The organism is Nitrosomonas sp. Nm132, from assembly GCF_900100485.1.
Classification (GTDB): domain Bacteria; phylum Pseudomonadota; class Gammaproteobacteria; order Burkholderiales; family Nitrosomonadaceae; genus Nitrosomonas.
Window position 1 is genome coordinate 1 of the sequence record NZ_FNDH01000002.1, and the last position, 57671, is coordinate 57671.

General features: G+C 44.9%; 46 protein-coding genes and 2 pseudogenes (1 of these 48 running past the window's edge). 27 read left to right on the plus strand and 21 right to left on the minus strand.

What is annotated here, in order from left to right:
* Positions 1-448: 448 nt before the first annotated feature.
* Positions 449-607 (plus strand): annotated as a pseudogene (locus tag BLP80_RS15050) (IS110 family transposase); the annotation flags it as partial.
* Positions 608-1469: 862 nt separating this feature from the next.
* Here BLP80_RS15050 and BLP80_RS00930 read toward each other — a convergent pair.
* The 3 genes from BLP80_RS00930 to glgC all read right to left on the minus strand — a co-directional run bounded on the left by BLP80_RS00930 (position 1470) and on the right by glgC (position 6701).
* On the minus strand, positions 1470-3482 hold the full coding sequence (locus BLP80_RS00930; RefSeq protein WP_090539240.1) for an alpha-amylase/4-alpha-glucanotransferase domain-containing protein: 2013 nt from the start codon (positions 3480-3482) through the stop codon (positions 1470-1472).
* Between the two features lie 110 nt (positions 3483-3592).
* Positions 3593-5299, minus strand: a complete 1707-nt coding sequence (locus BLP80_RS00935; RefSeq protein WP_090539242.1) for a glycoside hydrolase family 57 protein — start codon at positions 5297-5299, stop codon at positions 3593-3595.
* 157 nt (positions 5300-5456) lie between these two features.
* Positions 5457-6701, minus strand: a complete 1245-nt coding sequence (glgC, locus tag BLP80_RS00940) for a glucose-1-phosphate adenylyltransferase (RefSeq protein ID WP_090539244.1) — start codon at positions 6699-6701, stop codon at positions 5457-5459.
* A 262-nt stretch (positions 6702-6963) separates the two neighbouring features.
* On the opposite strand from glgC, the gene glgB reads away from it, so the two are divergent.
* Positions 6964-9171 carry a 1,4-alpha-glucan branching protein GlgB gene (gene glgB, locus BLP80_RS00945; protein ID WP_090539246.1) on the plus strand — a complete coding sequence of 736 codons (2208 nt, stop codon included), beginning with the start codon at positions 6964-6966 and terminating at the stop codon, positions 9169-9171.
* Between the two features lie 138 nt (positions 9172-9309).
* Here glgB and BLP80_RS00950 read toward each other — a convergent pair whose 3' ends face one another.
* A complete protein-coding gene (locus tag BLP80_RS00950) occupies positions 9310-10017 on the minus strand; it encodes a type 1 glutamine amidotransferase (RefSeq protein ID WP_090539248.1) in 708 nt (235 codons plus the stop codon).
* A 244-nt stretch (positions 10018-10261) separates the two neighbouring features.
* Here BLP80_RS00950 and BLP80_RS00955 point away from each other — a divergent pair, with 244 nt between their 5' ends.
* Together BLP80_RS00955 and BLP80_RS00960 are read left to right on the plus strand one after the other, a co-directional pair.
* Positions 10262-11653, plus strand: coding sequence for a DUF2868 domain-containing protein (locus tag BLP80_RS00955; protein ID WP_090539250.1), 1392 nt, complete (start codon positions 10262-10264; stop codon positions 11651-11653).
* Between the two features lie 2 nt (positions 11654-11655).
* Positions 11656-13101 (plus strand): DUF3482 domain-containing protein, encoded by a 1446-nt coding sequence (locus BLP80_RS00960; RefSeq protein ID WP_090539252.1) that lies wholly within the window; start codon positions 11656-11658, stop codon positions 13099-13101.
* Positions 13102-13250: 149 nt separating this feature from the next.
* Here the strand turns inward: BLP80_RS00960 and BLP80_RS00965 are convergent, their stop codons facing one another.
* Together BLP80_RS00965 and ppc are read right to left on the minus strand one after the other, a co-directional pair.
* Entirely contained in the window at positions 13251-15236 is a 1986-nt protein-coding gene (locus BLP80_RS00965) for a GumC family protein (protein WP_090539253.1), read from the minus strand.
* Between the two features lie 89 nt (positions 15237-15325).
* Positions 15326-18124, minus strand: coding sequence for a phosphoenolpyruvate carboxylase (ppc, locus tag BLP80_RS00970; RefSeq protein WP_090539255.1), 2799 nt, complete (start codon positions 18122-18124; stop codon positions 15326-15328).
* 122 nt (positions 18125-18246) lie between these two features.
* Here ppc and hemC point away from each other — a divergent pair, with 122 nt between their 5' ends.
* Genes hemC through BLP80_RS00990 form a run of 4 tightly spaced genes read left to right on the plus strand, consistent with a single transcriptional unit; the run spans position 18247 to position 21962 of the window.
* On the plus strand, positions 18247-19197 hold the full coding sequence (gene hemC / locus BLP80_RS00975; RefSeq protein WP_090539257.1) for a hydroxymethylbilane synthase: 951 nt from the start codon (positions 18247-18249) through the stop codon (positions 19195-19197).
* A 9-nt stretch (positions 19198-19206) separates the two neighbouring features.
* The gene (locus BLP80_RS00980) at positions 19207-19995 is read left to right on the plus strand and encodes a uroporphyrinogen-III synthase (protein WP_256324904.1); all 789 of its coding nucleotides are present in this window, start codon (positions 19207-19209) and stop codon (positions 19993-19995) included.
* Positions 19996-20008: 13 nt separating this feature from the next.
* Positions 20009-20764 carry a uroporphyrinogen-III C-methyltransferase gene (locus tag BLP80_RS00985; protein ID WP_090539259.1) on the plus strand — a complete coding sequence of 252 codons (756 nt, stop codon included), beginning with the start codon at positions 20009-20011 and terminating at the stop codon, positions 20762-20764.
* A gap of 19 nt (positions 20765-20783) precedes the next feature.
* Positions 20784-21962, plus strand: a complete 1179-nt coding sequence (locus BLP80_RS00990) for a heme biosynthesis HemY N-terminal domain-containing protein (protein ID WP_090539262.1) — start codon at positions 20784-20786, stop codon at positions 21960-21962.
* Positions 21963-21964: 2 nt separating this feature from the next.
* On the opposite strand, the gene BLP80_RS00995 is transcribed toward BLP80_RS00990, so the two are convergent.
* Positions 21965-23011 carry a CDP-6-deoxy-delta-3,4-glucoseen reductase gene (locus tag BLP80_RS00995; RefSeq protein WP_090539264.1) on the minus strand — a complete coding sequence of 349 codons (1047 nt, stop codon included), beginning with the start codon at positions 23009-23011 and terminating at the stop codon, positions 21965-21967.
* Positions 23012-23054: 43 nt separating this feature from the next.
* Here BLP80_RS00995 and BLP80_RS01000 point away from each other — a divergent pair, with 43 nt between their 5' ends.
* Positions 23055-23972 (plus strand): SDR family oxidoreductase, encoded by a 918-nt coding sequence (locus tag BLP80_RS01000; protein WP_090539266.1) that lies wholly within the window; start codon positions 23055-23057, stop codon positions 23970-23972.
* A gap of 6 nt (positions 23973-23978) precedes the next feature.
* Here the strand turns inward: BLP80_RS01000 and BLP80_RS01005 are convergent, their stop codons facing one another.
* The gene (locus tag BLP80_RS01005) at positions 23979-24374 is read right to left on the minus strand and encodes a hypothetical protein (protein WP_090539267.1); all 396 of its coding nucleotides are present in this window, start codon (positions 24372-24374) and stop codon (positions 23979-23981) included.
* A 203-nt stretch (positions 24375-24577) separates the two neighbouring features.
* A pseudogene (locus tag BLP80_RS01010) lies at positions 24578-24679 on the minus strand (transposase); the annotation flags it as partial.
* A gap of 394 nt (positions 24680-25073) precedes the next feature.
* On the opposite strand from BLP80_RS01010, the gene BLP80_RS01015 reads away from it, so the two are divergent.
* The 5 genes from BLP80_RS01015 to BLP80_RS01035 all read left to right on the plus strand — a co-directional run bounded on the left by BLP80_RS01015 (position 25074) and on the right by BLP80_RS01035 (position 28890).
* The gene (locus tag BLP80_RS01015; protein WP_090539269.1) at positions 25074-26297 is read left to right on the plus strand and encodes a type II secretion system F family protein; all 1224 of its coding nucleotides are present in this window, start codon (positions 25074-25076) and stop codon (positions 26295-26297) included.
* A gap of 33 nt (positions 26298-26330) precedes the next feature.
* Positions 26331-27191 (plus strand): prepilin peptidase, encoded by an 861-nt coding sequence (locus tag BLP80_RS01020; RefSeq protein ID WP_176754222.1) that lies wholly within the window; start codon positions 26331-26333, stop codon positions 27189-27191.
* Positions 27192-27194: 3 nt separating this feature from the next.
* Positions 27195-27815 carry a dephospho-CoA kinase gene (gene coaE, locus BLP80_RS01025; RefSeq protein WP_090539271.1) on the plus strand — a complete coding sequence of 207 codons (621 nt, stop codon included), beginning with the start codon at positions 27195-27197 and terminating at the stop codon, positions 27813-27815.
* Between the two features lie 106 nt (positions 27816-27921).
* Positions 27922-28677 carry a cell division protein ZapD gene (zapD, locus tag BLP80_RS01030; RefSeq protein ID WP_090539272.1) on the plus strand — a complete coding sequence of 252 codons (756 nt, stop codon included), beginning with the start codon at positions 27922-27924 and terminating at the stop codon, positions 28675-28677.
* Positions 28678-28689: 12 nt separating this feature from the next.
* Positions 28690-28890 carry a DNA gyrase inhibitor YacG gene (locus tag BLP80_RS01035; RefSeq protein WP_090539274.1) on the plus strand — a complete coding sequence of 67 codons (201 nt, stop codon included), beginning with the start codon at positions 28690-28692 and terminating at the stop codon, positions 28888-28890.
* Positions 28891-28930: 40 nt separating this feature from the next.
* Here the strand turns inward: BLP80_RS01035 and BLP80_RS01040 are convergent, their stop codons facing one another.
* The 3 genes from BLP80_RS01040 to argJ are packed head-to-tail and all read right to left on the minus strand — an operon-like array spanning position 28931 to position 32028.
* Positions 28931-29881, minus strand: coding sequence for a Nudix family hydrolase (locus BLP80_RS01040; RefSeq protein ID WP_090539276.1), 951 nt, complete (start codon positions 29879-29881; stop codon positions 28931-28933).
* A gap of 26 nt (positions 29882-29907) precedes the next feature.
* Positions 29908-30792 carry an ATP-binding protein gene (locus tag BLP80_RS01045; RefSeq protein ID WP_090539278.1) on the minus strand — a complete coding sequence of 295 codons (885 nt, stop codon included), beginning with the start codon at positions 30790-30792 and terminating at the stop codon, positions 29908-29910.
* 6 nt (positions 30793-30798) lie between these two features.
* Complete coding sequence (argJ, locus tag BLP80_RS01050) at positions 30799-32028, minus strand: bifunctional glutamate N-acetyltransferase/amino-acid acetyltransferase ArgJ (RefSeq protein WP_090539280.1); 1230 nt, start codon at positions 32026-32028, stop codon at positions 30799-30801.
* A gap of 139 nt (positions 32029-32167) precedes the next feature.
* On the opposite strand from argJ, the gene BLP80_RS01055 reads away from it, so the two are divergent.
* Positions 32168-32395, plus strand: coding sequence for a sulfurtransferase TusA family protein (locus BLP80_RS01055; RefSeq protein ID WP_090539282.1), 228 nt, complete (start codon positions 32168-32170; stop codon positions 32393-32395).
* Positions 32396-32817: 422 nt separating this feature from the next.
* On the opposite strand, the gene pmbA is transcribed toward BLP80_RS01055, so the two are convergent.
* Entirely contained in the window at positions 32818-34176 is a 1359-nt protein-coding gene (gene pmbA / locus BLP80_RS01060) for a metalloprotease PmbA (protein ID WP_090539284.1), read from the minus strand.
* A 127-nt stretch (positions 34177-34303) separates the two neighbouring features.
* Between pmbA and yjgA the strand changes: the two genes are divergently transcribed.
* Positions 34304-34828: a ribosome biogenesis factor YjgA gene (gene yjgA / locus BLP80_RS01065; protein ID WP_090539285.1), complete on the plus strand. Its 525-nt coding sequence runs from the start codon at positions 34304-34306 to the stop codon at positions 34826-34828.
* A 218-nt stretch (positions 34829-35046) separates the two neighbouring features.
* Here the strand turns inward: yjgA and BLP80_RS01070 are convergent, their stop codons facing one another.
* Positions 35047-36054 carry a metal-dependent hydrolase gene (locus BLP80_RS01070; protein WP_090539287.1) on the minus strand — a complete coding sequence of 336 codons (1008 nt, stop codon included), beginning with the start codon at positions 36052-36054 and terminating at the stop codon, positions 35047-35049.
* Between the two features lie 1021 nt (positions 36055-37075).
* Here BLP80_RS01070 and BLP80_RS01075 point away from each other — a divergent pair.
* Complete coding sequence (locus tag BLP80_RS01075; protein WP_090539288.1) at positions 37076-37531, plus strand: hypothetical protein; 456 nt, start codon at positions 37076-37078, stop codon at positions 37529-37531.
* 529 nt (positions 37532-38060) lie between these two features.
* Here BLP80_RS01075 and BLP80_RS01080 read toward each other — a convergent pair.
* The 3 genes from BLP80_RS01080 to cysK form a co-directional block, all read right to left on the minus strand.
* Positions 38061-38477, minus strand: coding sequence for a GlcG/HbpS family heme-binding protein (locus BLP80_RS01080; RefSeq protein ID WP_090539290.1), 417 nt, complete (start codon positions 38475-38477; stop codon positions 38061-38063).
* A gap of 22 nt (positions 38478-38499) precedes the next feature.
* On the minus strand, positions 38500-39360 hold the full coding sequence (gene epsC / locus BLP80_RS01085; protein ID WP_176754230.1) for a serine O-acetyltransferase EpsC: 861 nt from the start codon (positions 39358-39360) through the stop codon (positions 38500-38502).
* Positions 39361-39446: 86 nt separating this feature from the next.
* Positions 39447-40427, minus strand: coding sequence for a cysteine synthase A (cysK, locus tag BLP80_RS01090; protein WP_090539294.1), 981 nt, complete (start codon positions 40425-40427; stop codon positions 39447-39449).
* Positions 40428-40814: 387 nt separating this feature from the next.
* Here cysK and BLP80_RS01095 point away from each other — a divergent pair, with 387 nt between their 5' ends.
* A complete protein-coding gene (locus BLP80_RS01095; protein ID WP_218120337.1) occupies positions 40815-44990 on the plus strand; it encodes an EAL domain-containing protein in 4176 nt (1391 codons plus the stop codon).
* Positions 44991-45021: 31 nt separating this feature from the next.
* On the opposite strand, the gene BLP80_RS01100 is transcribed toward BLP80_RS01095, so the two are convergent.
* The 3 genes from BLP80_RS01100 to BLP80_RS01110 are packed head-to-tail and all read right to left on the minus strand — an operon-like array spanning position 45022 to position 47955.
* The gene (locus BLP80_RS01100) at positions 45022-45336 is read right to left on the minus strand and encodes a metal-sensitive transcriptional regulator (RefSeq protein WP_305367311.1); all 315 of its coding nucleotides are present in this window, start codon (positions 45334-45336) and stop codon (positions 45022-45024) included.
* Positions 45320-45529 (minus strand): heavy-metal-associated domain-containing protein, encoded by a 210-nt coding sequence (locus tag BLP80_RS01105; RefSeq protein WP_090539296.1) that lies wholly within the window; start codon positions 45527-45529, stop codon positions 45320-45322. Before BLP80_RS01105 ends, BLP80_RS01100 begins: the two co-directional genes overlap by 17 nt.
* 20 nt (positions 45530-45549) lie before the next feature.
* A complete protein-coding gene (locus BLP80_RS01110; RefSeq protein WP_090539298.1) occupies positions 45550-47955 on the minus strand; it encodes a heavy metal translocating P-type ATPase in 2406 nt (801 codons plus the stop codon).
* A 204-nt stretch (positions 47956-48159) separates the two neighbouring features.
* Between BLP80_RS01110 and BLP80_RS01115 the strand changes: the two genes are divergently transcribed.
* Both BLP80_RS01115 and BLP80_RS01120 read left to right on the plus strand, forming a co-directional pair.
* Positions 48160-48777, plus strand: coding sequence for a hypothetical protein (locus BLP80_RS01115; RefSeq protein WP_090539300.1), 618 nt, complete (start codon positions 48160-48162; stop codon positions 48775-48777).
* On the plus strand, positions 48767-49705 hold the full coding sequence (locus tag BLP80_RS01120; protein WP_090539302.1) for a hypothetical protein: 939 nt from the start codon (positions 48767-48769) through the stop codon (positions 49703-49705). The genes BLP80_RS01115 and BLP80_RS01120 overlap by 11 nt, the downstream gene beginning before the upstream one ends.
* Positions 49706-49938: 233 nt before the next feature.
* On the opposite strand, the gene BLP80_RS01125 is transcribed toward BLP80_RS01120, so the two are convergent.
* A complete protein-coding gene (locus tag BLP80_RS01125; RefSeq protein WP_090539304.1) occupies positions 49939-50271 on the minus strand; it encodes a hypothetical protein in 333 nt (110 codons plus the stop codon).
* A gap of 266 nt (positions 50272-50537) precedes the next feature.
* Here BLP80_RS01125 and BLP80_RS01130 point away from each other — a divergent pair, with 266 nt between their 5' ends.
* The 7 genes from BLP80_RS01130 to BLP80_RS01160 form a co-directional block, all read left to right on the plus strand.
* Positions 50538-52229: a L,D-transpeptidase family protein gene (locus tag BLP80_RS01130; protein ID WP_090539307.1), complete on the plus strand. Its 1692-nt coding sequence runs from the start codon at positions 50538-50540 to the stop codon at positions 52227-52229.
* A gap of 58 nt (positions 52230-52287) precedes the next feature.
* Positions 52288-52866: a peptidoglycan L,D-endopeptidase MepK gene (locus BLP80_RS01135; RefSeq protein ID WP_090539309.1), complete on the plus strand. Its 579-nt coding sequence runs from the start codon at positions 52288-52290 to the stop codon at positions 52864-52866.
* Positions 52867-52997: 131 nt separating this feature from the next.
* Positions 52998-53477 (plus strand): nucleoside deaminase, encoded by a 480-nt coding sequence (locus BLP80_RS01140; protein ID WP_090539311.1) that lies wholly within the window; start codon positions 52998-53000, stop codon positions 53475-53477.
* 349 nt (positions 53478-53826) lie between these two features.
* Positions 53827-54354 carry an adenine phosphoribosyltransferase gene (locus BLP80_RS01145; protein WP_090539313.1) on the plus strand — a complete coding sequence of 176 codons (528 nt, stop codon included), beginning with the start codon at positions 53827-53829 and terminating at the stop codon, positions 54352-54354.
* Positions 54355-54726: 372 nt separating this feature from the next.
* A complete protein-coding gene (serS, locus tag BLP80_RS01150; protein ID WP_090539315.1) occupies positions 54727-56058 on the plus strand; it encodes a serine--tRNA ligase in 1332 nt (443 codons plus the stop codon).
* A 42-nt stretch (positions 56059-56100) separates the two neighbouring features.
* On the plus strand, positions 56101-56790 hold the full coding sequence (locus BLP80_RS01155) for a DUF6781 family protein (RefSeq protein WP_090539317.1): 690 nt from the start codon (positions 56101-56103) through the stop codon (positions 56788-56790).
* Between the two features lie 849 nt (positions 56791-57639).
* Positions 57640-57671 carry the 5' portion of a hypothetical protein gene (locus BLP80_RS01160; RefSeq protein ID WP_090539319.1) on the plus strand. It continues 313 nt past the right edge of the window, so 32 of the gene's 345 nt are visible here — the first part of the coding sequence; the start codon lies at positions 57640-57642; the stop codon falls past the right edge of the window.

Consider the following 57671-nt stretch of genomic DNA (forward strand, 5'->3'; position numbering starts at 1 on the left):
TTGTTTGACTGCCTATTTTTGTATCTCCTCCCCTGGCACATGTAATCGATTGATTTATATTTGTTCTTTAGAATGCTTTAAAAACGAGGGATGCTCCGAGATCAGGTTGTCTGAAGATAAATCATTTTATTAGGGCGTATTAGCATTTTCCATTATCAATTCACGCGCAAATTTCTCGCTAAATGACTAGTTTTTTTGGTTCTACTGAGCACTGAGTTGACTCGCAATACTTGATGGATCGCCATTAATTCGGATTCAATGAATAAACATCCCCCAATTACAGGGAAATCAAGAATAAAAATGATGTCCCATGAATATTATGGCACAGCAAAAATTGGTAGCATGATGTTAAAGATAATGGAATGGGCGCCCACCACCTAAAACGGCATCAAAGTGCCAAAGTAGTGGTGCAATGCAATGACCACTAAAACAGAGAGGAGCGTCCGACATGAAGATTACAACCATAGGTATTGATTTGGCAAAAGAGGTGTTTCAGATCCACGGTGTGGATGAACATGGCAAGGCCGTGCTGCGTAAGCAGTTACGCCGCAGTAAGATGGCGGAGTTCTTTGCTAATCTGGAGCCTTTCTTGATTGGCTTAGAAGCTGTCTGGCAAAACATTGGACGCATTTTGCAAATGCTATTTTCATCATGGCGATTCGAACCATATTTTCGGCAGTGCCGCGCAGAATCTCGAAGTCTTTGATAAACGGCGAAAGAAAGTTACCCAACCAAGGAGAACGTGCGTTTAACCACCCACCGCTTCGGCAAAATGGCCCATCTTCCCTTGATTCTCTCCGAAATGTGCAGGATCTAGCTTATTAACTGCAAAGTCAACTGCTGTTCCTCAACAACCGGCATCTCCTGAGAATGCTTGGAGTGAAGAGCATTTGTCAACAACACCTTTTAGCACTCCACGCGCACGCTTGATATCGCCCAGGTTGGCAACATGCATTTAATATGGAGTAAATTGCCGAGAATATCTACCACAATATATCGCTTGTGATCTTCAACTTTTTGCCGTCATCGATGCCTCGTTTTTTACTAGCATACGGCATTTTAACGCTTGCTTGGGGCATCAATGATGCCATAACTACTGGGCGGTATAACCACAGCCTGCCAGGGAGGAAAACATTTGGCATCAGCTACCACTAGATACCGCTTTTAACGACATACAAGATGGCGTTCACAATGGTTCTTTTCGTATATTTATGGTTATTGCCGCGCTTGCTGACTGGATCAAACTCCTTTTCATCAAGTTCCATTCCTCATCACTTATACCCGTTTTATATGACATCTCTTAGCCTGCCATCAAAGAGTCATTGATTCTAATGGAAATCATTTCTCCAGACAGCTTCTTAAGCATTGCTTTTTTGGAAAAAACTATAACTATAAATTAGGCAACACCCAGATATTTTCGATACAAACTAATGTTATGGCTCTCGTATATTAATGCCGTTCTCCGAACGCTACCCTTTCTTGACTTCCAGAGCGATGATTAACTGTCGCGCTGCAGTTGGCCAGATCAATTTCAGCTTAACAGCTTGCATAATCTTTTCATATCCCCCTTCTGATTGAGACACAGTGAAGTGGGGCCGGGCACATAATCTGACTGGCACAGACGCATCAAGTGTCAATGTTCCCTGCAGCGCACTGTCTTCCAGACTAATGTCGGTCACATCGGCAAGATCAAGAAATTGCCCAAAACCTCCTAATACGGTTGTCCCGCCTTTTATATAGCACCCGCCCGGACCATCACAACTAGGCATAGCTAAATTTAATTCAGTTTCCAGATAGCCCATCAAGTTTCCTGACAAGCTATATGAAGCCAATAAACGGTTCCCGGCAAGCTCAAACTCCTTAACTATTTGACATTGATCGGTATTGGACTGGAAACGGATACGGCAATCATCATGTGACTCGAGTTGATAAATCAGCGATATTCCATTTAAGCTATCCAAAAATAAGTTTTGCGCATGATTGTCAACTTCCAAGTCAGAGGGAGTAATGTGGTGCTTGAAATTGGTCCGATCATGCGCAGAAGCAATACCTGCATCGCTGTGTCTGGGTATATCATGCGCATCCAACCGTATTCCGCAATAGTAGTGCTCTATCTGGCGATGCAACGTGTCACCAAAATTATGCTTGAGTAGATAGGCATCGAACTCACAAATGCTGGCACCTCCATCGAGCTTGACTACAGCCTGAAGTATTCCATTGTGCAAATAAGCCTCTTCCACGCCGTCCAGATCGGTATCTTCGATGAAAAAAGCAGGACGTGGTGCACAGGCATCCAACAAAGCCTCTAACTCGATGATATTATTGTATATAGCACGTCGTAGATGAGGAAGATACAGACCACCAAATAAGCCATGCCAATAAGCATCATTAGCTTGTGAAGCATACAGTTTTTGCCTCATTACATCAGAGCGCTGCATTTCTGGCAGGGCAGCAAAACGAGCAGAAAGGCATAACATACGCTTGTGCATCCAGTTCGATTCTGGATAGCGGGAAAAAAAATTTTTCCAGATACCTCCTCGTAGAAACGATTTGTTATGCTCATACCAACCAGCTGATTTTGCCTGATAGACCAGATCAGCATAGGCATTAGCTGTCTCAGCAGGTAAAGTCCACTCATTCATCTCAATGTAAGAGGTGGTGGGAAGGTAGATTACTCCGCATGTTTTCTCTGATGCATGATAATCACGATAGTGCCGAGGAAGAATTTTAGAAGAAGCGAGCACGCCCTGAATAAATTGCTCAAGCCAACCTTTCTCGTATACCCATTGATAGGTTTCAGGCCAGATGCCAAATTTCTCGATGTCATCAAAATAAATTGCAGCAACGGATTTGTTTATCGCTGAGTTTTCAACCAGGGATTCGATATAAGTCACTGCTTCATGCGCTGGAGAAAAAGGCAGTTTATAACGAAGCATCTCGGAAATAGGAAAAAGATCAAGCGTACGAGCATCTTCCTCGGTAGTAAAAAAACCATTGAGTTCTGCTTTGGTTTTACCTGCACAAATAAAATGATAATCATCTACGATTGCATAGCGAATACCGCAATCCACCAACGCGGGCACTACTGTTGACTCCCAAACTCGCTCGGTAAGCCAAGCACCTTGAGGACGCCGCCCTAATCTTTTCTCCAGTTTCTTGGAAAAAGTCTCGATTTGTCCGATACGGTCCCGATTTGGAATAACCGCCAATACCGGTTCCGTTTCTCCTGCACCGAAAAGCTCCACTTGCCCCCGTATGACCATATCGCGCAGCAAATCCATATCATCGGGATAATGCTCAAACAAGAAATCAAGTAACCAGCCAGAAAAATGGAGAGCAAACTTAAAATCTGGATAACGATACAAAACCTGCAAGAAGGGCTTGTAGCAACGCAAATGCGCATCGACTAAAACCTCAGCAAAATTACCCACTGGCTGATGCGCATGAACACCAAAAAGTAAAGATATAGATTGAGATGTCACTAAGTTTTACTCATTTAGCTATAAATAATTTAGGATTACTAATCCACTCAGTATTTTTTACTGATATAGTTCATATACTTATATCACAACCCATCTTAATCTGATTAGATTTACGATGAGCGTCGCATCGTTTCAATTACTTCAGCATATCGTCCACCATGACTGATGGGCTCAAGCACAGTTGCTGGTATAGGCAGTTTTAGCAAATGATAGAGGTTAGAAAGATTTCTGCGAAACAATTGATCGAAACTAGCAACTGCTTGTGGAGAGTTATAATCACCAAACCACCAGAACCAGTCTGAGCTCTCACATGAAGCAAGTTGCTGTTCTGCCAAAGATCTTTCCTCCTCAGTTAGACGCCCACTCTTCATAACAAGATCATAGCTCTGTTTAGCGGCACATAATAGATCCCAGGCTAAATTTTTGTCATGATCACTTATCCAGGTCGAAAAGGTGCCGTAAACCCAGCTTCCTGCAGATAGTGCGGGTAAAGTTTTGATTTCAGTCTGCGTATAAACTAAATTCCCAATGTAGTCGCGATAAGTAGTGGCTTGAATGAACGAGTGATTTCCAAGCAATTCGTAAAGATCGTTGAGAAAATAGTAACCATTATAAGGATAAGATTCCCAGGCATTTTCACCATCCAAAATGACACTTACAACCGGATACGGGATCGATTGCACCTCATGATGAATTTTTTCCAGCATATGAACAAAATTTTCTGCTGCATCACGCCCAAACCATTTTGAATATTCGAATCCGATCATATCGGATAATTTGTCATCACGAAAAAAGCACAATATACCGTCTTTTTCATCAGATACCCGGTAGGGACGGTAAAGATAGTGATCACGATCCGGCAAAGATTGATCTGGATACGATTTATGCAAGCTGTTAACCAATACACCCTCGCCACTGGCACTCCACTGACAACCCAATTCCATCAGGATATTCAGCAAGGCTTTTGATATGGCCCCCTCGGCAGGCCATACACCGGTTGGTTGAACTTTAAAGCGCTGTTTATGGCTGCTCATGGCCGATTTCAAATGGAACATAATGCGTTCACGCCCTCCAGGATAAGCTGGACTAGCGGGCAAAGTAGCATCAGGAAGGCTATCACAAGCTGATGAGAAATCAATCAGCAAGGGAGCTAGCGGATGAAAATGAGGAGTAGTGGACAATTCGATTTGACCCGATGCAGCAAGTTCACGGTAGCGCGGAATCAATTTCTGGATAAGCTCTCCAATAAGACTGAACAATTGCATTCGGTCTGCATAACTGAAATTTCTGCCTTGCGTCATAAGCTGCACTACGACCTCATGGCTCCGACGCACACTTTCACCTGTCCATGCGAGGTGGTACCACATTAACAAATCAGCCAAGTACTGACCTGAAACATAGATCAAATCCATATCCCCGTGTTCTTTCAACATATCATACAAATCATGTAGGTGCTGATAGGCTGGATAAGGTTTCTGCATGGTCATGTGGTTGCTCTGGAAGCAGCTGTGCAATATACGTAAGCGCTCACTCACCGTGATCAAATTCAGATCAGGAGTAGCAAGCAAGCGCAATAACGGATCACGTATTTTTTTCTGTGCAAATTGCTGAGCATAATCTTCAAGTTGATCCAGCAATATTGGCACAAAATTGACAATCGCTTTGACACGAGGATGTCTTTCTAGATGGTGCGCCATGTCAGTATAATCTTTGATTGCATGCAGATATACCCACGGCAGCATAAACTCTCCTGTTTCATGGTCCCGGTAATCGGGCTGATGCATATGCCATAATAAAACAAGACTCAGTGGTTTCATGACCTAAATAACCAGCTATCTATTACTCAAGAAAAATCTGATGGTAAAGCCACCAGATTGCCACATTACATGGAATACAACATCCATTCTGTTGCTATGACACATACCTTGAGCCCAGGTTCGCAATTACCTTCCACTCATTCTCTCCAGATCTTCCTTAACGAATTTGGTGGATGCATTGCCCCAGCATTTCCGGGGTAATGAGTGTTATCCCCTTCTTCGTTACATAGAACTGCTTACTATCCTCTTTTGGATCGAATCCAGCTTTCAATCCTTCTGGAATGACGCAGTTTTTTTCAACCACCGCTCGCCTCAAATGCACGTGCCGGCCTATATCCACATTGGGAAGTATGACCGAGTCCTCGACAGTTCCGTAGCTGCGAACCTGGACATTGGAAAATAATAATGAACGCCGGATGGTTGCACCGCTAATGATACAGCCTCCTGAAACCATGGAGTCAAGCGCATGCCCACGTCGATCATGATCATCAAAAACAAATTTGGCGGGCGGCAATTGTTCCTGGTAAGTCCAGATCGGCCAGTCTTCATCATACAGATTAAGATCAGGCGTTACTGTCGTGAGATCGATATTGGCTTCCCAGTAAGCATCCACAGTACCCACGTCGCGCCAGTAAGGAACACCGGCAGCCATATTGACACAACTACTCTGGAAGCGATGCGCATAAACACGATGATGCCTGACCAGGTAGGGAATCAAATCCTTACCAAAATCATGAGATGAATAGCTGTCATCGTGATCGCGGATCAATTGCTCAAACAGAAAAGATGCATTAAACAGATAAATACCCATGCTAACCAGCGCACGATCTGGTTGATCCGGTATGGGCGCAGGATTGTCAGGTTTTTCAGTAAAATTAGTAACATGCCATTTATCGTCTACAGCCATAACTCCGAAAGCCGTGGCTTCTTCCACAGGCACCTCCAGGCAGGCAACCGTTATGTCCGCTCCTCTTTCTGCATGCTCGATAAGCATTCTACTGTAATCCATTTTATAAACATGATCACCGCCCAAAATCAGAACATGATTAGGACCATGATAACGCAGGATATCAAGATTCTGAAAAACAGCATCTGCTGTACCTTGATACCACGTCTCTTCAGTTCGCTGTTGCGCTGGAAAAAGCTCGACATATTCTTTGAATCGTCCATCAAGAAAGCTCCAGCCCCGCTGGATATGGCGAATCAAGCTCTGCGCCTTATATTGAGTAACCACCCCAATACGCCGAATGCCTGAATTAACACAGTTGGAAAGGGGAAAATCTATAATACGGAATTTACCACCAAACGGAACGGCTGGTTTAGCGCGCCAATCTGTCAGATGGTGCAAGCGACTGCCGCGGCCACCTGCCAGTATTAATGCAAGCGCATTATGTGTAAGCATCCAATATCTCCCGATCTGAGAATATCCATCTACTTGACAACAGTATGGATACCAGTGCATCAACCATAAAGCGAACAACAAAGTACAGAAAAAATAATCCAGTAAACGTACTACATATTTACCACGAACAGGCTTCGCTGCTTTAGAATATGAATTGCACTATGCAGTCTTTTGTATTTACACTATCTCATCTTACTTGATCTTAATCATCATTTCCAGACATACTAGTCTCAGTTTGGTACGTTAATTACGGTCCGAGCTTATGAAATCAGAATTTACCTACGCAAAAATTGATTCATTGCGAGAAACGTTGCTGGCTGCACGATTACACAATCCATTTGTTTATTTAGGCAAGCATAAAAAACAGGATGATGCGTTGGTAAGAGTATTCCAGCCGTACGCCACTAACATTTGGATCCAAACATCTGGCGGCTTTGAGTTGATGACCGATATGCACGATGATGGCATCTTTGAGTGGCATGGCAAAATACCCCCTGCACACCCCTATCTGCTCCGGGTCGAGGAAAATACCGCAATAGGGACCGTTACCGTGCGTGAACTGCACGATCCCTATGCTTTTCCTTTGCAAATTTCCGATCATGATTTGTATTTATTTAATGAAGGCAACCTGCGCCAGGCTTATCGAACGTTAGGCGCGCATTTAGCAACCATTGATGGAATTGCCGGTATTCGCTTTGCGGTCTGGGCACCCAATGCAGAACGCGTGAGCATAATTGGTGATTTCAATCGTTGGGATGGACGGGTTCATCCGATGGCAGCCCATCATTATAGCGGCGTATGGGAATTATTTATTCCTGACTTGCCAAGCGGCGCACTTTATAAATATGAGATCCGCAATCGTGATACCGGTGAGATCCTGGCCAAGACCGATCCTTACGCGAATTACTATGAATTGCGTCCCAGTAATGCAGCTTATGCGCCAGTTTTAGAAAATTTTGTCTGGGGGGATACAGACTGGATGCAAAGACGCGCTAACTGGAACTGGCTACATGCGCCACTGAACATCTATGAGGTCCATGCAGGTTCATGGAAGCGGCATCCAGATGGACGTTTCTATACCTATCGTGAGCTTACTCAGCACTTGATTCCCTATTTACTCGAAATGGGCTATTCACATGTTGAATTATTGCCGATATCAGAACATCCACTCGATGAGTCCTGGGGCTACCAGACAACAGGTTATTTTGCAGTAACAAGTCGCTATGGCTTACCGGAAGACTTCAAATTTTTTGTGAATGCCTGTCATCAAGCGAACATAGGGGTCATCCTGGATTGGGTACCCGCCCATTTTCCCCAAGATGCCTTTTCCTTAGCTCGCTTCGACGGCACTGCCTTGTATGAACACGAAGATCCTCGTTTAGGATTTCATCAGGACTGGGGAACGTTTATCTTCAACTATGGGCGCAACGAGGTGAAATCATTTTTACTATCGAGCGCACATTACTGGCTAAATGTGTTTCACCTCGATGGATTACGTGTTGATGCGGTGGCTTCGATGCTCTATCTCGATTACTCACGCAAATCAGGAGAATGGCTGCCTAATAAATACGGTGGCCGGGAAAATCTCGATGCGATCGATTTCCTGCATGAGCTAAATATCATGGTACATGAAGAGTTTCCCGGTGCTATAACTTTGGCGGAAGAATCCACTGCATGGCCAGCGGTATCACGTCCGACTTATGTGGGGGGATTGGGGTTTTCCATGAAATGGAATATGGGCTGGATGAATGACACGCTCACTTATATGAAACATGATCCTATCCACCGGCGATATCATCATAATGAGTTGACTTTTAACCAACTGTATGCCTATACCGAAAATTTTGTACTACCGCTCTCGCACGATGAAGTCGTGCATGGCAAAGGGTCACTGTTAGCCAAAATGCCGGGAGATGGCTGGCAGAAATTTGCCAACTTGCGTTTGTTATTTACCTACCAAATGACCTGCCCTGGCAAAAAGCTCAATTTCATGGGTAACGAGTTTGCCCATGGAACTGAATGGCAGATTAGCAAAGAGCTCGATTGGTATTTACTGGAACATGAGTCTCATCGTGGCGTACAGATGGCATTGCGCGATCTGAATCTTCTTTATCTGAATACACCCGCATTGCACCAGCTTGATTTTTTCATGGAAGGATTTAACTGGATCGACTGTCACGATGCGGACCAATCGGTGATTAGCTACCTGCGTCGCGCGCAAGATGGCTCATTTAGACTAGTTGTGTTGAATTTCACACCGGTGCCACGCATGAAATACCGTATAGGCGTTCCCTCTGGCGGCTCCTATCAAGAACTATTCAATAGTGACTCAATTTACTATGGCGGCAGTAATATGGGCAATGCTGGCCGGATCAACACGACCGGCGAACCCTGGTTAGAATTTGCAGACTCCCTCGTGATCACCCTCCCACCATTAGCCGGCATTATCTTGGCTCCCACGGAGGCTTGAACAACCTTGTCCTGATGACCCCCTGCTTCAATAGCGCCAGCCCACCTCATACGACAGCAACACTAAAAATGAGATTTTCTGATTACTAAGCTGCGTTAACTAAAAAAAACGATACATTGAGCTCAGAACAAGGGGGCTTCAGTTTTTCAATGCGCAGATCCATTTGCCATATAGTCGGTCGGCAACGGTATTCAGTATTGATACTCGGGACGCCAGATTCGCTTGCATTGTCTCAGTTGACTGGACTGCGGGACTCGTCAAGTTCTGTGCAATTTCTGCAGCATTGACTTTACTCCAGCTGCGCACCATGTCTTCTGTCATCTCCACATGACACTGCATCCCCAAATGGATCCCCAATGCAAACGCCTGGTTTTTGCAGTAAGCGCTGGAAAGCAGTAATATTGCCCCAGCAGGCAAAGAAAATGTTTCCCCATGCCAGTGAAATGATTCAAATTCCTTTAAATCCCCTAACCACTCATGGGCAACCGGATTATCTGCCACGTCGACGTTTCCCCAACCCAATTCCTTAATAGGGCCAACCTCAACAATACCTCCTAACGCCTTGGACATGAGTTGTCCACCCAGGCAATGCCCCAATACAGGCACATCATTAGCTACCGCTTGCTTGATCAGGGCAAGCACAAGCTCAATCCAGGGCAAATTATCATTGACACTCATGGTACCTCCCATCAAAACCAAACCACTAAATAGATTAATATCAGCAGGAAGACACTCTCCTTGATCGACGCTGATTAGCTGCCAGGGAATATGATTGTTATCGAGAAATGTGGCAAAATAGCCAGGTCCTTCGATAGGAAAAAATCTGAAAATTGCAACTGGTTTCATGACAATAACCTTTCTGGTGATAACAAATCTTTTACTGCTAATTGTAGCTTTTTTCCATTGACTCCTTTCTTCTGATTGTACTTTTAAATGCTTTTGTATAAGGAAATAAGTACGTTCACTTTCTTCAAACTCAATTTAATCGATTGTCATTTACCTTTAGAAGTATGGCTACATGACGCTATAATCAGGTTAACAGATCAAGAGGAACAACACTCTGTTCTTCCATTCTTTGAAATCAACCGTTATGACAATAAAAAATAATACGTTCTCTGATCTGGTTCGTTTAGAGCAACTACGCCACATTGAAACGAGCAAAGCAGAAGCACTGTCATACACAAGTATCGCTGAGATGGAAACTCATGCCGCCACTGATTTCAATTACACTGTTTTTCTAAAACGACTAACAATCCGTGCTCGGCATCTGATTCAGGACAATGCGCTAGCGACAACATTACAACACCCCCAAAAACTATTTATTCGTGCCAGCCGAGCAAGTTTGATCGTCGCTGCGATTCTGGGCGCATTAGCAGCAGCTAATGCGGTAGGCGAATCCTCAACGTTGAACATATACTGGTTATTAGCAGTTTTACTCGGCTTCAATTTGATTTCCATCATGCTATGGATGACAGGCATCTCATTCAATTTACAAGGATTGAGCGCAGGAGTCATCGCTCAGCTGGTCTGCTGGTTGCCCTATCGTCACAAGGAAAAGGAAAGTGACTCGATTTCTTCACTTGCAGCACGTGGCTGGTGGGAAACCTGTTTGACTGGTGCGGTCGGCAAATGGCGGATCAGCGTGCTCACTCATCAATTCTGGCTGACTTATCTGGCGACCGGTATGGCCTTATTAATACTGCTTATGATGGCGAAGCAATACGACTTCATTTGGGGAACTACATTGCTGCCAGAAAGCAGCCTGCCCGAACTGACTCAATTGCTGAGCAAGCCCATGGAATTTTTTGGATTGATTCCCCCGGATAGCTACCAGATTGCGGCAAGCCGAGTGGGTGCGGCTATACAAGATGCAGAAACAAGAAGCGCATGGGCCAAATTTTTGTTAGGTGCCTTATTACTCTACGGTATTCTACCTCGCCTGGCATTACTGCTGGTTTCTGTATTAATGCAAAAACTGGTTGAGCATCGTTTCAAGCTGGATCTTTATTTACCTTACTATATTACTTTACGGCAACGCTTAATGGCGCACGAATTCGAGTCGAGCGTCATTGATGCAGATCCCCAAATAGTCATAGAAAAAACGATTACTGCTCCTCGACAACTTGGCCGGGGAATACCGCAGAATGCACTCGCAATTGGCATTGAACTTGATGATCATATCATCTGGCCAAATGGTATGAGCTGTAGCAAAAACGTCATCGATCAGACATCATTTTCGGAAGCCGCCCAAGTAATCAAAAAATTTGATGGCTCGTTGTTGATTGGTGTGGCCGCTCATCGACTACCCGATCGAGGAGTGCAGCGCACTATCAGGGAGCTGATCGCCAATACCTCGGGGGAAGTCTGGCTGATTTTATTGCGCAGTCGCGCAGCTATTCCCGTTGCAGACACACGTAAACTCGCATGGTTTAGAATGGCTGAGGCATGCGCCATCTCTGCTGAACACGTTATCACTCAATAACTATGAAAGTAGCAAACGAGGCATCACTCCAGGATATTTACTCATTGCTGAATATTGCAGTTGTGGGTCACACCAATACGGGCAAGACCTCGCTGATTCGCACCATGTTGCGAAGCACTCAATTTGGCAAAATTGAAGATGGCGCAGGAACCACTCGTCATGTTGAGCGTGCAACTATTTTTGCTGGCAATGAAGCCATACTTAATTTACATGACACCCCGGGCATCGAAGATTCTCATGCGCTATCGAGGCAACTTAAATCAATCAGCTCTCAGCATAAATCACTTTCAGCAGCTGAAATATTGGAAAAGTTCATCTCAACCACACCGATCGATGATCCGTTAGAGCAAGAAGCCAAGGTAATTAGGCAAGTATTACGCAGTGATGTATTGCTGTACGTTATCGATGTGCGTGAGCCTGTATTGGAGAAGTATCTGATTGAGATCGAGATACTCAGCAAAGCAATGAAACCCATCATCCCGATCTTCAATTTTATTGCTGAACATACAGAAGAGCTCGCCATCTGGCGCAAGAAACTGGCCGCTTTTAATATTCATGCCTCGCTAGAATTCGACACTGTTGCGTTTTCCTTTGAAGCTGAGAAGCGGTTGTATCAGAAAATACAGAGTCTGGTGGAGTTACACTATGACAGATTGCAAAAACTCATCAACCATCGGGCTAAGGTATGGGATCAACTTTGCCTATCAGCCGCCAAGCGCATCGTTGATCTGATTGTGTCTATTGCCTGCTATCGTGAGAGCAAATGTAGTCAGAGCAATAGCACTGTAAATTTGGCCGCTGCTCAGAAATTAAAAGACTTCGTAAGAAAAGCTGAGCAAAGTTGTCTGGGGGATTTGCTAGCCATTTTTAATTTCTCAGAAAAAGACATCGCTCTCCAAAAAATCCCTGTCAGTAATGGCCGATGGCAGCTTGATATATTCGCTCCCGGCGTACTCAAGTCATATGGTCTTGATGTTGGGAGTGCTGCGCTCAAAGGTGCTGCAGCAGGAGCAGGAATCGATTTGATGGTAGGCGGACTAAGTTTAGGTGCAGCCAGCGCCCTAGGTGCGATCGCGGGCACTGGCTGGTCAACATTCAAACGCTATGGCAAGGAGATCAAAGCAAAAATTCAAGGCACGCAATGGTTGTGTGTAGATGAAAATACGCTACAAATACTCTATCTACGCCAGTATCAATTGCTGGCAAAACTGATGCATCGTGGTCATGCTGCATACCGTGCAGACCAGATCGATACTGCCGCCACCTCTGCTTCAGGAAAATTACCTCATAATTGGCCTGATATTATCAGCATTCTTCAGCAGAACCCTGCATGGTATAAGCCTTCTACTTCTCGGAATCAAAATCCACAATATCACGATATTGAATCTAAGCTGATCAAAGCACTACTAGGTAACGACCAAAACCATCTTGAGTCTGTAAAAATGTAAAAAACCTGCGACGAACGGTCTTCCGAGAACATGGCGGATTGGAACACAGCAATGCGTTTTGGTCATACTACATATCAAATAAATAAACCGAAGACACGAGACTGCTCAATGCAGACATCAGGATCCACAACAGATTTATTCACAAACTTTCATTTCTTGTGCTGCACCAGCATAGGGTAAAGTAAATTGATCTCATGAATCTCTCGTTTGGAACCTGCTGGAGAATACATGCTGTAAGTGGATAGCTCAGACGGCGAGATATAACCTACGATTTTTTCAAGATCTGAGAGACGAGCACCCTGTCTAACTAGATAAGCAATATAGGTATAACGAAGCGAAGCTGCCGAGATGTCATCTGCAACTGACATCCCTGCATCAACAATGGCGCAGGTCAATAACGCTGCCAGATCATCCCGGGTAAGCACCTGTCCGGATGGACTCACTAGACAATACCCTACCTCAAGGTACAGTGTTTTTAGCAAAGGATTTAATGGAATCTTCCTAGGAGAGGTGCCGCTAATTACCAGCGCATCATTCTCAAGATCGATATTCACAGCTTGCAGGGCAGCAATCTCCTCCAAGGTTAGTCCACTCAATAACAATGCCACCAGCTGCTGCTCTTTTTTATTTGCGGTCCCGAGAAGCGCATCGATCCGTCCCGGGGATACTTCCCTTGTTAGGGGACGCTTGAGCGCATATTGATGTGATTGCGCCAGAGTTTCTCGCGAAAACTGCAATCGATCAATCGCTTCGCGGGAAGAGTCTTCATTACCGTATACATGAATGCCTGACAGGTTGATCGCTAGTTTTGCCCGTTCTCTACGAGTTAAAAATTCGACCATCCACACACAAAAAAGAGCAAATAATAACGAACCCACAAGGGCAATAATCGCATCTCGTCGATAATCCGGTCTAATGGGGTTATGCGGCAAGAATGCCCATTCAACAACATTGACTTGAGGATACTTGCCAGCATACTTGGTTTCAATTTGCACTAATCGTTCCTGTGCTTCACGAAAGAGTTTCTCCATTCCCTCAAGATCATTTTTCAGTGCTTCATGTTCAGCAAATCGTGCTGTGAACTCAGCCGCTTTTCTTCTATGCTCTTCAAGTTGCTCACGGACAGCTTGGGTTGTTTGTCTAGCCGCCACATACTCTTGCTCTGCTTCGGAAATAACAATATCCTGGCCTGTTTTACGCATACGCTCTATTTCTGCTTGCAAATTAGCCAATTTTTCTGGAATGACCTTCAAAGAGGGGGTTAATGCCATGTATTCGCGAGTAAAACGCCTGTCTAGCTCCTCCAATTCTTCTCGCAGCTCCTGGGCGCGATTTTCAAGCAAACTGAGCGTCCGCGTATCTTCCTTGGGAACAACTGTCTGACCCCGGGAAATTGCTTTCTTGATCGAGTCGAGCTTTGCTTTTGCCTTGACCTCTTCTTCACTTGCTTTATTCAATGAATCATTCAGCCCTTTTAATCGCGCTAATGCCTCATTTTCTTCGCGCCCCGATGAAAGGATATTATTGTTTTCCCTGAATTGCTCTAGTTCAGCACGCTTTAGATTAATTTTTTCGGATAATCCTGCCAGTTCAGCTTGAAGCATCTGAGCTGTGGTACCCATGGATCTGGAGATTTCTTCAGCTCTTGCCTGAAGATAAACATCTATCCAAGTGTTGATGAGCGCTGGAAGAATATCGGGTTCGGATCCTTCAGCAACCATCTCTACTAAATTAGTATTGACTACAGATCTTACATCCAGCATGTTACGAATGTCTGCAACGGTTAAATTACTGGCATTACCTTCAAGATCGTGATGTGATTGGAGTCGTTTTGCTGTTTCAGCTAGCAATTCCGCTCCAAAAAGTATCTGCTTCTGAATAGCAACATGCTGGATATCAGCATCACTGCTTCTTTGATCAATAGCCGTTTCAGCTACCGTTAGCAAGGTAGCGTAACTAAGATAAATTGCTGGGCGGCTAAACACATAACTCAGCGTAATTAAGGCGCAGACTGGGAACGCAATGATAAAAATCATGAGTCTCTTTGATCCTAACCACGGCGGCCGATCCGGAGAAGGGAGTGCATGCTCATTTCCAACCGGGGTGATGTCTATTTGCGGGGTACGATATTGCATGATGGATATCCCTCTCCTGATTTGACTATTAACAGAATAAACTTTTAATCATTAGCTCTCTTATCCTTGTTACTGCGAACGTCATAACCTTAGCCACTATTTCTAAGCCCCGCTGCGACGCCATTGATCGTAAGATGAATGGCGCGATGTACTTGCTCTACATCATCGCCCGCACGATAACGGCGCAGCAATTCAATTTGCAAATGATTAAGCGGATCGATATAAGGCGAACGAATACGAATGCTACGTGACAAAGTAGGATTCTCCTGCAGCAACTCGGTGTGATCCGTTATTGCAAACAACCATTTTATGCTACGCTCCCACTCTGTCTGGATACGCCCAAAAATCTGCTCCCGCAGTGTAATGTCGGTAACCAATTCAGCGTATCGTGAAGCAATACCCATATCGGTTTTTGCCAATACCATGTCCATGTTCGACAACAATGTTTGCATGAATGGCCAATTGCGATACATTTCCTGCAGCAATGCTAATCCTTTTGCTTCAAGTTGCTCTTGCTGAACAAATGCTTCAACCGCCGAGCCAAAACCATACCATCCGGGAAGCATCGTGCGATTGAGACTCCAGCTGAACACCCATGGTATGGCACGTAAATCTTCAATCCGGTCAGAAGGTTTACGGGAGGTAGGCCGGCTGCCGATATGCAATCCAGCAATTTCCCGAATCGGGGTGGATTCCTGGAAAAATTGCTTGAAACCCGGCGTTTCATATACCAGATTCCGATAGACAGCAAATGCATGGGATGAGAGTGTTTCCATCACTTGATAATAGCGGGGCGCATTTTCCTGAATGACATCCTGGCTCAGTAATGTCGCCTCAATCGTTGCGGCGACCAGCGTTTCAAGATTGCGCCGGCCTATTTCAGGATCCGTATATTTGCTCGCCACCACCTCGCCTTGTTCAGTCAACCGTATCTGCCCATTAACGCTTTTCGGTGGCTGCGCCAAGATCCCTTGATAGCTAGGACCTCCACCCCGTCCCACAGTGCCGCCCCGTCCGTGAAACAAGCGTAGTTCCACCTTATGCTTGGCAAACACTTTCGTCAATTCGATTTCAGCTTTGTATATTTCCCAGTTGGATGTAAGAAAACCGCCATCCTTGTTGCTATCCGAATAACCGAGCATCACTTCCTGCACATTCCCGCGAGAATCCAACAGCTTGCGGTAGTATGGCAACGAAAATAATTCATCCATGATACTGCTGCAACTGTGCAAATCTTCGATGGTTTCAAACAGAGGAATAATATTGAGACCCAGCTGCGGCTTCTCGCCAGCCTGGAGTAAACCAACTTCTTTTAATAATAACGCCACCTCCAGCACATTGACGACGCCCGTGGCCATGGAAATAATATAATTCGGCAGCGCGGCGTGACCAAAACAGCGCTGGATTTCTGCTGCCATCTGCAAAATCCGCAACTCGCCTTGTGTTGCGTCGGAATAACTTAAATAGGGTGAATGAAGTAGCCGTAAGCTGCAGATTTCCGCTAATAACCATTCCTTACGTTCAGCCGCCGACAGCTCGAGATAATTATTCCGATGCGTGCCTCGCGCAAATAACTCTGCAATAACCTGCTCATGCACTTTGCTATGCTGCCGCATATCCAGCGGCGCCAGGTGGAATCCAAACACGTCGGCAGCCCGATGCAAATTCCGCAACGCTCCCCGCGCCAACCAATCCGATTTATGCTGCTTGAGTGAATTGATCACGGTATCAAGATCATGAACAAACTCCGCGCTATCTGCATAAGGTTCCGTTGGATCAACTTGCTGCCGTTGCATCACTGCAAGCCCAAGTCGCTGGCTGGTTGCAGCTAGCCGCGCATAAATACCAAGAAAGGCTCGCCGATAGGGCTCATCGATGCGACTGGCAGGAATATCCGGCGAGGCCGCCGCTAATTGCTCAAGTTCGTCAGTTACGTTGATTAGACGCTCAGCCAAGCTCATGGTCCGCCCAATCTTGGTAACCTCGTCCATATAAAAATCCAACACCAGCGCTGCATGGCGCTCTGCTGCATGCAACATGACCTGATGCGTCACAAACGGATTTCCGTCGCGATCTCCACCTATCCAACTTCCAATACGCAGAAAAGATGCGACACGAGGAGCATTTCCCTTCATATGTCGCTCAAGCAGATCCTCGATCTTTGCATAAATATAAGGCACCTGACTCAGGAAGGTGTAGCTGTAGTAAATTAGGCCATTCTCGATTTCATCATGAACGGTAAGGCGTACTGATCGTAGCATGCGGGTTTGCCATAAAATCTGAATGGCAGCACGCAACACTTCTTCATTGTGGCGCAATTCGTTAGGAGTAAGCTGGATACGATCGCGTTCTTGCAATAAACGCTGAATAGTCAACTGACAATCAAGTATGCTTCTCCTCTGAACCTCTGTAGGATGAGCCGTCAATACCGGCGACACCATTGCTTTATCAAAAAAATTACTCAAGCTAGCGTTATCTATGTCACTTGCCAGCACACGTTCCAGCGCCAGGGTGACACTACCAGGCTGAGGTGAAGATCCTTGACACAAATGAGCGCGCCGGCGACGGTTATGATGTAGATCTTCCGCAATATTGGAAAGCAGTGAAAAGTAACTAAATGCACGAACCACGGCAATAGTGGCCTTATTGCTTAATCGATTCAGAATCGCGTCTAGCTCCTGCCGCGCTTTAGGATCCTGCTCACGACGAAAGCGCACTGCCGTTTGACGAATGGTTTCGACCAATTCAAACGTCGCGTCTCCTTCCTGCTCCCGTAAAGTATCCCCCAGCATGCGTCCAAGCATACGAATGTCATCACGTAAAGGCTTATCCTTTTCCTCACCCACACTATTGTCAGAATAATCGCTTACGCCGGCGTCGGAACTCATCTCAATGTCTCTCCCCTCTAATAAAACCCTGGTTATTCATGCATGCTATAAGCCATATTATAGCCAGCCATGCTAAAATGATTAGTATCTGAAAGTTTTGCAATCTTTTCATATTAAGATCAATGTCAAATTCATCTACCCCTCCTTCTAAAATTACCATTGCTTCACGGGAAAGTCTTCTTGCCATGTGGCAAGCAAATTTTATTCGGGAGCAGTTATACGAATTATACCCGCAAACCGAAATCAACATACTTGGCATGACCACACAAGGTGATCAAATCCTTGACATCTCTCTCTCAAAAATTGGCGGCAAAGGATTATTTATCAAGGAGCTCGAACAAGCACTGGAAGATGGTCGTGCAGATATTGCAGTTCACTCCATGAAAGATGTGCCGATGAACATGCCACCAGGGTTCATGCTGGCAGCCATCACTGAACGCGAAGATCCTCGTGACGCTTTTGTTTCAAATCAGTATGCTCAACTTGATAAATTACCAGCTGGCAGCATAATTGGAACTTCCAGCCTAAGGCGAGAATCTCAATTGCGCGCACGTTTTCCGCATTTGCAAGTGCGGCCCTTGCGCGGAAATGTTCAAACGCGATTACGGAAACTGGATGAGGGCCAGTTCGCTGCCATCATTCTGGCTGCGGCTGGACTAAAACGTCTGGGGCTGACTTACCGGATTACCTCACTACTCGAACCTGAAGTCAGCTTGCCCGCAGTAGGACAAGGGGCGCTCGGCATAGAATGCCGTAACGACCGAGCTGACCTGGCATTACTGATGCAACCATTACATCATGCTGAGACAGCATATTGTGTTGAAGCAGAGCGGGCGATGAGCCGCATACTGGGGGGAAGCTGCCAAGTGCCGCTAGGAGGATTTGCAGGAATCACAGATGGTGTACTCACTTTACGTGGTTTTGTAGCCAATCCCGATGGAACAAAAATGATCAGCGATGAATTATGCGGTAAACCGGAAGCAGGTGTTGCCCTTGGACAGCAATTGGCACAGAACCTGAAGGCACAAGGCGCTGATGAAATTTTAGCTACCCTAGCACAATCTCATGATTAAAGGTGCAACTTGTCTGAAACGCTACCACTTTCAGGATTATATGTTTTAGTCACACGTCCGGCACATCAAGCCACCTATCTGGTTAACAAAATTAAGGAAATGGGTGGCAACCCGGTACTACTTCCCGTCCTGGAAATATCGGATACAAAGGATCCCCAGTCACTTCTAAAAGCTATTGACCGCCTCGCTGAGTTTGACCTGGCCATTTTTGTCAGCCCAAACGCTGTGGATAAAGCAATGCGCCTGATCCAGGCCAGCAGAACATTACCACCCAACCTGAAAATCGCCGTGGTAGGAGAAGGAAGCGCTAACAAGCTCAGACAGTATGGCGTAAACGACATCATTGTACCTACCCATCGCCATGACAGTGAAGCCTTGCTCGAGATGGCGGAATTACAGCAGGTACTGAATAAACACATTATTATTTTTCGTGGGAACAAGGGGCGAAGATTATTAGGTGATACATTGGTTCAACGAGGCGCTCGATTAGAATACATCGAATGCTATCGTCGTGATAAGCCCAAAACAGACACCTCCTTACTGTTAAATCACTGGTCAAATAATGCATTACACGCTGTCACAATAACAAGCAGTGAAGGGTTGCATAATTTATTTGACATGGCGGGTAAAGTTGGCCAACAATTACTAAAAGAAACGCCTTTGTTTACTGCTCATGAACGAATCGCTCATGTTGCAAAAGAACTTGGGCTTACAAACGTGCATGTTACCGCCGCTGGAGATGATGGATTAGTACAGGGATTGCTGGAACATTTCCTGTCAATTAGAAATCAAACATAACTTCTCGAAAATCATGAATAGAGAGATTAAAACGGCTCCACCAGAATCATCATACCGAATCACATCAATCCTATTTTTTATTATTTTTATAACAATTGCTATCTTGGCATGGCAATGGGTGGATAGGCGGGACCACATCATTGGTATTCAACGATCCATAGCTGAATACATGAGCAATGTTGATTTTTTTGGCAAGAAACCACGTCAGCTTATTGCTGAAGTACAAGTAGCTAAGGAAAAAAACCAAAAGCAGCTTAATAAGCTAAGTGTTGAGGTTATTGCATCTCAAGATCAACAAGAAATGATAGAAAAACTCTTGAATCTGATTGAAAAGATTGATGCACTCCCCTTTGCAATGGATACTCATTTGATTAAAGTTGATTTTTCGCTGGAACAGCTCATACCACCACAAAATAATCGCTGGTATAAATTCATAAATGATGCTTGGCAAGATCTTCAACAGTTTATCACTGTCCAAAAGATCGGCAATCCAGAAATTGAATTGTTATCTCCTTCTCAGCGCAAACTCTTACAAGAGAATATAAAACTACAGCTAGTACTGGCGCAAATTTCCCTTCTTTCCCATGATCAAACAAGCTTCCAGAAAAATCTAGAAACAGTGATCAATTGGATCAATCGCCATTATGACAAACAGGCAGGGTCTGTCATTGACTTACTCAGCCAATTAAATCAACTACATAGTTATACAATTGGCGGAGCAACGTCAAATGCTTCAAACATCTTGATACAGTACGCAATTATCAGCTAATACAATAAGGAGAGGGTGAATGAAATTGGTGCTCTGGGTGTTAACCCTGTTTGCTGCGGCGGTCGCTGTTGTAATCGCCGCCCAATATGACAATGGTTCTGTATTATTTGTAGTGCCGCCCTACAGAATTGAACTTACGATTAATATTTTCGCCGTTTTATTGATTGCTGCCTTCTTTATTTTCTATCTGCTACTCAGGCTTATTATAAAAGTATTGGGATTGAATAAACATTTAAACCAGAAGAAAATAAATGAAACAACGCTCGCTGCTCTAAAAGCTTTTTTTGAAGAACAATATGATAAAGCCGAAAAAGCTGCTGCTGCAGTATTAAAACTAAAAAGCCCCCCTCTCATTAGCGCGATTAGCGCTGCTATTGCGGCACGTGCAGCACATCAACAAGCAAATTACTTGCAGCGTGACAAATATCTAGATGCTTCAGAAGCGAAGGCCCCTCAGGAAAGAGCATTAAGGTTTGTAACTCAAGCAGAACTATTACTTGAAGAGGGACGCCATGAAGAAGCCTTAAGCGCCTTACAGTCCCTTTATTCAACGGGCGGACTACAAAGTACCGCCGTTCTTCAATTGGAATTAAAAGCACAACAGATGGCCCAAAACTGGGTTGCAGTCCTGGAGCTGACAGATATTCTTGAGAAGCGCCATCCCTTTGATAAGACACTGACTGAACAAATCAAGCATCGCGCTCATCTAGAAAATATCAAGAAAAATGGATCGAATCTAGAATTACTTAATAAATACTGGAGCAACTTACCTCCCACAGAAAAACTCGATAGTAGATTAGCTGCAACTGCAGCTCGCGCTTATATGGCATTGAATGAGGTATCAATCGCTCAAAAAATTATCGAACAAAGCATTGATACAAGACCAGATCCCGAGCTAATTTCACTTTATGGAAAATGCTTAGATGGCAGTGTAAGTTGGCAAATCCAGCGAGCGGAAGGTTGGCTAAGAAAGCATCCCAATAATGCTGAATTATTACTAACACTAGGGAAATTATGCACCTACTGTGAATTATGGGGTAAGGCGCAGAACTATCTGGAAGCGAGCTTATCGATCGAGCCAAGCCGTGCCGCTCATCTTGCCTTAGCGCAATTATTCGAAAAGCTAGATAAACATGAGCTAGCTGCGGATCATTATCAGCAAGGATTAGGATTCACATTAAAAAAATTGAACACTTAAATTTATATGACAGGAGGAGTATTGGTTGAAGGCGCAAATATATCAGAGAAGAAGCTATCTGCTGGCAGATTTCTTAGCTGTGTAAAATCTTGATAAGCCGCTCTAATCATGAGCGGTGAACCACATGCATATACTTGATGGTTTACCAAGCTCTCGAAATCCTCAAGGACAGCTTGATGAACCAATCCTGCTCTACCGATCCAGTTATCTGTAGGTAGTGCATTCGACAATACCGGAATGAAAGTAAAGTTTTTATGTTGTTGTTCCCACTCTTTTGCTAATTTCTCCAGATAAAGATCTGCCTTCGTACGTACTCCCCAGTAAAGCGTCATTTTTCTGTTATGCTCATGAATATTTTTAGTATAGAAAATATGCTCGAGCATGCTTTTTATAGGGGCAAAGCCAGTACCACTCGCAAGAAAAATGATCGGGATATCAACCGAGTTATTACGTAGCATAAAAGAGCCTAGTGGGCCTTCGAAACGAAGAATATCCCTCTCTCTCATATGCGAGAAAACATGTTCCGAAAATACGCCTCCAGGATAGTTACGAGCATGGATCTGCAAAAACTCGTCATCGTGCGGTGCGTTTGCCAACGAGAAACTTCGACGCTTTCCATCTTTCAATAGAATATCGATGTATTGACCAGGCAGAAATTGTAATCGCTCGTTTGTAGGTAATTTCAAGTAAATGATCATTACATCAGGCGCAACACGTTCTAATTTATGTACACGGCTTGGCATTATCCGGATTTTAATATCCTTGATAGCATCTACTTCACGGCATTCAATAATCAAATCAGACAACGGCTGAGCACAGCAAAATAGTGCCACGCCATGCTGCCTCTCGGCATCAGTGAGCGTCTCTTGATTATATCTGCCATAATCAACAATACCCTGTATGATTTTTCCCTTACATGCTCCACATGAGCCGTTACGACAACCATAAGGAAGTGAAAGCCCTTGCCGCAACGCAGCTCCAAGTATCGTTTCGTCAGGCTCTACAGTAAAAATATGATTACTCGGCTTAATAATGATTTGGTACGGCATTTTCTTGTGAGTAAACGAAAAACTATTGATAATATAAGTAATAATGAAAAAAACGCTTTTGATTGTAGGATGTGGTAAGGTCGCCTTCCGTGTGGCGCCATTACTACATAAACGCTACCGGCTACTAGGCTTATGTCGAAAACCGGAAAATATCTGCAAGTTACGTACCCACGCAATCACACCCATACTCGGTGATCTTGATCAGCCCGCCAGTCTTGATAAACTAGCGGGAATCGCACACGCAGTACTCCATTTAGCCCCACCACCCAATTATGGTTTAAAAGATCCACGTACGACCCATCTGTTAGCAGCTCTGACTCGAGGGACTTTAGCAAAAAGAAGAATACTACCACATCGGCTAATCTATATCAGTACCAGTGGGGTATATGGTGATTGCCAGGGTAGCTGGGTAAGTGAAAACCATCCACTCAACCCAACTAATGAACGTGCATGGCGACGCGTTAATGCGGAAAGTCAAATTAGAAATTGGGGGTTACGCAACGATGTGCAGGTTTCCATTCTCCGCGTGCCTGGAATTTATGCAGCTGATCGCCTGCCTCTTGCACGCCTAAAGCAACATACACCTGTACTTTCAGCAGATGAAGACAGTTATACCAATCATATCCATGCGGATGATCTTGCTCGCATCATTGCTGCCGCACTTCATCATGGAAAATCAGGCAGAGTCTACCACGCGAGTGATGATTCCCATTTAAAAATGGGTGACTATTTTGATCTTGTAGCTGATTACTTTGGTTTGCCACGCCCCCCAAGGATTCCTCGCTATCAGGCAAATAAATATATATCGCCTAACCTAATGTCATTTATGAATGAATCACGGCGCTTGACAAATAATCGCATTAAACAAGAGCTACGTATCAAACTACTTTATCCTACCGTCGCTATCGGTATCACTAAGACAATCCAACATGAATCTAACGAAGTGATGCTACTAAAGTAGAACGATTTAAGCGTTTGTTGTTTGGTAAACTACCAAATTTTGTCGAGGAGACTTTCCGGCTTGGCTGCTTATCCCGCAAAAATGCGCGTGTGTTTTTTTAGCGTACGCACAGACATTCATCACGTCGCTCGCAGGCACGTAATCCTGTGCAGCGGCGCGAAGCCGGATAGCAATATAACCCTTAGGCGCATGACCGCAATCATTACGGTATAAGCATTTACTTGCCGGGCAGGTGCAATGGTTGTGATCGTCAGCTAATTGAAAATTCGCAGCGGTAAAACACGAGGCTTTCTTTTCCTGTTCAGCTTTATTCCATAATGGATCATGCTTACTTTTGTAGGCAGCCTGACCAGTATAACGTTCATCATATTGACGGTAGCCGTTGTCGGGAAATGTACGCATCTATGTGTGCTAAACCTTTTACGTTGACTTCAGAGTGATAGCCTGCATCGGTTGCAATCGCAGTGACAGCGTTGCACAAAGATTCTGCAGCATTCACCCTCAGCCATTAAGAACGCCTGTTCAGAACCTGGGCCATGGGCTTGCGCATCCAAGATGATTGGATGCCTCATCCACCGTACCCACACTAGTGCAGCCTTGGATTATGCCTTCGGCAAGTCTCGCCACGGGCAACCAGCCCGCATTCGATACAACATGCCTTCTACTGTCATGCGCAAATTGCGCTTGTTATAACCCGAATATTTCATAAATTGGCACGTGCCCTCACTTGCCTTTTGATTAACAAGAAAGATTTTGCTCAGTCGGGTGTATGAGTCACCACACCACTCTTTCTCAAAACTTCCCTATTAATCAAAATTTTGCGTGATCATCACGCGAATTTATGAAATATTCGGGCTAGAGGAAAGAGGAAAACAAATTTTCTACAACCTCAATGAACACTTACAGTGATGTAATTCGCTCTACGAATAGAATTTAATCAGAATCATTCAAATTTAAATCTAAGCAAATCTATAACGATTGTCGTTATAACCCAATATCGAATCAATCCATTTCTGGCGCTATCTTAATGAAATCAGTAAGCGCATCAGCTCTTAAAATATTGTGGAAATATTAATAAAATTGGGTTAACAAGGAGTTGTTATGTCAACTGTGGCGGCACGTCCAGATAAGAAAATCAAGGAAATTAGTTTCTCATGGGAAGGCAAAGACCGATTTGGCAAAGTAGTTAAAGGGGAAATGCGAGCAGCAGGTGCCGTCGTCGTCACATCTGCACTGCGCCGTCAAGGCATCCGCGCCACTAAAGTTACCAAAACCAAATCGAATGGCACAATCAGTGACAAAGACATTACCTTATTTACGCGTCAACTCGCCACCATGATGAAATCTGGCGTTCCCCTGTTACAAGCTTTTGATATCGTAGGTAAGGGACACAGTAACCGTGCGGTTGGCAAACTGTTGATGGATATAAAAATGGATGTTGAAACCGGGAATAGTCTAGCAAATGCATTTCGAAAATACCCGCTCTACTTTGATTCCCTGTTTTGTAACCTTGTTGCAGCAGGTGAAGCAGCCGGTATTCTTGACAACTTGCTGGATCGCTTAGCGACTTATAAGGAAAAAATTCAAGCGATCAAGAGAAAAATCAAATCTGCATTGTTTTATCCCATATCAATTATTGTTGTTGCTTTTATCATTACAGCAGTTATCATGATTTTCGTCATTCCTGCATTCAAAGAATTATTTCATAGTTTTGGAGCTGATCTCCCAGCTCCAACGCTGATGGTCATGGCTATCTCGGATTTCTTTGTCGATTACTGGTGGGCAATTTTTGGTGGGATAGGGCTTAGCCTTTATGCTTTCTTTTATGCATGGAAGCGCTCAAATACTATGCAACGGATCATGGACCAACTTGTCTTGAAATTACCTATTTTTGGGGATGTTATCAGGAAAGCCACCATTGCACGCTGGTCTCGCACACTTTCTACCATGTTTGCTGCAGGTGTCCCATTGGTTGAAGCATTGGACTCAGTCGCTGGCGCTGCAGGAAACCATGTTTATTTTGATGCTACTAAAAATATTCAGGTAGAAGTTAGTACGGGAAGTAGTCTGGTAAATGCGATGACAAAAACAAACGTGTTTTCCAATATGGTTCTACAAATGGTAGCGATAGGAGAAGAATCTGGCTCACTGGATTCCATGTTAAGCAAGATCGCTGATTTCTTTGAAGCCGAAGTAGATAATGCAGTGGAAGCCCTCTCAAGTTTGATGGAACCGATTATCATGGTAGTTCTTGGCACACTCATCGGAGGGATGGTTATCGCAATGTACTTACCTATTTTCAAAATGGGCCAGGTTGTTGGCTAGTTCCTGGCATAGAACTCATCTCTTAAACAATATATGACACTGATCGATTCTCTTCAGAATACACCCGCTCTTTTCATTACTTTCAGCGCCATCATTGGAATAATGGTAGGAAGCTTCTTAAATGTAGTCATTCATCGACTACCCAAAATGATGGAACGGGCATGGCATCAGCAATGCGCTGAATTACACGGAGGAACCACTCATAATTTACCAGCATTCAATCTTGTGACCCCTCGCTCCATTTGTCCTCAGTGTGGACATAGAATTTCCGTGCTCGAAAATATTCCTGTTATCAGTTATCTATTCCTTCGAGGATACTGTTCTCAATGTCATACGCGTATTTCCCTTCGCTATCCCATCGTTGAAGTACTGACGGGTACGATGAGCGGCTTCACCGCATGGCATTTCGGATTCGGCCTGCCTGCTATCGCTGCCTTGATCTTTATTTGGGCAATGATTGCGCTTACCTTCATTGATCTCGACATGCAATTATTACCGGATGCTATTACATTACCTTTACTCTGGATTGGGCTTTTATTTAATTTGGGTAACGGTTTTATTGATATTCGATCAGCTATCATCGGTTCAGTTGCCGGCTACCTTATTCTGTGGACAGTTTATTGGTGCTTCAAATTCATTACCGGGAAAGAAGGTATGGGCTACGGTGATTTCAAGCTACTTGCTGCAATTGGCGCGTGGCTAGGCTGGCAGATGCTGCCATTAGTTATTCTGTTTTCCTCGTTTGTGGGAGGAATAATAGGTATCTTCTTGATAATTCTTAAAAAGCACCAGAGAACCACCACGATCCCGTTTGGCCCCTATCTTGCCGGAGGAGGCCTAATCGCCTTATTCTGGGGAAATAAGATTAACCACGCGTATCTTGGCTTATTTTAGTGCATGCCTTTGATCATCGGATTAACTGGAGGCATTGGTTGTGGTAAATCCAGCGCTACAAAATTCTTCGCAACGTATGGTATTGACATTATCGATACGGATGAAATCGCACACGAATTAACTCTGTCAAGAGGTAAAGCAATGGATGCCATTAAAAAAACATTTGGCATGGATTTTATTGCAAAAGATGACTCTCTGGATAGAAATAAAATGCGTGAGCTGGTGTTCTCAAATCCGATCTTCAGAAATAAACTTGAGGCCATCCTACATCCGCTTATCTACCATGAAGTGATACGTCGCGTTAGCTTAGCGACTTCTGCTTATATCATCGTTGTTGTACCACTGCTGCTGGAAACAAACGTATTCCAAAAGCTAATCCATCGAATTTTGGTCATCGATTGTACTGAACAATTACAGATTTCACGTACGATTGCACGCAGTAAATTGGACGAACAGAAAGTGCGCGCTATCATGGCAACACAAATTTCGCGGAAAGAACGTCTAGAGCAAGCTGATGACATCATTGTCAATGACCGAGACCTTGATTATTTGTATAAACAGGTCGAAACGCTACATCTAAAATATCTTGCTTTATCAATAGATAAATTAAACAAACCTGTTTAACCAAAGCCGATACAATTGGCTAAAAGAATCAAACTTTCATACAGAAATGATGTTTCATGGGGTATGATTCTGATATGTTATTAATACTCCATGTTTCATAATTACCGTGATTTGCTACGAACACCCCCTCAATGAACGTATTCGCACATTGCTGCGACTTGAAGTTTTGTTTAACAAAGTTGATTTCTTTTCAGCGCGCGACACGTCGACCGAACATCACGCTGCGCTTGTTGCGTTATTTGAGATTCTTGATGTGACCAGTCGCGCCGATCTTAAATCGGATTTACTGCAAGAACTGGAACGACAAAGAAGTTTGCTGGAAGGTTTACGCAAGAATCCGGAAATTTCTGAAGAAGCATTAAACCATGTGCTCAATGACATTAAAGTCACATTCCGAGATTTACTCAATATTCCTGGTCGAATAGGCGGACATCTACGTGACAATGAATGGTTGATGGGCATTAAACAGCGCATGAGTATCCTAGGCGGAGCATGTGAGTTTGATTTACCATCCTATCACTATTGGTTAAGTGTAGCGCCTGAAATGCGCCATCATGATTTTAATGAGTGGATCACGCCGCTATTACCTATTCGCAGCGGTTTTAATACAATATTAAAACTGCTAAGAAATAGTGGAAGAACCTTTCACTATACTGCTTACCAAGGTTTATTTCAGCAAACTGATTCGGGTCTCTTAGCACAAATGCTGCGCCTGAAAATCGATAAAGAATTTCCATGCGTACCTGAAATCAGTGCCAATAAATATGCACTCAATATACGTTTTATTCCGTTTGGATCCGATCAGAAAATTAATGTCTACGAAGAAGACATTGACTTTGAATTAACTTACTGTAATTTGTAATCCCATGAAGCAATGAAACCAACCTTCGTTAATTGTCCTCAATGTGGCAAGGCAGCAGCTTGGAATACAACAAACCGCTATCGCCCATTCTGCTCTGAGCGCTGCAAAATGCATGATCTAGGGCAATGGGCGACAGAATCTTATCGTATATCGGAGACGGAGCAGGAAGAAGAGCCCGTGATTATTGACAAGAAACCAGGTAGCCTTAGTTGATGTTACATTTCTGTAGCGGAATAAGATCAAACCATAACATTCATTCGCCTACCCAAATATCCCGCATCATGGCGATACCATGCCCCCCTTGTTCCAGGGCAATAGCTAAATCAGCATGAACTAAACCACCTAACGCATAGACTGGCAAAGAGTAATCGCGTACCAGGGAGGAAAACTTTCGCCAGCCTAATACAGGTAATCCTGGATGGCTTAACGTCGGCAATAGAGGACCTAGTACTACAAAATCCATTCCGATGCTCTCTGCCTGATAAAGCTCCTCGGCATTATGACAAGAAGCACCGCACCAATTTACATCGGGTCGTTTAGTCAGCGACATGAGCTGCGCAGAAGTTAAATGAACGCCATCTGCGCCCAATTCCCGAGAAAGCGAAATATCGCTATTGATGACCACCCTAGCCTGGAATGTATGCGCACGTCTGATAATCTCGCTTGCTAGCCATCGAAACCTATCGTTAGTCATCGACTTCTCGCGAATCTGCAAAAGCTTCAAGCCCTGCTGAAAAGCATGCTCAAGCTTACATAGCATGGCCTCTTCACCTAGCTCTGATGCGTTAGTAATCGCATACACTGGTGGCAAAGCAAGTCCCCGTATCACCGGAAGGTTAGCTGGCAACAAAGGTATTACCGATACATTATCGACTGTTTGCCAGGACAACGCCTGATTCTCGCGCCCGAATGGTTGACCATACCATTCAACCACACGGTAGAAATGCAGACGAACAGTCGCATGCGTATAAGTAAATACCCGTGTGATCCAGGGGTAAACTTGCTCGACTTGGATACCGAGTTCTTCTTGTAATTCCCGGGTAATCGCTTGTAAAGCCGATTCGCCCGCTTCAATTTTCCCACCAGGAAATTCCCAATACCCCGCATAAGGTTTTCCTTCTGGTCTACTTGTAAGCAAAAAACGACCATCTGGTCGAATGATGACCGCAGCCACCACTTCAACAAATGGAATAGATTGAACCATAAGATTACTTGTCAACAAATTACGAGTTATTGCTGGAAGGGTTGCTGACAAAGCAGCTTTTGTTTTCCAGTCCAATCTCGAGCGAATTGCCAAGCTACTCGTCCACTTCGCGAGCCACGCGCAAGCGCCCATCGCAACGCTTCTTCCCGTATCAGAGCTGTCATTTTCCTGATACTGTAAAAAGCGAGCCAGTAACGGACAATTTCCAAGTATTGCTCTTGATCAAAAGGATAAAACGATAGCCACAAACCGAAACGTTCTGACAAGGAAATTTTCTCCTCAATAGACTCATTCGGATGGATCTCTCCGTCGACATGGCGCGCTTCAAGATTGTCCCGCATAAACTCAGGTATCAGATGGCGGCGATTGGAAGTGGCATAAACGAGCACATTATCGGAGGTCGTTGCAATAGAGCCATCCAAAACGACTTTCAGCGCCTTATAGCCTGGCTCATCGGTTTCAAATGATAAATCATCACAATATAAAATAAAGCGTTCTGGCCGCCGATCAACCCGCTCAACGATATCATGCAAATCAATAAGGTTGTGTTTTTCCACTTCGATCAAGCGCAAACCTTTGCTTGCGTATTTGTTTAACAATGCTTTTACCAAAGACGATTTTCCTGTACCGCGCGCTCCAGTCAGTAGAACATTATTGGCAGGATAACCCAATACGAATTGATGCGTATTTTGATCGATAAGCTGCTTTTGCTCATCAATGCCTTGCAGTGCATCAAGTACGATGTTATGTGGATGGGAAACAGATTGAATATAGCCTGCATTGGCGTCTTTGCGCCATCGGAATGCGATCGCGGAATTAAGATCAGCATCGGCTTGCCTGGCAGGAAGCACATTCTCGATACGAGTAAGCAGCTTATCTAAGCGATCATGGAACAAATCAAGCTCATTCATAATCAATCAACTACGATAATCTGCATTGATTTTCACATAGTCGTAAGAAAAATCACATGTCCATATCTTGGTTGTGGCTGCTCCACGATTCAATATCACTCGTACCGTGATTTCAGATTGCCTCATCACACGCTGACCATCCTGCTCACAGTAGCTTTTTGCTCTGCCGCCCTGCTCTGCAACCAACACTTCATTGAGATAAAGCTGAATATCGTTAACATCAAGACCGTCTATGCCGGCATAACCAATAGCAGCAAGGATTCTCCCCAGATTAGGATCAGATGCAAAGAAAGCCGTCTTAACTAATGGCGAATGAGCAATTGCATAAGCCACCTGAGAACATTCTTCCAGTGTTCTTCCTTTTTCTACCTGCACCGTGATAAATTTGGTTGCGCCTTCACCATCTCGTACAATCATCTGAGCCAGTTGTATAGCTACTCCCATGATTGCATTCTGCAGCAAGCTAAATTCTGGGTTTTCCCGATCGACAATCTGCGAGTGGTTTGCCTTGCCAGTTGCTATCAATAGCAAAGCATCGTTAGTAGAGGTATCACCATCTACGGTAATACGGTTGAAGGAATGATCGGCAACATGACGCACCATCTCCTGTAGTAGCGATTGGGAAATATTGGCATCGGTTGCGATATACCCGAGCATGGTGGCCATATTCGGGTGAATCATACCCGAACCCTTGGCAATGCCGGTTATCGTGATCGTGGCACCATTGATCTGAATCTGACTGGAAACCCCTTTAGGAACAATATCGGTCGTCATGATCGCTTGCGCGGCGGCAAACCAATTATCAGATTTACGGTTGCTCAATGCTCGCGGCAAGCCCTCAATGATTCTCTCAACCGGTAATCGCTCCATAATCACACCTGTGGAAAACGGCAATACTTGCTGCGGTTGACAGCCAAGTAACTTAGCCAGGGCTGCACAGGTTGCATGAGCATAGGTGATACCTTCTTCTCCGGTACCGGCGTTGGCATTACCGGTATTAATGATCAATGCACGGATTGAGCCGGCAACAGAGAGATGTTCCTTAGCTACTACGACTGGCGCAGCACAAAAGCGGTTCTTTGTAAAAACACCCGCCACTTCCACATTTCCATCAAGCACCATAACCAAAAGATCTTTACGATCAGGCCGTTTGATCCCTGCTTCAGCTATACCTAGTGATACACCCTGAATCGGTAACAATTGTTGAGGTAGCAAGGAAGGAATATTAACTGGCATACAATAAAATGATTAAAAAAACGTATTATCGTAACGTATCTTGAACTGGAAGTTACAACAATCTGAAATCGGCCTATTTGGCACCTCATGCTATGCCCGGTAAAATTAAATAAAATTTTTCTTACACAAAAGGAGAAGTATGAATTTTGACAAGGAACTCGATGTTCGTGGACTCGTCTGTCCATTACCTATACTACGCACTAAAAAATCTCTGGCAGAGATGGCCCATGGACAAATACTGAAAATTGTCGCCACCGATCCTGCTTCTGTCATTGATTTTCAGGTCTTTGCCGAACAAACGGGCAATCAGCTATTATCGTTAGCTGAAACGACTGGCGAATTTTTATTTTACTTAAAAAAGAAATGAGGCTTTTCATCAGACAAATGAAATGATCTCTGAAAAAATAATGATCAGCAATGCTAATAGCTGAAGAAAATGAGCAACATAACATCGCGCCAGTAAAATACTGCGGAACCCAATGGAAGCATCAAAAAAGAAGCTTGCAAATTCATGCGACAAGTATGCCAAACTAAAACAGAACACTTAATGAGCAGAGGACCCGCAAATAACTGCCGTTCCAGCTCCTGCATGGCAATTGAGTCCACCTGAAAAAGTAACGAGCAATTACTTCGATAAATCACGCAAATTATCCAAAAATTATTTGACTTAAAAGACGGTATCTACAGTCTCAGAAAACCTGCCCACTCTCCGTTCAAATTGACGCCAGAATTTCATTAGCATTGATCAATATTTGCTCACAAGCCTCAAGTCCCCTTCCGCAGCTCCATTTAATGCCCAGCAACCGTCATACGCTCTATCAGCAGCGACCCGCACTGCTTAGAGCCACGCACAATCCTATCACTACCCACCCCCACTATTCCACGTAGCATTTCCTTTAAATTGCCAGCGATAGTAATTTCCTCGACTGGATAACATAACTCGCCATTTTCCACCCAGAAACCGGTAGCACCTCGTGAATAATCTCCCGTTACTCCATTCACACCATGGCCGAGTAATTCCGTTACGAGCAAACCTTTGTCCATTTTCTTGAGCAAATCGAGAAACGGTAGCGGTGTGGCGTTTTCCAGAACCAGATTATGATTGCCTCCCGCATTGCCGGTCGTACGCAAACCAAGCTTGCGCGCAGAATAGCTACCGAGAAAATACCCTTGTACGATCCCGTTCTCAACGACACTTCGCTCATGAGTGGCGACCCCTTCATCATCAAATGCACAGCTTGCCAACCCCTTTCTGATATGGGGCAATTCACGTATTTGAATATCTGGAGAGAATACCTGTTTTCCCATGCTGTCCAGCAAGAATGATGACTTACGATAAAGACTCGCACCGCTTACAGCTTGAGTAAAATGCCCAATCAGGCTGGAAGCAATCGGGGCTTCAAATAACACTGGCACTTCACATGTGGCAATCTTTTTTGCGCCCAGGCGGGCGATACTACGCATCCCTGCTTTTTTACCCACATCATTGATAGATTCCAGGTCAGTTGCGTCACGTGCCACGCTATACCAATAATCACGCTGCATATTATCATGTTCTGTTGCAATGACCGCACAGCTAATACTGTGTCGCGAAAGAGGATATCCCCCTGCAAATCCATGACTATTCGCGTATACGAACCGGGAAGTATTGATTGAAATAGTCGCTCCTTCCGAGTTAGTAATGCGCTTGTCAGATGCAAGCGCCGCTGCTTCACAACCCTGTGCAAGTTCAATTGCCTGTTCAACTGACAATTCCCATGGATGATACAAGCCAAGATCAGGAAATGAGGTTGCTAACAACTCCGCATCAGCCAGTCCCGCACAATCATCTGCAGCTGTGTGCCGGGCAATGGAAAGTGCAGCTGCAACTGTATCGCCGATGGCTTGTGGAGAAAAATCTGAGGTACTTGCATGACCGCGTTTCTGGCCAATATACACTGTCACAGACAAGCCTTTGTCGCGGGCGTGCTCAATGGTTTCCACCGCACCTTGCCGGACTGTGACATTTAATCCACAGCCATCAGATACATTGGCTTCACATGCACTTGCCCCCCCTTTCCTGGCATGACCCAGAATATCGCGCGCAATCTGCTGAAGTACTTCAAAGGGATAAGAAAAATGTTGAGATGACGAAATATCGTTATTCATATAATTGGTTTTATGAAAATCAACTTACGATGAAGTCAATATGATCATTTTAAGGGAAATTTAATCAGCTTAGCTCTCAAAGAGCGTTATGATAGCAGCTTATCGTTATCGCATTACATAGCTAGCTATGCAAAATGACCTAAAAAATGATTCCGGGCAGGAATCACCACCCAGCAAGACACGCCGCAAACACGCCATGCATGCATTGCAGGATATCGGGGAACAATTGGTTGCGCTTGATCCCAAACAGATAGCTGAGTTTGATTTACCAGAAACACTCATGGACGCTATCCTTGAGGCCCAACGTATAACTAAGCATGAAGCACGTCGTCGCCAATTACAATACATTGGCAAGCTGATGCGGGAAATCGATGCAACCCCTATTCAGGAGAAAATCAATACCTGGCAAGGCACGAACCTACACCATACAGCATGGTTGCATCAACTGGAGCGCTGGCGCGAGCGTCTCCTAACGGATGAAACAGCTTTTACTGAATTTGGACAGCAATACCCCCACGCTGATTTGCAACGCTTACGAACACTGGTACGCAATACCAACAAAGAAAAGCTCGCAGGAAAACCCCCTAAGAGTTTCCGGGCTTTATTCCATGAATTACGCGTAATCGTTCCTGAACAAGCAGCTTCAAACTAATGTCAGGCGCCAAACCCGAATATTTCATAAATTGGCACGTGCCCTCACTTGCCTTTTGATCAATAAGAAAGATTTTGCTCAGTCGGGTGTATGAGTCACTACACCCCTCTTTCTCAAAACTTCCCTATTAATCAAAATCCTGCGTGATCATCACGCGAATTTATGAAATATTCTGGCTAACTGGGAATAACCGCAAATTAGGCGGGATAGGGATATTATTAATCGATAGATTGACCCATTAAGTAAGCTAGAAATTTTTGACGTGTTTCTTTGGAAGCATCTCTAAATAATCGATATAACGCATGTTGACTGGGGTCTTGCAGATTCATCTCTATCCCCCATAACGGCGCGATAGTCGTAGGCAAATTCGAGTAACGCACGTCAATCAATAGATCAGGGTGTTCAGGCTGAATAGCGACAAAACCACCAGAGAAAATAGTGAAACGAGAAATATCCTTCGCTAATACTGAATCCTTGGGGAATTGATCAAGGTGCTGATCGGCCATGAATTTTTTGATGGATTCCCCCGGATAGATACGGGGTTCTGAAAACAGGCCAACACGAATCGCATCTACATAGAATTTTCCCTCTGTTTCATAAACCGAACGCCACAACACCAAATTGGCCAACGTGGGTTTTACCAGCAATTGTTCAGTGACATGCCCCCTGGAATCGGCTAAAGCCGCGGCTGTTGCTTCTGCGCGCTGTAACTGCACCCAACCAAACACAAGATAAATTCCCGCGATAGTCAGGCCAGCCCTCGCAGCAAATACAGCATTCTTCTTGTAGGCATAGACGACTGTTATCAACAGTATCAAGGTAAAAATGGGATCAATGACAGAAATGATATTGAACGCAACACGGGCTTCGCTAACTGGCCAGAATAAATGAGTGCCATAGCTGGTCAATGCATCCAGCGCGCCACTTAAGCAATAGCCCAAGAAACAAAACAGGTATAGACGTGTAAAAGACAGCCGCCTCCGAAGAAATAGCCAGAGAATAAGTGCTGCAATGAATCCACCAAACGGAACAAAGAAGATGGAGTGCGTGAAATGGCGATGAAATTCAACTGTTAATAAGGGATCATTGGATGATTGAATCAGAATATCCGCATCCGCAAGTAACCCCGCAAAGAATCCAACTCCTGTCGCTATACGTATTTCATTTCTCTGAGTACCTGCCTGTGCCAGACTAGCTCCCAACAATCCTTGAGTAAGTAAGTCCATGTTTAACAACCAATTATAAAGAAAGATGGATGACTAGTTTATCTCGTTTGATTAATAGATGGCTTCTTTATGAGCCATAACTAAAATCCGTTGAGCTAAATATGGAATCTCGATACCACACCTGAGATTCCGTCAGAATTTTTTAGAATTACACCATTTAAACCCGAATATTTCATAAATTCGCGTGATGATCACGCAGGATTTTGATTAATAGGGAAGTTTTGAGAAAGAGGGGTGTAGTGATTCATACACCCGACTGAGCAAAATCTTTCTTATTAATCAAAAGACAAGTGAGGGCACGTGCCAATTTATGAAATATTCGGGTTAAACGCACTCACCTCGAATCCCAACGACAAATACTCGAATTGCATAAGCTGCTGGTTTATAATCTCTGGGTAATCAATATCAATCTAGCTAAATTATGTTTGCACTCAGCTTTCTAAGAAATCAATGAGCTTTGATATATTTAGCTCAAGCAGAAGAAAAAACATAAAAAAAGCCAGCACACTCTTTACGAAGAAGATGACGCTCCAATCTACTGGGACTCCTCTCTTCGTGGAAAATAGTTTACATGATCGATTATACAAAATATATCAGCTCAGCAATTAACCCGAATATTTCATAAATTCGCGTGATGATCACGCAGGATTTTGATTGATAGGGAAGTTTTGAGAAGGAGTGATGTAGTGATTCATACACCCGACTGAGCAAAATCTTTCTTATTAATCAAAAGACAAGTGAGGGCACGTGCCAATTTATGAAATATCCGGGTTAAATCCTACGCGACCCAATCAAGCATAAACCGCCATGCTTATTATAAAATAGGAAATAAAATAACAGTTAAACAATGATTTATGACAACAATAAATCAAGCCGTTTAATCGCTGGTAATCATGTAACGCCACCCAACGCAACCATTGGATCATGTAACAGGCTTTTCGAATTACTTTCTAAAGATTAAAGATGCGTCGTAACTATGCTATGCGTGATCAAATGATGCACACCCTCATTAGGAAACAAGATGATAGAGTTGAACAAACTTCATACCGATTTACATACTTTTAGCCTCGAAATAGTAGCGGAAAGTGTCCGTAATCTCGATTTACTGCAAGACGCCCAACCCACACAATCACAATTAAACAGACTTATAGCACAAATGACAGCAGATGCGGCCTTTGCTAGTAAATCAATAGTCGCCATTCAGAATCTAAATATTCCGATTGATATAGATGGCTCCATTTCTGAGAGGCTACAAAAAGCGCAAAACAATACTAATAAATTATGTGACAGGCTAGGTTTCATGTGTAGAGCACGCGAAGGAGTTGGAAGACTCACAAGAAGTGGCATTGAATACACTTTTACTGAAGCCATCGCGACCGCAGATAACCTGCATGACATTCTCGGAATATTACGCACAGTCGTTAGTAAACCTATACAGTCCACTGAAGAGTTGATCTCCAAATTTTTTGTAGCTTGATAATTATCAAAAAAATCAAATCGTTTTCGCCCTATGCTACCGAATAAATATTTGGTAGCACTAAAGGTAAGCAAATGAGATCAACCGAAATCCAATGGTAATAGTCAAGCTGAGTGTATTAACCCGAATATTTCATAAATTCACGTGATCATCACGCAGAATTTTGATTAATAGGGAAGTTTTGAGAAGGAGGGGTGTAGTGACTCATACACCCGACTGAGCAAAATCTTTCTTATTAATCAAAAAAACAAGTGAGGACACGTGCCAATTTATGAAATATTCGGGTTAATCGTCCAGGTGCGTGAAGCTACTGCTAAGCAAGAATTACTCGTGAGGATGGGAATATCGGAAGTTGCGGTGATCTGCAGTACGATTACAGCAAAAGCTGTCACAAGAACACTCGGCCCCTCCCAGATACCACTACTTAGATTATATCGCCGTTGATAGTTGCAGGCCCTGATATTAGCGCCTTTGACTGGTTGGCACCTCTACAATCACGGCGCTCTTCCCTTCCATTAAAAATTACGGGCTAAAGAGAATCTGGATTAAGTGCATTGACCCCCGCTTGCGCAATTTGTGCATCTTGATAAGACCTTACGCCACTCACACCGATCGCGCCCACAAATTGATTTCCCAATACAATAGGCAACCCACCTTCAATGGGGATTGCTCCAGGCAAACTTAAGTAACGTACATGCCCTTGACTAACTTGTTCCTCCAATATTTTAGTCGGTCGCCGAAAGGCAATGGCTGATCTGGCTTTTTGTATGGCAACCTCAACACTGCCATATTGCGTGTTATCCAGCCGCATAAAGTAAAGTAAATGCCCCCCTTCATCTACAATAACAATCACTACCGACCAATTATTGCGCTTCGCCTCTGCTTCTGCAGCAGCAGCGATCTCTTTGGCATCATCAAGTGTCAGAAAAAGTTTGCTGTTTACCATGGCTGTTCCTCAAATATAGTCCTTAAATCCCCGCTCCACCTTCAAATGTTTCATGACGCGTCTGCGCTTGAGTAATATGGCTGCCAGGTGGCACGCCACGTGTCAACCAAACGTTCCCGCCAATCGTTGAACCACATCCGATCGTGATACGCCCCAAAATAGTCGCACCTGCATAAATCACGACATCGTCCTCCACAATAGGATGACGCGGAATACCTTTCACTAAAGTCCCGTGTTCATCTACCGGGAATCGTTTTGCACCTAAAGTCACTGCCTGATAGAGCCGTACATTGCGGCCTATGATAGCAGTCTCTCCGATGACCACGCCCGTACCATGATCGATAAAGAAACTGCCGCCAATCTGAGCGCCAGGGTGTATCTCTACCCCAGTCAGTGAATGAGCTATTTCTGAAATCATCCGCGCAATCAGAGGCACACCCAGTCGGTGCAACTCATGCGCCAGCCGATAGTAAATAATCGCTGTGATGCCTGGATAGCATACCAACACTTCATCAACACTGTGAGCAGCAGGGTCCCCCTCGTAAGCTGCAACAATGTCGCTTTCCAGCAATTTGCGAATCGCAGGCAAGCACTTGGCAAATGCTTGTGTGATATCTACTGCCCGTTCACGATCTTCATCGCTCAAGTTTTCCAAACCTGAGCTAAAATGTAATTCATGCTGTATCTGTACCAGCAGTGCGCGCAGGGTAGTATTCAGCGTATGTCCAACATAATGATCAACCCCCTCATCCGCCAGATCAGCTGAGCCCAGGCGATTAGGAAACATCGCAGCACTTAACCCCTCTGCAACACCAATCAGAATTTTGCGTGAAGGAAGCTTGGGGGGTCTTCTATGCCCCTGCCGATTTTCCAGCGCAGCCATCCGCAGGGCATGTAATTCTGCAACGATATGATCAATCTCAAGGTAGGTGCTTCTTAACTGGAGATCGCTGATCCTATTGACGTTAGTCACTCTATATTCAACCCCTGCTCATTGAACATCCCTTCAAAGAGAATACTGCTTAAATAACGTTCACCCGAGTCCGGCAAAATAACAACGATCGTTTTGCCTGCATTTTCTGGACGCTTGGCATGCCGAATAGCCGCAGCAACTGCAGCGCCACAGGAAATACCGGAAATTATCCCTTCTTCCCGCGCAAGGCGGCGCGCATATAAAACCGCCTCTTCATTACTGATCTGCTCAACTTCATCCACCAGGGAAAGATCAAGGTTATCCGGTATAAAGCCAGCGCCAATTCCTTGAATTTTGTGAGGGCCCGGTACTAAAGGCTGACCTGACCGCTGCTGAGTAATGACAGGGCTGGCAGCAGGTTCGACTGCAACAGACGTAATTGCCTTATCTTTAACTTGTTTGATATAACGGGAAACGCCGGTCATCGTACCACCTGTTCCTATTCCGGCAACAAAAATATCGATTGCGCCGTCAGTATCCCGCCAAATCTCAGGACCTGTCGTTTGTTCATGTATCGCTGGATTAGCTGGATTCGTAAATTGTTGTAACAAAACAAAACGACCAGGATCTGCAGCTACGATCTCATTGGCCTTGACAATAGCGCCTCCCATACCACGCTGACCCTCCGTCAGAACCAGATGGGCACCAAAAGCAGCAAGTAACTTCCGGCGCTCGACACTCATGGTTTCCGGCATGGTCAAGGTCAATGGAATACCTCGGGCAGCGGCAACAAATGCCAAGGCAATACCAGTGTTACCACTGGTTGGTTCTACTAACTCTTTACCGGGGCCGAGTAATCCTTGGCGTTCGGCATCATCGACCATTGCAGCGCCAATACGGCATTTGACCGAATATGCCGGGTTACGCCCCTCAATCTTGGCTAGCACAGTCGCTCCTGCGCCATCAGTAACCCGATTGAGCCGAACTAACGGTGTTCGCCCAATCGATTGTGAATTGTCTTGGTACCAATTTGACATGAGATATCCCCTTCCTTATCGCCATCCCGGCATATCATCGTTGATTATCTGGAAAAATACTAAAAAACCAACACATTATTCATGTGCTTTATTTTGACTATGCCCACCCCGTTACCGCGTATCTATCACCACACACTAAAAATTTATATGACATAAAGTCAGGCCCAAATAATATAATGAAACTTCATTAATCTATTAGCACTGAATATAAAAGGTTGGCATGTTCACGGTAGCCAGTAAAGGTATAAAAGCAAGGGCAGAGGCAATTAACATAGCTATATGTTACCAGAGGATACCTCTATTTAGCGCATACATAGAAGACGGTTGTCAATCTATCCCACAAATATCTGATCATTACTCCGCTCCTGGACCGCAGTTAAATCCAATATGAAACTGCGCTTACCCAGCTCGCCCGAGTTTTTCATGATACGGGTTATAGTGCTAGCAGCCGCATATTTTCTAGCTGGCAAGCTTGGGCTCAGCATGCCTTTCGTGAGCTCCAATATTACCTTGTTCTGGCCACCTGCCGGAATAGCGCTCGCAGCCACCTTGGCATGGGGGCCTTCGTGCTGGCCAGGCATTTTTCTCGGTTCGCTCTTGATCAATTTAACGACAGGCGAGCTTACATTCTCCACTGCGCTTGGAATTACCGTAGGCAATACCCTTGCTCCAATATTGGGCGCGCTAATACTGAAAAAAACAATAGGTTCTCAAAACATTTTCGGGCGAGGTCGGAATGTAGTTACCTTTATTCTGATCGCGTCTAGCTCGATGTTATTGAGCGCGACGAGCGGCACATTATCGCTGTACTTTAGTGACTTGCTATCAAGCAACCTGGTACTTAGCGCATGGCTCGGCTGGTGGCTCGGAGACATGACCGGTGTAATGATTTTTTCACCTCTACTGCTAGCCTGGGTGGCCCATCAGGCAAACCCACAACCTCTTCATTCCCGACTTCGATTAGAATTCATCCTGGTCATGAGTAGCTGTATTGCCATGGCTTGGCTGGTATTCGGCAATGCTCTGGCGCTCAGCCACCTCAAGTTATCGATCGCCTTCCTTGTGTTCCCCCCCTTGATTTGGGCAGGGCTACGTTTTAATGTCAGAGGTGTCTCTATTGCAGCCTTGGCAATTACCTTGCTTGCCATATGGGGAACCGCACAGGACCTTGGTCCTTTTTCCCAAGGCCATCCTCAGCTAAATCAGCTGATCTTATGCATGTTTATAGCAACCGTTGCGCTCATCTCGCACATGATGATCGGTATTCAGGCAAGCTGGCGTCAAGCAGAGCAAAGCTTGCGTGACAGTGAATCGCGCCTCCGTATGGCGCTGACAGCCTCTAACCAAGGTCTTTATGATCTTAATGTGCAAACAGGAATGGCAACTATCAGTCCTGAATATGCTCGCATACTGGGTTATGAACCGCAAACTTTCGAGGAAACCAGTGCCCGCTGGCGCGATCGCCTCCATCCGGAGGACCGCGAACCGGCCTTCAAGATTTACAAAGATTACATCAGTGGCTTACGCGAAGATTATCAGGCGGAATTCCGGCAGCTCACCCGGCAAGGCAATTGGAAATGGATACTTTCTCTGGGCAAAGTAGTCGAATGGGACGATCAAGGACATCCGTTGCGCATGCTGGGCACATATACCGACATCAGTGATCGAAAAGCCAGGGAGTTTGCTTTACGTCAAAGCGAAGATGCGCTGCGTCGCGCACAATCTCTGGCCAAACTGGGCAGCTGGCATTTGGATCTGGAAAATAATGTACTTACCTGCTCCGAGGAAACTTTCAAAATCTTTGGAATAAAAGATAGCACTCCTCTTAGTCCTCTTAGTTATGGAAGCTTTCTCGCCTGCGTTGTACCGGAAGATCAGGATCGGGTCGATCATACCTGGCGCGCAGCCTTGCAGGGCACGCCTTACGATATCGAATACCGGATCAACGCAAATGGGGCGATCAAGTGGGTTAAAGAACAAGCTGAGATCACGATTCATAGTAGCGGCAAAGCAATCGAAATACTGGGGACGGTTCAGGATCTCAGTGAGCGCAAATTCGCAGAAGCAGTTGTCAAGCATGCTAAGACTTTACTGCGAACAGTTATTGACGCCACACCAGACTGGATTTTCGTAAAAGACAAAGAGCATCGATTTGTATTGGTAAACCAGGCTTTTGCCAGCAGTCAAGGATTTAAGCCTGCAGAAATGCTGGGCAAATTGGATACTGATTTCTGGCCTGAGCATCTGTGCTACGGTGATCCGGCCCAGGGAATCAGAGGTTTTCACGCAGATGACGATGAGGCGATTGCCGGCAAGAAAGTACATAACCCTGCCGATCCTGCTACCCTTGCAGATGGGCAGCTACGCTGGTTTGACACTTTGAAGCTGCCGATGCGGAATGCCAACGGCGAAATAACTGGCGTACTGGCATATGCCCGGGATATTACTGATCGCTTGAGTGTCGAATCAAAATATCGAACACTGATTGAGCAAATTCCAGCGGTAACTTACATCGCCGATATCAATCCGATAGCAAAAACCATCTATGTCAGCCCACAAATCGAGCCCAAGCTTGGCTTTAGCAAGCACGAGTGGCTCGATGATCCTCAACTCCGCATAAAGCAGATTCATCCGGATGATCAAGAGCGAATTATGACTGGCTTGTCAGTGAGCCTAACGACTGGTGAGCCTTATCATTTGGAATATCGTATCTTTAAAAAAGATGGCAGTATTGCCTGGGTTCGGGATGATGCCATTTTACTAAAAGATGCAGCGGGCAAACCAATATTGCTTCAAGGTGTCATGTTTGATATCACGAAACAAAGACAAACTGAAGAAAACCTAAATTCAGCCATAAGAGAACTGCGTATTTCTGAGACGCATCAGCGTGAACTACGCACCCTGGCGGAGCGGGAACAAAGTCGCATGAGTGCTTTGCTATCAGCCATGAATATCGGAATTCTGTTTGAAGATAATGAGCAGAGAGTGGAGTACTTGAACCCGACTTTCCTCCGTATGTGGGATATTGGTAAGCATGAAAACTTACTGAACATGCCGACTAAAACTGTGTTCGAGCGATCTACCAAATATTTTGTGCAGCCCGACCATGCATCAAAATATGTGCATACACTAGATACTCATGGAGTTAGCGAACGGTCTGAGCTTGAGTTCACCGACGGGCGGATATTTACGCAATTGTCTTACCCGGTAAACGATACTGAAGGCCGAACTATGGGACGGTTGTGGATTTATGAAGATATTACCCAGGAACGGCAAACTGCCCAACAACTCATCTACCTAGCTGAGCGTGATCCGCTGACAGGTCTATACAACCGACACCGCTTCCAGGAGGAGCTGGATAATTTGATCGCGACCTCCCTGCGCAATCAAAGTAAATTCGCGCTGCTCTATTTTGATCTAGATGATTTCAAATATATTAATGATACCTTTGGTCACCGGGCAGGTGATACAGTATTGATCCGGGCTGCCGGAGAAATCTCCAGCATTGTTCGTCATATCGAAATATTCGCTCGTTTAGGGGGGGATGAGTTCGCCATTCTAAGTCTTATTCAACCAAAAGATGATATCAGCGCGCTACCTGCTCGTATTGTGGCAGCTATTTCGTCTATTCCCTTGCGTTTTCGCGGTACAAATATTCGTCTTACCAGCAGTGTAGGCGTAGCCATCTTCCCAGAACATGGAGAAACAGCAGAAAATCTGATTGCTCATGCCGATGCTGCTATGTATCAGGCCAAAAATAAAGGCAAAAATACCTGGACCGTCTACGATCCTGCACGTGACACTTCTGAGGCCATGATGCATCGAATGACTTGGTATAACCGGATAGCTCAAGCCCTTGAGCAAGATCTATTTGAAATTCATTTCCAAGGCGTATATGAAACTACCCGGAATACCTTGACTCATTTAGAATCACTCGTCAGGATGCGAGATTCAAATAACCCTGATCATTTGATCATGCCGGGTCAATTCATACCTGTCGCAGAAAAAAACGGACAAATCGTCAACATTGATCGATGGGTAATAAAACGCAGTATCAAGCTACTCAGTCAAAATCCGGATATGCCACCGGTCGCAATTAACATTTCTGGCCGCACCTTTGACGATCCGGCAATTCCACACTATATCCGTAATCTGTTAAACGAATTCAATGTGGATCCCGGACGCTTCATTATAGAGCTGACAGAAACTGCGGCGGTATCGGACATCCAGGATGCCCAGCGCTTTATCGAAGCAGCCCAGCAAGCTGGCTGCCGAGTTTGCCTGGACGATTTTGGCAGCGGGTTTTCCACCTTTGGTTACCTTAAATACTTGGGAGTGGAAATACTCAAAATAGACGGCTTATTTATCCGTGATCTTCCTAAAAATCGCGACAACCAGATTTTTGTCAGAGCCATGGTAGAAGTAGCACGCGGACTCGGAAAAACAACAGTAGCGGAGTTTGTCGAAGATGCCGCCACTCTGGACATGGTAAAAAGCATGGGTATCGATCTTGCGCAGGGATATTTCTTTGGACATCCTGAGCCGCATATTCCATACAAATAAAAATTATCACTTGCCGGTATTTCATCCCTCACTATCGCGCGAACTTCCGCACCACGGTCATGAGTTCATCAATGGCAGCATCGCCATTACCAGACTGAATGGCGTCATGCATACAGCCATGCGCATGGTTTTCGAGTAACTGCATGGCCACAGCATCCAGTGCGGATTGCAAAGCGGAAACCTGATTCAGAATCTCAACACAATAGCGATCTTCCGCAATCATTTTGGCTACACCCCGTACCTGACCTTCAATGCGGTTAAGACGTTTTATTAACGCCTCCTTATCAGGCTGCATGACATGATCAGGCACATGGCATAACCCCTTTTTATTAGATGATGGCTTCAAAGCCCGCTTCCTCAATTGCTTGCTTAAACTGATCGTTACTGACGATAGTCGCATCGAACTGGATGGTAACCTGGGCATCCTCCAGCGAAACTTCTGCGCTGCTGACGCCCGGGATCTTTTCCAGCACATTTTTAATACTTCTGACACAGCCCATGCAGGTCATGCCTTTGATGTTGATGATGGTTGCTTGCATTTAATGATTCCCTCTCAATGTTATGAATTAATCTGGGCACCTGCCTGCCAGCGCTTTAGCAGCAGTGAGTTACTAACGACCGATACTGAGCTCATGGCCATGGCGGCGCCTGCGATAATCGGGTTAAGCATGCCCATGGCGGCCAATGGAATCCCCAGTACATTATAGATAAAGGCAAAAAACAGATTCTGACGGATCTTGCCCAAGGTCGCACGGGAAAGCGAAATCGCATCGACCACGCTCATCAAATCATTATGCATCAGCGTAATATCCGCCGCCTCGATCGCCACATCAGAGCCTGCGCCAATGGCAAAACTCACGTCAGCCGCAGCCAGCGCAGGTGCATCGTTAATGCCGTCCCCTACCATGCCGGTAAATTGCCCGCTTACCTTTATCTTGATCACTTCAGCTGCTTTATCTTGTGGCAAGACTTCGGCACGATACCGGGCAATGCCTGCTTGCTTGGCAATAGCAGCAGCCGTCGCAGCATTATCGCCAGTCAACATGATGACTTCAATGCCCATTGCCTGCAATCGCCTGACAGCTTGCGCCGAGGTACTCCGCAACCGGTCGGCGATCGCAAGATAGCCAAGTACCTGACATGTCTCCCCGAGCTGAGCAGCCACACCAACCACGGTCTTGCCTTCAGCCTGAAGCGCCGCTATACGAGACTGATCGATGGTTGCGCCCTGCGCGTGCAGAAACTTTGGTGAGCCCACTAGATATCCAGCATCACTGATTCGGGCCATGATCCCACTCCCGGTCACCGCTGTAAAATGACTCATCACTTGAGGCCGGATAGCCATGCTAGCAGTATGCTCAAGCACGGCTTTTGCGAGTGGATGCTCCGAGCCTTGTTCCAGGGTAGCAGCGATCTCCAGCAATACTTGTTCTGTGATTGAGCCTACCGGAACGACATCGGTAACAACGGGTCTCCCTTCCGTGAGGGTTCCCGTCTTGTCTACGATCAAAACCCGAATTTTTTCAGCATGTTCGAGTGCAGCAGCATTTTTCACGAGTATACCTGCTTGCGCCCCGCGCCCGGTGCCCACCATGATGGCTGTCGGTGTCGCCAAACCCAAGGCGCACGGACAGGCAATTACCAGCACGGCAACCGCGTTGATCAGCGAGAGTACGAAATTTCCCGTCAACCACCAAGTTAATACTAAGGTCAGCATACTGATTACCACGACCACGGGCACAAATATGCCTGCAATGGTGTCAGCCATGCGCTGAATCGGCGCTTTGGAACCCTGCGCTTCTTCCACTAAGCGAATGATGGCTGCAAGCTGTGTATGCGCACCCACGCTGGTAGCACGGCATTTCAGCAACCCCTGCTGATTCTGGGTAGCTGCAAACACCTTGACACCGGCTTGTTTAGCTACCGGCAGACTTTCGCCCGTCAGCATCGCTTCGTTCACACTGGATGTGCCTTCGATCACGACGCCATCTACCGGCAAACTCTCGCCGGGACGCACGATAAAAATATCGTCTACTTTAAGCGTGTTGACGTCAACTTCGATGATTTCGCCTTCACGCTCCACCCGTGCCGTTTTGGGTTGCAGCTTGATCAACGCCTCAATAGCTGCCGAGGTTTTGCTTTTTGCGCGGGCTTCCATCAGCTTACCTAATAACACCAGCGTAATGATCGCTGCGCTTGCCTCGAAATAAACATGCTGGTTCAGCGAAAAAAGTATGACAGCCGCACTGAAGAAATAAGCCATGCTGGTGCCCAGTGCAATCAATACATCCATATTGGCTCCACCCCCCCGTAATGCATGCCAAGCCCCCACATAGAAACGTCTACCCACCCAGAACTGAACGGGTGTCGCCAACAACCACTGCAGCCAGCGTGGCAACAGATCGGTATGATCCCCCGTAAGCATGACACCCATTTGCAGCATGAATGGCAAGGTAAGCGCAGCGGAAATCCAGAAGGCGCGAAGCTCTGCCTGATAGGTTGCGAGCCGCCTGGCTTTCTCTTCATTGCGGCTGGCTTCGCTGATCTCACTCGCACCATAGCCTGCCTTCACAACAGCTGCAATCAGATCATCTATCATTACTGCCCCCGGAGAGAAACTCGCATGAGCAACTTCTGTCGCCAGATTGACGGTGGCTGTAACACCGGGAATTTTATTTAATGCTTTCTCGATACGGCCGCTGCATGCAGCGCAGGTCATTCCACTGATCTGGAGTTGTACCGATTGGGGGGCGACATGAAAACCAGCTTTCTTGATCGAGTGGATCAGCTCTTCAGCATGCGTGGTAGCCTCGTCAAATTCTATCCTCGCTTTCTCACTAGCAAAATTGACTGCTGCATGAACACCAGGCAATTTGTTGAGATTCTTTTCAATTCGGGCCGCACAAGCTGCACACGTCATCCCTTCGATCGGCAGCTCAATGTATTTATGCGTAAGTACACTCATCACGATTCTCCTTACTTTCATCTTACTTTTATTGTAGAAACGAAGTCATCGTATACCCCCACGGGGTATTTGTAAATATCCTATGGGGCAGGCATATTAACCGCAAAAGAAATAAGAATGAGTTGCCAAACCGTCTTATTTCCTCCGTTTTGCTATCTTCTGGCATAGTAAGCTTGTTCTTTCTGTTAAATGAGATTGTTCTGAATGGCACTTAAAAATTTTCTTAAGGCAAACTTTGCCTTGATCATTGGCTTAAGTTTGCCTGTGATACTTGTCTTAGGCTTTCTACTGGCAAGCCATATACCTCAGAAGCTTGATACTCCTCCTCGATACGAATTGGTATTCAGCGCCTCGCATTATGACAATCACTCACCCTTTCATATCGATTTTGCTATCAGAAACCAGAAACTGTATATGAAGCTTACTCCGAGAAAAGAGCAAGAAGGAATCTATGTGAAAGAACTGTTCATCTATAACGGTCAGAAAGGAAGCGTGCGCAAAATTGACTATCTGCTACCACAGCGTCTGCAAAATCAGCAAGATGATGAGATGCCGGTCGCCGAATTCAACGACTTCATCATCGACAACAACAGTAGATCCCTGGATGGTTATGAATTCGTTTTGGGTAGTTATCGTTCCCGTGGCCTTCTGGGTGAAATCTTCGGCAGTCATTCCGGAAGGTATGTTCATCGGGTGAAAAAGGCAGGCGGTGGAAGTTTTATTATTCCTGATTATGGCAACGAATCTTCATACGGCAACTTTAATTTCATTGGCTGGATAACCAATTCAGAAAAAGCTGGAGATCCTGGTCATGCCCAATAAGCAGGAAGCATTGCAGGAAATCGTTACGATTGTCCAGAACAATCAATTGACCGTCAATGAGGTTATGGTCGCCTTGACGGATATACAGGCGATCACGGCTCAAAGGTCCAGCGGCATGCTTTCGCGCTTGTTTGGTTATATTGGCAGCATCCTGGTTTTTGCGGGAATCTGTATTCTCATCGGAATGCAATGGGATCAGTTTACTTCCGGGGCACGGATTGCTGTCACGCTCGGCACTGGTTTTGCTGCCTTCCTACTTGCACTGGTAGCAATAGATCACCCTAAATATGACCGTTCTGCAACGCCTTTATTGCTGATGGCAGCCCTGTTCCAGCCTACCGGCATCTTCGTCATGCTGGATGAGCATTCGCAGGGGAATGAGCCGCTTTATGGCGTTTTATTTATGTCAACGGTTATGCTCATTCAGCAAGGAGCTATCTTCTGGCAAATGAAACGCACCACACTGGCTTTCACGACTATCTTTTTTGGTTGCGGCTTTTTTATCACTGCGATGGAGCTTCTAGAGATTGAAGAAAATCTTATCTCCCTGATTATAGGCACATCATTAATGTGTATTTCATGGGCACTAAACAGTTCCCCTCATCGCGCCATTTCGGCATTCTGGTATTTCATCGGATCTATTGCCCTGTTAATCGCGGCTTTCGACTTGTTACAGGACACCCCCTTTGAAGTGCTTTACCTTGGTTTGACCGCACTGATGATCTATATCAGCACAGCTGCACACAGTCGAACATTACTCCTGACCGGCACATTGTCCATGCTCGCTTATATCAGCTATTTTACTTATGAACACTTCAGCGATACGCTTGGCTGGCCATTAGTTCTGATCATATGTGGCGCAGCTTTTATCGCCATTGGTTCGATCGCCATGAGAATCAACACGAGGTATATTCGCGAAACGATATAAAAAATATTGCCGCATTACGCAGATCAATCAAAAGAGCAGTGTCTATTCTGCCATTAATTAAACCCGAATATTTCATAAATTCGCGTGATGATCACGCAGGATTTTGATTGATAGGGAAGTTTTGAGAAGGAGGGGTGTAGTGATTCATATACCCGACTGAGCAAGATCTTTCTTATTAATCAAAAGACAAGTGAAGGCACGTGCCAATTTATGAAATATTCGGGTTAATAAGCTTAACTTACTGACTTCTCATCTTTATGCTTAGCCCTACGCGCGATTTCCACCTTAAGTTCCTCAAGGAAATTCACATTGATTTTGCGTTGCTTCTCACTTTTGTACCAGGTGTAACAGGTGATTACGCCAAGGACGATCAAGAATATACTCAGTGCTGTAATGCCATCAAAAAAAATAAATACCACACCCGTTGAAATCGCTGCAGCGCCAAGTATCGCGGTCAATAGCCACATGCGGTTCCCCCAGCTAGGGCTGGCATGCTTGAGACACCACTCATCAAGCTTATCGCGTGTCGATGTGAGTTCCTCATCAGTCCATTTTTTTATACTCATGGTTTTCTGAATATTCCTTCTTTGTATATATCAGTAGATTTGTCTTACATCCAATAAGATTTAACTTTACGTGACAGCGCCATTAGGGTCAATGATCTAGCCATGGCGCTTTAATTTACCATTAATAATCGTATTGGTTTATCTTGGTTTTTCTCACAAATCTTCCCAATAAGCTAAAAATACATCCGTTCTTTCTTAGAAATTCTGGCCGATATGTGGTAAAACGCTAATTTACTATAAATAAGCTTCATTCACACTGACATTTCATGGGTAGTCTTTTAGAAGAACTGGAAGATAGCAGGAGGTTTTTCTATATTCGCATTAGAAATACGCTAATCGCAAAAATTCAAGCATTCCAAGCGGCTTTTTTTACTATTGGAATATTTTGCTTACTCCCTTCAACTGCTGATGGCAGCATTTTAGTTAATGCTCAAGCATTATATAGCCAGCTTGATAAAATTTCTCCTGCAGCATCAGGCAAAATTGGTTTAGCCATTTTAAAGCGCTTTTATGCGATGCGTGATTATCAACCTGTTTGGGTACAGGACGACAAAATATCACCTGAACTTGATATTGCGATAGCATTTATTGCAACCGCCGAACAGGAAGGCTTGGACAGCAAAGATTATGAGCTTGAACAACTATTACGCCTACGTAAGCAAAGTAGCGAGGGCCCTACTCCGCTCGATCTCGAATTGCATACTACTCAAGCAGTATTGACGCTCGCTAGAGATTTATGCAGGGGCCGTCTGATAGCTTCTGAAGTTGACCCTGATTGGCATATTCAGCAACAGACATTCGATCCGGCGGATTACTTGCAGAAAGCGATTAACTCTGGAAATTTAAAATCGTTCCTGGAAGATTTGTCCCCTAAAACAAAGGACTATCAGCTAATGAGGCAGGCCTTAGCCCATTACCGTGAGCAAGTGGTGCGCGGCATTCATTGGACAGCTATCCCGGAAATACCCTTGATTCGGCCCAACATGAATCATCCGGTTATTCCGCAGATCCGCACACGAATTGTTCAAGCTTTTGCCATACACGGCAATCCTGAATATGATATCGCCCCTAGTAAAAGTGAAAAGTACGATGATGAATTGGTAAACGCGATTAAGGCATTCCAGTACCAGCATGGATTGAATGCTGATGGGGTTATCGGAAAAAATACACGGGCGGCACTGAATAAAACACCTGAACAGAAAATCCGGCAGTTACGTATCAATATGGAACGTTTACGATGGTTGCCAAGAGAATTGGGCGATCGTTATCTGTTGGTTAATATTGCCGGGTTTCGCCTGACTGCCATTGAGTATGGAAAACATATTCTGGATATGCGTGTTATTGTAGGGCGCGATTATCGCTCAACACCCAGTTTCAATAGCCTCATTTCACATCTTATCCTGAATCCATACTGGAATATCCCCAACAGTATCGCGCATAAAGATTTGCTCCCTAAGCAACAAAATAATTCTAATTACTTTACGTCACAAGGAATAAGCGTTTATTCAAACCATGACAACCGTTCACAAGCGCTTAACCCGGAATCAATTAACTGGCACGCGGTAGGCAAGAATTTTCCTTATGTCTTGCGGCAGAACCCAGGAGAGAAAAACGCGTTAGGCACTATAAAATTTATGTTTCCAAACCCTTTCAGCATATATCTGCATGATACGCCTTCTAAGCAATTGTTTCTGAAAGATGTTCGAATGTTTAGTTCGGGATGTATCCGCTTGGAGAAGCCATTGCAATTGGCTGGGTTTGTTTTGAATGAACCCAATGCAGTGACTGATCTCGTTGCCAAAATAGAAAGCGGCAAAACGATTACAGTCAATTTACCTAGGCGCTTACCTATCTATTTGACCTATCTCACGACATGGGTTGATGAGCTGAATAATATTTATTTCTCATCAGACACTTATGGACGAGATAAGCGAGTTCTAGAACATGCTCGCTGGTAAGCGATATTACCCATTTCAAGTATAAATATACTCTTGATATCTTATTGGAGGACCCGGAATGCTTTTACAAGAACCTAATGATCATGATCAGCTAACAAAACTGGGGGCTAGTCGGCGGCATTTTTTTAAAGCTGGATTGAGTGCTTGCACTATGCTCGCGCTGCCAGCAGCATATGCTAATAATCCAAGAACAACCGTAAAGCAATTAACTTTACATAATTTGCATACTGGTGAAAAGGTCAAATCTGTCTACTGGGAAAAAGGTCGCTACATTTCTGGCGCACTAAGAGATATTGAAAAAATACTGCGCGATCATCGTACCGGAAAGACCCATACAATTGATCTTCGATTACTCGACATGATGCAACTTCTGCATAGTCGAATGGGTGCAAGGAAGGAATTCCAAGTCATCTCTGGCTATCGGTCACCCGAAACCAACAGGATGCTCGCCATGCATAATCATGGTGTGGCAAAACAGAGCTTGCATATGCAGGGCAAGGCAATCGACATTCGACTACCTGAATTCTCACTGGCCGATTTGCGAAAAGCAGCATTATCGTTAAAAGTAGGTGGCGTTGGTTATTATCCAGACTCTAACTTTGTGCATCTTGATTCAGGAGACGTACGCTATTGGTAAGACAGATAGCCTGGCTCCAGGGTATAAATGAACTGATCTTTACATTAACCCGAATATTTCATAAGTGATCATCACGCGAATTTATGAAATATTCGGGTTAAGCCAATGGAAGCCAAAAATAATAGCAACATATGAATAAAGCGCAGCAAGAGCAATTTATACTGGAAGCCATCCGTCTTTCAGCTCATGGAATGATCAATAATGAGGGTGGTCCATTTGGTTGTGTCATTGTCAAAAATAACGTGATCGTTGGGAGAGGCAATAATAAAGTCATCTCCACGAACGACCCCACTGCTCATGCCGAAATCATCGCAATACGAAATGCATGCCGGCATTTAGGTACTTTCCAGCTTGATGGCTGCCAACTGTACGCTTCCTGCGAACCTTGTCCAATGTGTCTGGGTGCCATCTACTGGGCTCGTCCAGAAAAGGTATTCTATGCCTGCACAAGAGCCGATGCGGCCCAAATCGGATTTGATGATCAGTTTATTTATGAAGAAATCATGTCGGATCTACGGCGACGTAAGATTCCAATGGAGCAACTACTACGATCGGAGGCACTGAAAGTATTTTCAAGCTGGTCAGAAAAATTGGATAAAACTCACTATTAAGTCATCAATGATGAGCTTGCACCCTTGTCATGATAGGGGAGCCCTTATAGCCTATTTAGCCCGAATATTTCATAAATTCGCGTGATGATCACGCAGGATTTATGAAATATTCGGGGAACGATGGAACGTATGCAGAAATTCGGAAGACGCAGTTATCAATAGTATCTATCGCAGCAAAATCTATAATAACTCCAGCGCTCTCCGATAGTGGATTAATTTGGCTCTCATCATAACCAAATGTGTACATCCGCAAATTCAGCGTGCTGCCGGATTGGGTAAAAATACGCTAAGATGGTTACAAAAATTTCAACTTAACCCAGATCAATAGATTTTTATTGATAAAACTTTTATGCCTATTAAATCCCGCATACGCACCATCCCCCATTATCCCCATGAGGGAATCATGTTTCGTGACGTTACCACGCTCTTGAAAGATCCTGTTGGTTTGCGTACTACCATTCAGAAAATAGTCGAGCGCTACCGGACGATGAAAATCGATAAAGTGATCGGTATTGAGTCGCGTGGCTTTATTATTGGCGCTCCCGTTGCGTATGAACTGGGTGTTGGTTTTGTGCCCATTCGCAAACCGGGTAAATTGCCTGCTGAGACGATCGCGCGTGAATATCAGTTAGAGTATGGCAGTGACCAGATCGAGATTCATGTTGATGCGATCCAACGAGGAGAACGGGTATTGCTGGTGGATGATCTGATTGCCACGGGCGGCACCATGGAGGCAGCCGTCAAGCTAGTCCAGGAAATGGGTGGAGAAATCATCGAATGCTGCTTTGTAATTGACCTGCCAGATATTGGCGGCAGAGCGCGCCTGGAGAAGCAGGGGCAGAAAGTGTTCGCGCTATGCACATTTGAAGGAAGTTAATCAACCACACTGCTTCGCGCATTTGTTTGATTGAACTGACCCTATCTATTCCTTCAACGAGTTCACACTTCGACAGGCTTAGCTTGAATGAACTTTGAATAGAATCTAGCAGGTTCAAAATAGTATTATCAACACAAAGAGAACTTTAATTACAGGCATAATATCTGCCCGGTCAATTAACCCGAATATTTCATAAATTCGCGTGATGATCACGCAGGATTTTGATTCATAGGGAAGTTTTGAGAAGGAGGGGTGTAATGATTCATACACCCGACTGAGCAAAATCTTTCTTATTAATCAAAAGGCGAGTGAGGACACGTGCCAATTTATGAAATATTCGGGTTAAGATGAGTCACGTCTTTTGGAGTACACATGCTAGATATTCAACAATTACGCACCGATCTGGAAAACATCGCCTCGCGTCTGACTAAACGTGGTTACACCTTTCCGGTAATGCAATTCAATTCGCTGGAAGCGCAGCGTAAATCCATCCAGACCCATACACAGGAGTTGCAGGCAAAACGCAACGCTACTTCCAGGCAAATTGGCATTGCCAAGCAAAAAGGCGAGGATGTGACTGCGATCATGACAGAGATTGCTCATCTCGGTGATGAACTCAAGCAGGCTGAAAACCAGCTCGAACACTTACAGACTGAGCTTCAGCAGATACTGCTGACAACGCCTAATTTAGCGCATGATAGTGTCCCAGAAGGTAACAGCGAAGCGGATAATCTCGAAATACGGCGCTGGGGATCGCCCAGATTATTCGATTTTGCTATCAAAGATCATGTCGCTATTGGCGAGCAATTAAGATTACTCGACTTTGAAACGGCTGCCAAACTGAGCGGCGCACGGTTTAACGTAATGAAAGGCGGCCTTGCTCGCCTGCACCGCGCACTGGCGCAATTCATGCTGGACACACATATTCAGGAGCATGGGTATACCGAGGTTTATGTGCCCTACCTAGTCAATGCAGATTGCTTGCGGGGCACCGGACAATTACCGAAATTTGAAGAGGACCTGTTTATTGCGCATCCGGGAGGAAACAGTCATCCTGATTCAGCAATACTAACCGACCAGGATTCATGCAAATTACACCTGATCCCCACCGCCGAGGTACCCCTGACCAATATGGTACGCAATGAAATCATCCCACGCGAGCAACTCCCCCTGAAATTTGTTGCCCACACGCCTTGTTTTCGTTCCGAAGCGGGCAGCTATGGCAAGGATACCCGGGGGCTGATCCGACAGCATCAGTTCGACAAAGTCGAACTCGTCCATATCGCGCATCCGCAAGAATCCTATGAGGCGTTGGAACAGCTCGTCAGTCATGCTGAAAAAATCTTGCAAAAACTGGAATTGCCCTATCGAGTGATGGCATTATGTACCAGTGATATGGGTTTTTCGGCTGCAAAGACGTATGATATCGAAGTGTGGTTACCTGCACAAAATGCCTATCGCGAGATTTCCTCATGCAGCAATTGCGAAGCTTTCCAGGCACGACGCATGCAGGCGCGCTTTCGTAACGAGAAAGGAAAGCCGGAATTGCTCCACACGCTGAATGGTTCTGGCTTGGCGGTTGGACGAACGTTGGTCGCTATTCTTGAAAATTACCAACAAGCGGATGGCAGCGTAACTATTCCATCTGTTTTACAATCTTATATGGGTGGCCTTGACCGACTCACTATTGAAGGCGGAAAATGATCCTGATGTGGCACATTTCTCTAACTCCGGAGGGTATTTGAAATGAAAAATGAAAGTAATCGCACGACTCATAACCAGGAAGATATGGCAAAGCTCGAATCCGACGTACGTGAGGCAATCGCTCATGGTGGTGACGTCAAGGAAACTGTACGGCAGTTGACGCTCAAGGCAATGCAGGCGAATCGATTAGACATTGAATCACTGGGCCGGATTGCTACTGCAGTAATGCAAGGTGTGCATGATGGTGCACAGCAGAAATTGGAGCACGCAACAGAACAATCGCATGCCGCCCAAACCCAAATTACCCATGCGGTATCTGGATTGGATACCGCCTTAGCGCAATTTGCTGAAGCTTCAAAATTGGCAGTAGAGGAAGCGGCTGGAAAGGCTCAACAATTTTCACGTGACGAGCTGACTAAAACGCGCGCTGATCTTGAAACCCTAGAAAGCCTGTTTCTGGATATCGTGCAACATACATCAACGGTCGCAAAAGGGGTGATCGCCGAAACATTGAATGATCTGCTTGCTCATGCAAAGCGCAATGGAACAACGATCGGTGCCCAACTCAAAGAAACACTGGCGACCTTTACCCACCAGATAGCATCTGTCGGACATGCCCAGTTTGAAGCAGGCTTACAGCTGACTCAAGCAACTGCTGATTTGTTGCATAAAATCACCTCTGGTGTTTTGACGGGAGTTTCTGAACAAACCAAGCATGATAAAAATAAGTAACCAGGAAACACGAATGAATCAATTGCACATCCCACTCAGCCACGCCACTTCTTGGCGTTGGCTGGATGGTTTTTTACAATCGCAGAATGTTTGCGCTCAGCGGCTGCCGAAGGAGCGCGGTAACTGAGGCAGCACAAATTAAGTACCTTATTGTGAGCGTTTTCATTTCCCTTGGGATACCATCGTACCACAATGATATCTGCGGAAAGGTCCTCTCCACACTCCTCTTCAAATGACAGGACATTACGTCAAACAGGCCAGTCCGACCTATCATCAGCCTTGATATCTAGTACGTAGCCTTCATTTGAAACAATTTCTGCCTATTCATTGAGACCTTTGCAAAGGCCTCTCATTGTTCATTAATCAAGCTTTGATCAATCCTTCTAATAAAAAAGGTTTTTCAGAGCATCATCCTGCTTTTCAGTACTCGTGAGTGAATTTGTCGAAGTTGGCTAGGGGGTGTTACCATGCTAGCATCTCGGCTTATTTCTTTTTAATTTTGTTATTCTCTAGCCAAAATCCAGCTCAATATAAAAATTGAGGAACCGAACACCAGGTTTCCCCATTGAATTAATTAGCCCGAATACTTCATAAATTCGCGTGATGATCACGCAGGATTTTGATTAATAGGGAAGTTTTGAGAGGGAGGGGTGTAGTGATTTATACACCCGACCGAGCAAAATCTCTCTTATTAATCAATAAGACAAGTGAGGGCACGTGCCAATTTATGAAATATTTGGGTTAGCTGGCTTTATTCGAACAGGAAGAACACAATTTTTAGAATGACTCAGAGAGATGCTTAGCAGTATTTCAAAAGCCCATCCTATTCATTTTTATATGAGGTACATGATGAACAAACTAATTTTATCGCTATCCTTATT

What these genes read in the sequence shown, in the direction of transcription:
- BLP80_RS00935 (WP_090539242.1), bottom strand. Translation starts at nt 5,299, where the DNA reads ATGAAACCACTGAGTCTTGTTTTATTATGGCATATGCATCAGCCCGAT.
- glgC (WP_090539244.1), bottom strand. Translation starts at nt 6,701, where the DNA reads ATGCTTACACATAATGCGCTTGCATTAATACTGGCAGGTGGCCGCGGC.
- glgB (WP_090539246.1), top strand. Translation starts at nt 6,964, where the DNA reads ATGAAATCAGAATTTACCTACGCAAAAATTGATTCATTGCGAGAAACG.
- BLP80_RS00950 (WP_090539248.1), bottom strand. Translation starts at nt 10,017, where the DNA reads ATGAAACCAGTTGCAATTTTCAGATTTTTTCCTATCGAAGGACCTGGC.
- BLP80_RS00955 (WP_090539250.1), top strand. Translation starts at nt 10,262, where the DNA reads ATGACAATAAAAAATAATACGTTCTCTGATCTGGTTCGTTTAGAGCAA.
- BLP80_RS00960 (WP_090539252.1), top strand. Translation starts at nt 11,656, where the DNA reads ATGAAAGTAGCAAACGAGGCATCACTCCAGGATATTTACTCATTGCTG.
- BLP80_RS00965 (WP_090539253.1), bottom strand. Translation starts at nt 15,236, where the DNA reads ATGCAATATCGTACCCCGCAAATAGACATCACCCCGGTTGGAAATGAG.
- ppc (WP_090539255.1), bottom strand. Translation starts at nt 18,124, where the DNA reads ATGAGTTCCGACGCCGGCGTAAGCGATTATTCTGACAATAGTGTGGGT.
- hemC (WP_090539257.1), top strand. Translation starts at nt 18,247, where the DNA reads ATGTCAAATTCATCTACCCCTCCTTCTAAAATTACCATTGCTTCACGG.
- BLP80_RS00985 (WP_090539259.1), top strand. Translation starts at nt 20,009, where the DNA reads ATGAATAGAGAGATTAAAACGGCTCCACCAGAATCATCATACCGAATC.
- BLP80_RS00990 (WP_090539262.1), top strand. Translation starts at nt 20,784, where the DNA reads ATGAAATTGGTGCTCTGGGTGTTAACCCTGTTTGCTGCGGCGGTCGCT.
- BLP80_RS00995 (WP_090539264.1), bottom strand. Translation starts at nt 23,011, where the DNA reads ATGCCGTACCAAATCATTATTAAGCCGAGTAATCATATTTTTACTGTA.
- BLP80_RS01000 (WP_090539266.1), top strand. Translation starts at nt 23,055, where the DNA reads ATGAAAAAAACGCTTTTGATTGTAGGATGTGGTAAGGTCGCCTTCCGT.
- BLP80_RS01005 (WP_090539267.1), bottom strand. Translation starts at nt 24,374, where the DNA reads ATGCGTACATTTCCCGACAACGGCTACCGTCAATATGATGAACGTTAT.
- BLP80_RS01015 (WP_090539269.1), top strand. Translation starts at nt 25,074, where the DNA reads ATGTCAACTGTGGCGGCACGTCCAGATAAGAAAATCAAGGAAATTAGT.
- BLP80_RS01020 (WP_176754222.1), top strand. Translation starts at nt 26,331, where the DNA reads ATGACACTGATCGATTCTCTTCAGAATACACCCGCTCTTTTCATTACT.
- coaE (WP_090539271.1), top strand. Translation starts at nt 27,195, where the DNA reads ATGCCTTTGATCATCGGATTAACTGGAGGCATTGGTTGTGGTAAATCC.
- BLP80_RS01035 (WP_090539274.1), top strand. Translation starts at nt 28,690, where the DNA reads ATGAAACCAACCTTCGTTAATTGTCCTCAATGTGGCAAGGCAGCAGCT.
- BLP80_RS01040 (WP_090539276.1), bottom strand. Translation starts at nt 29,881, where the DNA reads ATGGTTCAATCTATTCCATTTGTTGAAGTGGTGGCTGCGGTCATCATT.
- BLP80_RS01045 (WP_090539278.1), bottom strand. Translation starts at nt 30,792, where the DNA reads ATGAATGAGCTTGATTTGTTCCATGATCGCTTAGATAAGCTGCTTACT.
- argJ (WP_090539280.1), bottom strand. Translation starts at nt 32,028, where the DNA reads ATGCCAGTTAATATTCCTTCCTTGCTACCTCAACAATTGTTACCGATT.
- BLP80_RS01055 (WP_090539282.1), top strand. Translation starts at nt 32,168, where the DNA reads ATGAATTTTGACAAGGAACTCGATGTTCGTGGACTCGTCTGTCCATTA.
- pmbA (WP_090539284.1), bottom strand. Translation starts at nt 34,176, where the DNA reads ATGAATAACGATATTTCGTCATCTCAACATTTTTCTTATCCCTTTGAA.
- yjgA (WP_090539285.1), top strand. Translation starts at nt 34,304, where the DNA reads ATGCAAAATGACCTAAAAAATGATTCCGGGCAGGAATCACCACCCAGC.
- BLP80_RS01070 (WP_090539287.1), bottom strand. Translation starts at nt 36,054, where the DNA reads ATGGACTTACTTACTCAAGGATTGTTGGGAGCTAGTCTGGCACAGGCA.
- BLP80_RS01075 (WP_090539288.1), top strand. Translation starts at nt 37,076, where the DNA reads ATGATAGAGTTGAACAAACTTCATACCGATTTACATACTTTTAGCCTC.
- BLP80_RS01080 (WP_090539290.1), bottom strand. Translation starts at nt 38,477, where the DNA reads ATGGTAAACAGCAAACTTTTTCTGACACTTGATGATGCCAAAGAGATC.
- epsC (WP_176754230.1), bottom strand. Translation starts at nt 39,360, where the DNA reads ATGGCTGCGCTGGAAAATCGGCAGGGGCATAGAAGACCCCCCAAGCTT.
- cysK (WP_090539294.1), bottom strand. Translation starts at nt 40,427, where the DNA reads ATGTCAAATTGGTACCAAGACAATTCACAATCGATTGGGCGAACACCG.
- BLP80_RS01095 (WP_218120337.1), top strand. Translation starts at nt 40,815, where the DNA reads ATGAAACTGCGCTTACCCAGCTCGCCCGAGTTTTTCATGATACGGGTT.
- BLP80_RS01105 (WP_090539296.1), bottom strand. Translation starts at nt 45,529, where the DNA reads ATGCAAGCAACCATCATCAACATCAAAGGCATGACCTGCATGGGCTGT.
- BLP80_RS01110 (WP_090539298.1), bottom strand. Translation starts at nt 47,955, where the DNA reads ATGAGTGTACTTACGCATAAATACATTGAGCTGCCGATCGAAGGGATG.
- BLP80_RS01115 (WP_090539300.1), top strand. Translation starts at nt 48,160, where the DNA reads ATGGCACTTAAAAATTTTCTTAAGGCAAACTTTGCCTTGATCATTGGC.
- BLP80_RS01120 (WP_090539302.1), top strand. Translation starts at nt 48,767, where the DNA reads ATGCCCAATAAGCAGGAAGCATTGCAGGAAATCGTTACGATTGTCCAG.
- BLP80_RS01125 (WP_090539304.1), bottom strand. Translation starts at nt 50,271, where the DNA reads ATGAGTATAAAAAAATGGACTGATGAGGAACTCACATCGACACGCGAT.
- BLP80_RS01130 (WP_090539307.1), top strand. Translation starts at nt 50,538, where the DNA reads ATGGGTAGTCTTTTAGAAGAACTGGAAGATAGCAGGAGGTTTTTCTAT.
- BLP80_RS01135 (WP_090539309.1), top strand. Translation starts at nt 52,288, where the DNA reads ATGCTTTTACAAGAACCTAATGATCATGATCAGCTAACAAAACTGGGG.
- BLP80_RS01140 (WP_090539311.1), top strand. Translation starts at nt 52,998, where the DNA reads ATGAATAAAGCGCAGCAAGAGCAATTTATACTGGAAGCCATCCGTCTT.
- BLP80_RS01145 (WP_090539313.1), top strand. Translation starts at nt 53,827, where the DNA reads ATGCCTATTAAATCCCGCATACGCACCATCCCCCATTATCCCCATGAG.
- serS (WP_090539315.1), top strand. Translation starts at nt 54,727, where the DNA reads ATGCTAGATATTCAACAATTACGCACCGATCTGGAAAACATCGCCTCG.
- BLP80_RS01155 (WP_090539317.1), top strand. Translation starts at nt 56,101, where the DNA reads ATGAAAAATGAAAGTAATCGCACGACTCATAACCAGGAAGATATGGCA.